The sequence below is a fragment of the Trichormus sp. NMC-1 genome, from assembly GCF_001858025.1.
Classification (GTDB): domain Bacteria; phylum Cyanobacteriota; class Cyanobacteriia; order Cyanobacteriales; family Nostocaceae; genus Anabaena.
This window is the reverse complement of the sequence record NZ_LZQD01000002.1, coordinates 173,434-215,260: the sequence shown is the minus strand read 5'-3', so window position 1 is coordinate 215,260 and position 41,827 is coordinate 173,434. Positions and strand designations below refer to the sequence as shown.

The 41,827-nt window shown below is 39.0% G+C and carries 43 protein-coding genes and 1 pseudogene (1 of these 44 cut by a window edge); 21 read left to right on the top strand and 23 right to left on the bottom strand.

Features of this window, described 5'->3' with window-relative positions; translation table 11 throughout:
• Positions 1-402 precede the first annotated feature (402 nt).
• Positions 403-2,238: a signal peptide peptidase SppA gene (gene sppA / locus A9Y75_RS07885; protein WP_071189024.1), complete on the top strand. Its 1,836-nt coding sequence runs from the start codon at positions 403-405 to the stop codon at positions 2,236-2,238.
• A gap of 106 nt (positions 2,239-2,344) precedes the next feature.
• Here the strand turns inward: sppA and A9Y75_RS07880 are convergent, their stop codons facing one another.
• Positions 2,345-3,025: a Uma2 family endonuclease gene (locus tag A9Y75_RS07880; protein ID WP_071189023.1), complete on the bottom strand. Its 681-nt coding sequence runs from the start codon at positions 3,023-3,025 to the stop codon at positions 2,345-2,347.
• A gap of 154 nt (positions 3,026-3,179) precedes the next feature.
• Here A9Y75_RS07880 and A9Y75_RS07875 point away from each other — a divergent pair, with 154 nt between their 5' ends.
• Positions 3,180-3,419 (top strand): hypothetical protein, encoded by a 240-nt coding sequence (locus A9Y75_RS07875; protein WP_071189022.1) that lies wholly within the window; start codon positions 3,180-3,182, stop codon positions 3,417-3,419.
• A gap of 60 nt (positions 3,420-3,479) precedes the next feature.
• Here A9Y75_RS07875 and A9Y75_RS07870 read toward each other — a convergent pair whose 3' ends face one another.
• Both A9Y75_RS07870 and A9Y75_RS07865 read right to left on the bottom strand, forming a co-directional pair.
• A complete protein-coding gene (locus tag A9Y75_RS07870; RefSeq protein ID WP_071189021.1) occupies positions 3,480-4,211 on the bottom strand; it encodes a GDYXXLXY domain-containing protein in 732 nt (243 codons plus the stop codon).
• A 214-nt stretch (positions 4,212-4,425) separates the two neighbouring features.
• A complete protein-coding gene (locus A9Y75_RS07865) occupies positions 4,426-5,853 on the bottom strand; it encodes a DUF2157 domain-containing protein (protein ID WP_071189020.1) in 1,428 nt (475 codons plus the stop codon).
• 212 nt (positions 5,854-6,065) lie between these two features.
• Here A9Y75_RS07865 and A9Y75_RS07855 point away from each other — a divergent pair, with 212 nt between their 5' ends.
• The gene (locus A9Y75_RS07855) at positions 6,066-7,019 is read left to right on the top strand and encodes an RsmB/NOP family class I SAM-dependent RNA methyltransferase (protein ID WP_071189018.1); all 954 of its coding nucleotides are present in this window, start codon (positions 6,066-6,068) and stop codon (positions 7,017-7,019) included.
• Between the two features lie 199 nt (positions 7,020-7,218).
• Here the strand turns inward: A9Y75_RS07855 and A9Y75_RS07850 are convergent, their stop codons facing one another.
• The 3 genes from A9Y75_RS07850 to A9Y75_RS07840 form a co-directional block, all read right to left on the bottom strand.
• Complete coding sequence (locus A9Y75_RS07850; protein WP_071189017.1) at positions 7,219-7,740, bottom strand: hypothetical protein; 522 nt, start codon at positions 7,738-7,740, stop codon at positions 7,219-7,221.
• Positions 7,741-7,763: 23 nt separating this feature from the next.
• Positions 7,764-8,201: a hypothetical protein gene (locus tag A9Y75_RS07845; protein WP_071189016.1), complete on the bottom strand. Its 438-nt coding sequence runs from the start codon at positions 8,199-8,201 to the stop codon at positions 7,764-7,766.
• Positions 8,202-8,339: 138 nt separating this feature from the next.
• Complete coding sequence (locus A9Y75_RS07840; RefSeq protein WP_071189015.1) at positions 8,340-8,522, bottom strand: CsbD family protein; 183 nt, start codon at positions 8,520-8,522, stop codon at positions 8,340-8,342.
• Between the two features lie 547 nt (positions 8,523-9,069).
• On the opposite strand from A9Y75_RS07840, the gene hemJ reads away from it, so the two are divergent.
• From hemJ to A9Y75_RS29460, 3 genes are all read left to right on the top strand, one after another.
• Complete coding sequence (gene hemJ, locus A9Y75_RS07835; protein WP_071189014.1) at positions 9,070-9,663, top strand: protoporphyrinogen oxidase HemJ; 594 nt, start codon at positions 9,070-9,072, stop codon at positions 9,661-9,663.
• A gap of 57 nt (positions 9,664-9,720) precedes the next feature.
• On the top strand, positions 9,721-10,581 hold the full coding sequence (locus tag A9Y75_RS07830; RefSeq protein ID WP_071189013.1) for a DUF6671 family protein: 861 nt from the start codon (positions 9,721-9,723) through the stop codon (positions 10,579-10,581).
• Positions 10,582-11,510: 929 nt separating this feature from the next.
• Positions 11,511-12,308: a calcium-binding protein gene (locus tag A9Y75_RS29460; protein WP_071189012.1), complete on the top strand. Its 798-nt coding sequence runs from the start codon at positions 11,511-11,513 to the stop codon at positions 12,306-12,308.
• Positions 12,309-12,440: 132 nt separating this feature from the next.
• On the opposite strand, the gene A9Y75_RS07820 is transcribed toward A9Y75_RS29460, so the two are convergent.
• The 3 genes from A9Y75_RS07820 to A9Y75_RS07810 all read right to left on the bottom strand — a co-directional run bounded on the left by A9Y75_RS07820 (position 12,441) and on the right by A9Y75_RS07810 (position 14,510).
• Positions 12,441-13,292, bottom strand: a complete 852-nt coding sequence (locus tag A9Y75_RS07820) for a cytochrome c biogenesis CcdA family protein (RefSeq protein ID WP_071189011.1) — start codon at positions 13,290-13,292, stop codon at positions 12,441-12,443.
• A 167-nt stretch (positions 13,293-13,459) separates the two neighbouring features.
• Positions 13,460-13,972 carry a thioredoxin domain-containing protein gene (locus A9Y75_RS07815; protein WP_071189010.1) on the bottom strand — a complete coding sequence of 171 codons (513 nt, stop codon included), beginning with the start codon at positions 13,970-13,972 and terminating at the stop codon, positions 13,460-13,462.
• A gap of 28 nt (positions 13,973-14,000) precedes the next feature.
• Positions 14,001-14,510 (bottom strand): thioredoxin family protein, encoded by a 510-nt coding sequence (locus A9Y75_RS07810; protein ID WP_071189009.1) that lies wholly within the window; start codon positions 14,508-14,510, stop codon positions 14,001-14,003.
• Positions 14,511-14,850: 340 nt separating this feature from the next.
• Here A9Y75_RS07810 and A9Y75_RS07805 point away from each other — a divergent pair, with 340 nt between their 5' ends.
• Complete coding sequence (locus tag A9Y75_RS07805) at positions 14,851-15,456, top strand: sigma-70 family RNA polymerase sigma factor (protein WP_071189008.1); 606 nt, start codon at positions 14,851-14,853, stop codon at positions 15,454-15,456.
• A complete protein-coding gene (locus A9Y75_RS07800) occupies positions 15,449-16,267 on the top strand; it encodes an anti-sigma factor (RefSeq protein WP_071189007.1) in 819 nt (272 codons plus the stop codon). Before A9Y75_RS07805 ends, A9Y75_RS07800 begins: the two co-directional genes overlap by 8 nt.
• Positions 16,268-16,354: 87 nt before the next feature.
• Here the strand turns inward: A9Y75_RS07800 and arsS are convergent, their stop codons facing one another.
• From arsS to arsM, 4 genes and pseudogenes are all read right to left on the bottom strand, one after another.
• Positions 16,355-17,368: an arsenosugar biosynthesis radical SAM (seleno)protein ArsS gene (gene arsS, locus A9Y75_RS07795; protein WP_071189006.1), complete on the bottom strand. Its 1,014-nt coding sequence runs from the start codon at positions 17,366-17,368 to the stop codon at positions 16,355-16,357.
• 390 nt (positions 17,369-17,758) lie between these two features.
• Positions 17,759-18,064 (bottom strand): annotated as a pseudogene (locus A9Y75_RS07790) (Uma2 family endonuclease); the annotation flags it as partial.
• 81 nt (positions 18,065-18,145) lie between these two features.
• Positions 18,146-18,307, bottom strand: a complete 162-nt coding sequence (locus A9Y75_RS28340) for a hypothetical protein (protein WP_177176133.1) — start codon at positions 18,305-18,307, stop codon at positions 18,146-18,148.
• Positions 18,308-18,431: 124 nt separating this feature from the next.
• The gene (gene arsM, locus A9Y75_RS07785; RefSeq protein WP_071189005.1) at positions 18,432-19,400 is read right to left on the bottom strand and encodes an arsenosugar biosynthesis arsenite methyltransferase ArsM; all 969 of its coding nucleotides are present in this window, start codon (positions 19,398-19,400) and stop codon (positions 18,432-18,434) included.
• Positions 19,401-19,662: 262 nt separating this feature from the next.
• Here arsM and pgeF point away from each other — a divergent pair, with 262 nt between their 5' ends.
• Positions 19,663-20,442, top strand: a complete 780-nt coding sequence (gene pgeF / locus A9Y75_RS07780; RefSeq protein ID WP_071189004.1) for a peptidoglycan editing factor PgeF — start codon at positions 19,663-19,665, stop codon at positions 20,440-20,442.
• A gap of 55 nt (positions 20,443-20,497) precedes the next feature.
• Here the strand turns inward: pgeF and A9Y75_RS07775 are convergent, their stop codons facing one another.
• The 4 genes from A9Y75_RS07775 to csaB form a co-directional block, all read right to left on the bottom strand.
• Positions 20,498-21,076 (bottom strand): Uma2 family endonuclease, encoded by a 579-nt coding sequence (locus tag A9Y75_RS07775; protein ID WP_071189003.1) that lies wholly within the window; start codon positions 21,074-21,076, stop codon positions 20,498-20,500.
• Positions 21,077-21,157: 81 nt separating this feature from the next.
• On the bottom strand, positions 21,158-21,769 hold the full coding sequence (locus A9Y75_RS07770) for a PIN domain-containing protein (RefSeq protein WP_071189002.1): 612 nt from the start codon (positions 21,767-21,769) through the stop codon (positions 21,158-21,160).
• Between the two features lie 5 nt (positions 21,770-21,774).
• Positions 21,775-22,227, bottom strand: coding sequence for a hypothetical protein (locus A9Y75_RS07765; RefSeq protein ID WP_071189001.1), 453 nt, complete (start codon positions 22,225-22,227; stop codon positions 21,775-21,777).
• Between the two features lie 45 nt (positions 22,228-22,272).
• Positions 22,273-23,319 carry a polysaccharide pyruvyl transferase CsaB gene (gene csaB / locus A9Y75_RS07760; protein WP_071189000.1) on the bottom strand — a complete coding sequence of 349 codons (1,047 nt, stop codon included), beginning with the start codon at positions 23,317-23,319 and terminating at the stop codon, positions 22,273-22,275.
• A gap of 61 nt (positions 23,320-23,380) precedes the next feature.
• On the opposite strand from csaB, the gene A9Y75_RS07755 reads away from it, so the two are divergent.
• The 3 genes from A9Y75_RS07755 to hisA all read left to right on the top strand — a co-directional run bounded on the left by A9Y75_RS07755 (position 23,381) and on the right by hisA (position 24,891).
• Positions 23,381-23,716, top strand: coding sequence for a DUF2499 domain-containing protein (locus tag A9Y75_RS07755; protein ID WP_071188999.1), 336 nt, complete (start codon positions 23,381-23,383; stop codon positions 23,714-23,716).
• Complete coding sequence (locus A9Y75_RS07750) at positions 23,713-24,027, top strand: DUF3593 domain-containing protein (RefSeq protein ID WP_071188998.1); 315 nt, start codon at positions 23,713-23,715, stop codon at positions 24,025-24,027. Before A9Y75_RS07755 ends, A9Y75_RS07750 begins: the two co-directional genes overlap by 4 nt.
• A gap of 90 nt (positions 24,028-24,117) precedes the next feature.
• Complete coding sequence (gene hisA / locus A9Y75_RS07745; protein ID WP_071188997.1) at positions 24,118-24,891, top strand: 1-(5-phosphoribosyl)-5-[(5-phosphoribosylamino)methylideneamino]imidazole-4-carboxamide isomerase; 774 nt, start codon at positions 24,118-24,120, stop codon at positions 24,889-24,891.
• A 266-nt stretch (positions 24,892-25,157) separates the two neighbouring features.
• On the opposite strand, the gene A9Y75_RS07740 is transcribed toward hisA, so the two are convergent.
• Together A9Y75_RS07740 and A9Y75_RS07735 are read right to left on the bottom strand one after the other, a co-directional pair.
• Positions 25,158-26,237, bottom strand: a complete 1,080-nt coding sequence (locus A9Y75_RS07740; RefSeq protein WP_071188996.1) for a hypothetical protein — start codon at positions 26,235-26,237, stop codon at positions 25,158-25,160.
• Between the two features lie 175 nt (positions 26,238-26,412).
• On the bottom strand, positions 26,413-27,396 hold the full coding sequence (locus A9Y75_RS07735; RefSeq protein WP_071188995.1) for a hypothetical protein: 984 nt from the start codon (positions 27,394-27,396) through the stop codon (positions 26,413-26,415).
• A 603-nt stretch (positions 27,397-27,999) separates the two neighbouring features.
• Here A9Y75_RS07735 and A9Y75_RS07730 point away from each other — a divergent pair.
• Genes A9Y75_RS07730 through phoU form a run of 3 tightly spaced genes read left to right on the top strand, consistent with a single transcriptional unit; the run spans position 28,000 to position 30,836 of the window.
• Positions 28,000-28,752 (top strand): response regulator transcription factor, encoded by a 753-nt coding sequence (locus A9Y75_RS07730; protein ID WP_071188994.1) that lies wholly within the window; start codon positions 28,000-28,002, stop codon positions 28,750-28,752.
• Positions 28,753-28,805: 53 nt separating this feature from the next.
• A complete protein-coding gene (locus A9Y75_RS07725; RefSeq protein ID WP_071188993.1) occupies positions 28,806-30,137 on the top strand; it encodes a PAS domain-containing sensor histidine kinase in 1,332 nt (443 codons plus the stop codon).
• Between the two features lie 30 nt (positions 30,138-30,167).
• Entirely contained in the window at positions 30,168-30,836 is a 669-nt protein-coding gene (gene phoU, locus A9Y75_RS07720; RefSeq protein ID WP_071188992.1) for a phosphate signaling complex protein PhoU, read from the top strand.
• Between the two features lie 250 nt (positions 30,837-31,086).
• Here the strand turns inward: phoU and A9Y75_RS29455 are convergent, their stop codons facing one another.
• A complete protein-coding gene (locus tag A9Y75_RS29455) occupies positions 31,087-31,236 on the bottom strand; it encodes a hypothetical protein (protein ID WP_177176132.1) in 150 nt (49 codons plus the stop codon).
• An 81-nt stretch (positions 31,237-31,317) separates the two neighbouring features.
• Between A9Y75_RS29455 and A9Y75_RS07715 the strand changes: the two genes are divergently transcribed.
• Positions 31,318-31,908, top strand: a complete 591-nt coding sequence (locus tag A9Y75_RS07715; RefSeq protein WP_071188991.1) for a Crp/Fnr family transcriptional regulator — start codon at positions 31,318-31,320, stop codon at positions 31,906-31,908.
• Between the two features lie 154 nt (positions 31,909-32,062).
• Entirely contained in the window at positions 32,063-33,718 is a 1,656-nt protein-coding gene (locus A9Y75_RS07710; protein ID WP_071188990.1) for an iron uptake porin, read from the top strand.
• A 145-nt stretch (positions 33,719-33,863) separates the two neighbouring features.
• Here A9Y75_RS07710 and A9Y75_RS07705 read toward each other — a convergent pair whose 3' ends face one another.
• Complete coding sequence (locus tag A9Y75_RS07705; RefSeq protein WP_071188989.1) at positions 33,864-34,109, bottom strand: hypothetical protein; 246 nt, start codon at positions 34,107-34,109, stop codon at positions 33,864-33,866.
• An 81-nt stretch (positions 34,110-34,190) separates the two neighbouring features.
• Here A9Y75_RS07705 and A9Y75_RS07700 point away from each other — a divergent pair, with 81 nt between their 5' ends.
• The 3 genes from A9Y75_RS07700 (at position 34,191) to A9Y75_RS07690 (ending at position 36,702) form a co-directional block, all read left to right on the top strand.
• Complete coding sequence (locus A9Y75_RS07700; RefSeq protein ID WP_071188988.1) at positions 34,191-34,799, top strand: DUF3318 domain-containing protein; 609 nt, start codon at positions 34,191-34,193, stop codon at positions 34,797-34,799.
• Positions 34,800-35,011: 212 nt separating this feature from the next.
• Positions 35,012-35,329 (top strand): carbon dioxide-concentrating mechanism protein CcmK, encoded by a 318-nt coding sequence (locus tag A9Y75_RS07695; RefSeq protein WP_071189644.1) that lies wholly within the window; start codon positions 35,012-35,014, stop codon positions 35,327-35,329.
• 191 nt (positions 35,330-35,520) lie between these two features.
• Positions 35,521-36,702, top strand: coding sequence for a pyridoxal phosphate-dependent aminotransferase (locus tag A9Y75_RS07690; RefSeq protein WP_071188987.1), 1,182 nt, complete (start codon positions 35,521-35,523; stop codon positions 36,700-36,702).
• Between the two features lie 278 nt (positions 36,703-36,980).
• On the opposite strand, the gene gyrB is transcribed toward A9Y75_RS07690, so the two are convergent.
• Positions 36,981-40,223 (bottom strand): DNA topoisomerase (ATP-hydrolyzing) subunit B, encoded by a 3,243-nt coding sequence (gene gyrB, locus A9Y75_RS07685; RefSeq protein WP_071188986.1) that lies wholly within the window; start codon positions 40,221-40,223, stop codon positions 36,981-36,983.
• A 217-nt stretch (positions 40,224-40,440) separates the two neighbouring features.
• Between gyrB and miaA the strand changes: the two genes are divergently transcribed.
• Positions 40,441-41,331, top strand: a complete 891-nt coding sequence (gene miaA / locus A9Y75_RS07680; RefSeq protein WP_071188985.1) for a tRNA (adenosine(37)-N6)-dimethylallyltransferase MiaA — start codon at positions 40,441-40,443, stop codon at positions 41,329-41,331.
• A gap of 385 nt (positions 41,332-41,716) precedes the next feature.
• Here miaA and A9Y75_RS07675 read toward each other — a convergent pair whose 3' ends face one another.
• Positions 41,717-41,827: the end of a helix-turn-helix domain-containing protein gene (locus tag A9Y75_RS07675; RefSeq protein ID WP_071188984.1), read on the bottom strand. The gene runs 291 nt beyond the window's last position; only the last 111 of its 402 coding nucleotides appear in the window; its start codon lies off the right edge, out of view; the stop codon is at positions 41,717-41,719.

Sequence of the window (41,827 nt, the reverse complement as noted above, 5' to 3'; positions counted from 1 at the left end):
AGTCAAAGCCTCTCCCCTTGTAGACATAACCGTTGCTAAGTAGCCATCATGAACTGCGTACACCAGAACACATGAAAAACTTCTTATTCCCCTCATCGCTTGCGGGGAGGGGTTAGGGGTGGGGTCTTATTTTCAAGTCAGGTGGGCGTTAAAAAATATAATATAGACCTAACCCCCCAGCCCCCTTCCCTACCAGGGAAGTGGGAGTCAAAGCCTCTCCCCTTGTAGGGGAGAGGAATGGAAGCGAGGTTTTATATTTAATTGCGCCCAGCTACTTAGGTAAGTTAGGACATACAGTGATAATAAAACTCAGACACAGAAAAACTTTTAACCCTGTTAAGAGTTCCCTATTCCCTGTTCCCTGCTATGACCAATAACTAATGACTAATAACTAATAACTAAATGAATAATTTCCTCAAACAAACTTTTGCTAGTTTAATTGGTAGCTTACTGGGACTGACTCTTTTCTCTGGTATCGGTACTTTAGGCTTATTGTTCCTGATTATCGTGGCTACTACTTCCAAAGATGCGGGGCCACAAGTCAAAGATAAGTCCGTGCTGGTTTTTGACTTATCCATGAAAATCACAGATAGCGAACCGAGTTCCAGTAAATTTCTACAAAGAACCCTAACAGGTACAAATGAAGATAGCATTACACTCCGCAAAGTTATAGAAACCCTAGAAAAAGCACAGCGTGATCCACGGATTGTCGGTATTTATATAGATGCTACCAAGTCACCCGCAGCCAGTGGACTCGGCTATGCTTCCCTCAAAGAAATCCGTCAAGCACTAGATAAGTTTCGTGGTTCTGGTAAAAAAATTGTTGCATACGGCTCAGACTGGAGTGAACGGGAATATTATCTCAGTTCAGTAGCTAATAATATCGTCCTCAATCCCGTAGGACTAATGGAAATCAACGGTTTGAGTTCACAACCGATGTTTTTGACGGGAGCATTGCAGAAATATGGTGTTGGTGTTCAAGTCGTGCGAGTAGGGAAATTTAAAGGAGCAGTAGAACCGTTTTTACTAGATAAACTGAGTCCAGAAAATCGCCAACAAACCCAGAAATTATTAGATGACTTGTGGGGAGAATGGCGGACATCTGTCGGGACAAGCCGGAAAATTAAACCAGAGAAGTTGCAAGCGATCGCAGATAATCAAGCTATCCTAGAAGCCTCATCCGCTAAAGCCAGTGGTTTGGTAGATCAGGTGGCTTACATAGATGAAGTAGTAACTGACTTGAAAAAGTTAACTACCAGCGATAAAAATGATAAAAGCTTCCGGCAAATCGACATTAGTGATTACGCCGAAGTTAGGGATAAATCAATCGGTGCAGAACGCACATCAGACAACAAAATTGCCATTGTCTATGCTGAAGGCGAAATTGTCGATGGTAAAGGAGAAGATGGAGAAGTAGGAGGCGATCGCTTTGCCAAAATCTTCAACAAAATTCGCCAAGATCAAGATGTGAAATCTGTTGTTTTAAGAATTAACAGCCCTGGTGGTAGCGCCTCCGCATCTGAAGTCATCCAACGAGAAATAAAATTAACTCGACAAGTCAAACCAGTTGTCGTCTCAATGGGCGATGTCGCCGCCTCTGGTGGTTATTGGATTGCCAGCGATTCAAACCGCATTTTTGCAGAACCGAACACCATCACAGGCTCTATAGGCGTGTTTGGCGTGCTGTTCAATGGTCAAAAGTTAGGAAATAACAACGGTATTACTTGGGATACAGTAAAAACAGCCCAATATGCCGATAACCAAACTGTTTCTCGTCCCAAATCCCCCCAAGAATTGGCGCTTTACCAACGCAGCGTTAACCGTATTTACAATATGTTTTTAAGTAAAGTTGCTCAAGGTCGAAAACTACCCCAACAAAAGGTAGCAGAAATTGCCCAAGGGCGAGTTTGGTCAGGTGCAGCAGCCAAGCAAATTGGTTTAGTCGATGAAATTGGCGGACTAAATGTAGCAATTGCATATGCTGCCAAAGCAGCCAAATTAGGTAATAATTGGGAATTGCAAGAGTATCCACAAGTTACTAGTTTTGAAGAACGTTTCTTTGGGCGAAAACTGCAAGAAGCACAAGCAGAATTAGGGATTGACAAAACTCAAATCAAACCTGTTAATCCCCTCCTTGCCGAATTTGAGAAATTGCAACAAGAAATTTCAATTTTAAACAAAATGAACGACCCCCAAGGAATTTATGCTCGCTTACCTTTTAATTTGAAGATTGACTAATCTGATTGGGATATCAAGTAGTCAGAATCAGGATGTACAGGATTTGAAGATTAGCAGGATTAAATAAGCAATTATATATTTTGTATTTCTTCATCCTGTACATCCTTTAATCCTGGATATCCTGATTCTGACATTGAACTTGCTGTTGCACCCAAGCACGGAAAGATTTCTCAGCTTTCACTTCATCTATTTGGCAATCTTTTAGAAATTGATAAAGACGTTCTTTGAGATTCCAAACAAATGTCGGACTATTTTCTACTTCAATATATTGATGATTCTGAAGTTGATAAATTTTCAGAATTTGACCGTTATAACGCCAAAATTCCGGTACACCCATGCTGGCATACAAATCAAGTTTATTGATGTCAGTATGGGTAATATCAACTTCTACAATTAAATCCGGTGGCGGATCTTCGTTTAAGTCAACCTTTCTTCCAGCGACTTTAGATTGATTTTGGATGTAATAACAGTTATCCGGTTCGGCGCTTCTTTCTAAATCAGAACGATTTAAAGTAGTTGAACCCATTGTTTTAATTTTCAAACCAATTTCCACTACCAAAATGCGGATTAATAGTTCTATCAATCTGGTAGCAACTTCATGTTCTTCTAAAGGCATCGTAATTTCTAAAGTACCTTGGTCATAAATCAGTCGAGATGAGCGACTTTCACCTAATGCTGCTAAAATCTGCTCGTAAGCTGACCAACTGATATTATGAAAAACTACTCGCTGTTCCGCTAGGGTAGTTTCTGGGGGAATATTGCTTGGTTTAGTGACTGTACTAACCATATATGCCTTCGAGTTTAGCTAATAAATTATACCAATTCAAAATTTGAAATTCAAAAACTTCTGCCTCCAATCCCTATTCTCTATTCATAAATTACTAAAAGAGTGTAAAGTAGTTGTGAACAGAACCTCATTGATGTATTTTACGCATCCATCTATGGATAGAAAAAGTAAGCGCCTGTTACTCCTTGTTGTTTCCTGTAGTATATCTGGTGTTATTTTAGGCGGAACCTCTGCGTGGGCAGAAAGCAAAATGTGTTGGCGTGCTGATACAGTAACCAGCGAATGTCTGACCCAAAACATAGTAGAAAAAACTATTCAAGGTATGAGTACAGGATTATTAGCTGGGGCTGGGGCTGCTTTTGGTGCAGCTTGGAATTTACATCACCAAGACTAATATTCAGATACCCGACTTCTCAAAGAAGTCGGGTATCTATTTCCTGATAACTGTTCACTGTTAAAAGCGATAATTGCGATAGCTGCCCTGATTTGAAGGATCACCAATCCACATACTCGTCGGGATAGCATTACCTTGAGGATCTACTTTCACTTGTACCGCTATTGCTGGTCTCTGTCCATCTGTGTTTTCCTGTGCTTGCAAGATATCATTGTTAATTTGCTGCCGTTGTTCATCTTGGATGTAATAGTTTTCCAAGCCGTAGTTAATCAACCCATCTTGATAATTTCCCTTTAAAGCTACCTGATTATTGGGGAGGTACATAGGTAGACTACTACTAACTCGCATTGGTCTCCAAGCCCTGGGAACACCACGTTCAGAAGATTGTTGTTCTTGCAAAATCAAGTATAAAGTACTTCCCTGAGCTATTTGTCTGTTTCTCACGGAATTTCTCCTAACCCAATCTCTCCAGCCCGGTAGTCTTCTCAGAGTTTCGCTCCGGGAAATATTATAATCAAGGGTCAAAGAAGATCCCTGTAGCACATTATTAGTATTAACAGGTACAGTTTGCAAAATTACTGACTTCCCAGTCATGTCTGTGTACATTGCTTGGGTGGGAACTGCCAAAATTAAGCCAAGTTGTACCATTAATGGGGCTACTAACCGCCAAATAGGTAGAGGTTTATTTGCTTTCTGTTCAGTAGCAATTAGATAATCCCGAAAAGTCAACTTTTCGGAAAATTCCATCTCTGGAGTTAAGGTTTTATTCGGTTCAGGTGAGTTACTTTTCATGAAAATTAATTGATAATTGTTTACTTGTCATTTGTCATTTATAGCCGTGGACAGGGTGGTTAGGAGATCAATTGATAATGAAACTCTCACTACAAGAGGGTTTTACTCCTGACTCCTGACTCCTGCTATATTCAGTTGTTAATAACCAATGACTCATGACTAATAGGAATTTAAACGCAGAGATTTAGTAATAAATATTGTGTTCTGTCAATCGCTATTGCTTCTTATTACCAGAATTAAATGCAGGAGATAAGCGACGTTCAAACCACTGGCCAGCAGCTATGAGAGAATAGCCACAGGAGATAAAGACAAGTGACCTGAAAAGTACATCTGTATCGTACTCCAACACCCGGCTGATAATTTGCAAGATAAACAGTAACATCCCACACCAAAAAGAGCGTCTTTTACTTAACTTCAATCCTTCTTGAATTAACCCCCAAGCTAAAGTTGCTAAAAGGACATTGAAGATAAAAATACCCAGTTCAGTAATCCGGCCAATCGCTTGATGCCAAAAAGGGACGATGACAATGAAACCCAGAAAGGTACTAATGACAATGAACGTAAAAAATACTTCCCTTCGAGGTGGGCTGTTTCGATGACGCAACAGAAACAACCATTGCAATACAGCCAAACCGCTGAGAATCCCCAAATCAATTATGGGCAAAGATTGAAATCCATTCAAGAAAGAATTACCATCAATTGGTGTTTGCCACTGCCAACGGAAAGACAACAGATAAAAGACTACCCCAAAACATATCAACCCTAAATTACGGGCTAGAGGTTGAAACAATCTGTAATTGATGATTGGGAATAGCAAATCATCATAACTCCAAAGTAATGCAGGTGGGAGTGCTAAAGCAAAAGATGCTACCCAAGGAACTACATCAGAAAAAGTTAACAGAGGTAATGGGTTGAGGTTATATTGCAAGGAAAAAGTAAAGGCTACTACTCCTAGTCCAAAAATCCACCGCGAACGGCAAACATAAGCTAAAGGCACAAACAGCAGCCATGATAACAAAGGCATATGCCGCACTGCTAACCGCGCCCAAGTTAACTCATTTGGAGAAGATAAAAACTCTCCCAATCCTATCCAATAGCCGATTTGCACCAAGATAATCGACAAAATCCCCAAGGAATTTAGGGATAGACTATAAGCCATGACTAAAACACCAAATCCCCAAGCCAAAAACAACTCAGAAGCTGAACCGCTAATATTGAATATTTGCGCCATCAGCATTAAAGTTGCCCCTAAAATCAGGCTGCTGAGAATTAGTAAAGCTTCTCCTAGTAAGCGTTTGCTGCGTTGTGGCTTTTTACCTTCAGCTAAAGCAAGTGCAGGTTGTCTCCAGGTGAAAAAACCGGTGATAGCAGTAGACAAAAACAAACTCATTAACAAGATAAATTTGACTTCTCTTGACCATGTTTGCCAATTTGTTGCTACAAAGATAATTACACCTAAGGCTAAAAGTAAGCCACCGACAGCAATGGCTACTAACCCAGAACTTTCGCGTGCCTCCGCTTCTATCTTGTTAAATTGATAGCGGTCTGCTAATTGCTGGTGTTGGGAAGAACTAATAAGTCCTTCATCTCGCCAAAGTTGTGCTTCTTGGCGTAGTTTTCGCTGAAAATTATCTAAGATCATGACCTCTCCGGTGCAATGGGTTAGTTTAGCAAGTGTCAAAACACAGTTAGCTTCTAGCCAAAGGCCAGAAGCCGCGCCGGACGCGCTTCGCAAACGCAATCTAAATGGTGGTCATTATATTTTCAGTATGCAGCCAAATACCTTGATTGCATTGTTCTGCTGTAACAGTTTCAATACTGTTCTAATTAGCTAAAATTACCCAAATTTTAAATATGGAAAAGCCTTCAAATTTATTACTTAAAGTCGCACGTCGTTTATTTAAAGATTCAGAAGAAGAAGCAAAGTTTATAGATGCTTTAGTTAATCCTCGACGTTTTTTACCTTGTATTCTTTGGTGTCAAGATCAGCCAGAAATCTCTCCTTTTTCGGTAGAAACACCTGTTGATTGGCAACCAAAATTTGTAGATCGTTTACATCTAGGAGAAAAGCCAGGTCAACATCCCTTACATCAACAAGGATATTTTTATTGTTTAGATTTTTCTTCTGTATTTTCTGCTTCTAGTTTGTTAACTATTAATCAATCAGTACCTTTAGTATTTGATATGTGTGCTGCACCTGGGGGTAAGAGTGTTTTTGCTTGGAAAGCATTAAAACCTGATTTGTTAATTAGTAATGAGGTGATTGGTAAGCGTTTAGGAATGCTAATTTCTAATTTGAAGCGCTGTCAGATTAAATCTAGTGGAGTAGTACACAGAGATTCTAGTATTTTTGCAGAGATGTGTCCAGAATCAAGTAATTTAGTCATAGTAGATGCTCCTTGTACAGGGCAATCTTTACTAGCTAAAGGTGAAAAAGCAGATGGATGTTTTCATCCTACTTCAATTAATAAAAGTGCAAATCGTCAAAAACGCATTATTGCTAATTCAGCACAAGTTGTAGCTCCCCAAGGTTATTTAGCTTATATGACTTGTACTTATTCACCAGAAGAAAACGAGCAAGTATGTGAATGGTTTTTAGAAAGATTTCCCCATTTTCAAGCTGTAAAAGTTAGTCATTTATCAGCTTATCAATCATATTTAACTGATATTTCTTGTTATCGAATGTTTCCTCAAGATGGTTTAGGGGCTGGTGCGTTTACAGTGCTGTTTAAAAATATGACTGAGGGTGAAGGAAAAAAGATTGATATAGAGACGATATCGCCAATGTGTAAATATTTAAGTATATAGGAATAATATTTGATTTTTGAAATAGCGAAAACTTCAATGAAAACTCTGCGTCACTTTGCGTTTACCTCAGCGAACCTCTGCGTTTAAAAGTAAAATTAAATGGTAAAATTAAATGCTAAAAATCATAATGGGAGATTATCCTAAATCCCCTTGAGAAAGGGGGGGCTTTTGAAGAATTTAGCCCACCCCACCTACATTCTTACTTCCGACTACCCAACCATTTAGCAGCTGCAATACCTATAATTCCGGCCACAACAGGATTACTGAAGAACTTGAGAATACCAGGTTGCTCCGCTAACACCTCACGGAAAATATCGGGGTGATTGTGATAAGCAAAGGATGCAAGTTTACTCACATCATCAGCAGTCATGCGGTTAGAGTTATGAGTAGAGAGAGCCAACTGTTGTTCTAAACGTTTTTCGTCGAACCCTCTGGTTTTTAATTGTTTGAAAAAGGCGCGTGCTACATCATCTCGTTCATTAGGTTTAATTTGAGAAATTGCCTTTTGTAATTCTGGCTCCATTTGGCTAGGAGGAATGCGTTCTGAATGTAAAGATTGATCAAATAACTGCCGACGTTGATCTGTTGTTGTCCGTTGAGCAAAATCATCAAAAGTTTGATATTCGTTTGCTGTATCGGCGGAAATATTATCTAAAGATTCGACATTTCCCTGAGCCAAATCTTTCATGATTTCGCGTTTATATTGTTCACTACTTGTCATTTTATTAATCTCCTGTATGAGAATTAACTGTATTTAACTTGATTAGTTTGAAGATCATAATCAGCAGTTAAAATCAGTTTTTTGTCAGCAGCATAAACTAAAACTTTTAAGTCTTGATTAGGGAAATTTTTCCGGAAACCCTGAACCAAAGATGTTGCTAATGGTTTGACATCACTAGGACGAACTTGAGGGGAAATCACAACACCTAACTTATTGTTGTCCCGAACATATGCATCCTGAACTAATCCTTGAGAAGTTTGGATAACCCAGTTACCAAAATTCTGTCCTCCTGGAGTATTACCACGCTGTAACTCAGCATAAGTAACATCTCTACCAATTGCTGTTGGGGCAGTTACGCGGTCAGCTGTCGTTGTGCCACCGCCGCAAGCAGTAGTTATAGTCAGCACTAAAATTAAGACGAAACCGATCAAGATTTGACGACTCTGCTGAAGCCGATTCATATTTTATCTCCTCATAATTCAAGCACATTTAACAGTTCCTAAATTAAGGAATTAGTGATTTAGCTAAATATCTGTTAACCGCAACGCTTTCTCGTTCGTAATTGCTGTGCAAATGCAACTACGAACTGGATTATTTATCTAATCAATGTTTTTCTTAACATTATCTTTCACATCTTCAACAGCGTGTTTTACTTCACTTTCTGCCTGTTTAGCTTGACCCTCTGCTTTATCTTTTGGATCGCCAGTGACATTTCCTACGGCTTCTTGGGCTTTCCCTTCAATATTTTTAGCTGTGGCTTTAGCTCGTTCTTCTAAACTCATTAGAATGTTCCTCTGTGACTTACTTGCCCTTATAATTTAGCTTAACTCTTGGCTTAATTCTTCCGTCATAAGGTACATAAAGTAGATTTAGTAGTTATGCAAAAAGATAGAGAATTCTATTTGCATGAAATACAAATATTTTTTTTCAATGGTTATTTTTTTTCAATGGTTGTCTGAGCCATAAAAAATATCATTACAATGCTACTGAGGGTGAAGTAAATGATTTAGGACTTACGCTAAAAACTCCTTAAACTCTTATTTCCCTGTGTCCTTTGGTGTTCTCTGTGGTTAGTTTTGACCTTACTTGTTTGTGAGAATATTAATTCACTCAATTAAAGCTACAAATGAATCGCCCCGTTTGTGCGTCTGTGCGTAAGAGTGTCTGTCCATTTGTATCAACCTTAAAGCTAAACGGTATAAGTCCTGTGATTTATAATCGCCCTAGTTATGCTGCAAAATGTAAATTAACCTATCTGTATCCTTGCCACAAAGTACCCTAACCTGATAATGAGAGTTAGGACAATTGCAGAAAGGTGGGTTACGATTCATGGCTTATTCATGGTTTAAAGCGTTTCACATTATTGGCTTTGTGGTTTGGTTTGCGGGGTTATTCTACCTAGTGAGGTTGTTTATCTACCACGTTGAAGCCAACCAGGAACCAGAACCAGCAAAAACGATACTGAAAAATCAGTATCAAATTATGGAAAAGCGTCTTTATGACATCATTACTACTCCAGGGATGTTTGTGACAATAGCAATGGCTATTGGTATTCTCTCTACTAACCCAGATTTGTTAAAAGAACCCTGGTTACATTTTAAATTAGGGTTTGTTGCGGTTTTAATAGGCTATCATCATTATTGCGGTAGGTTGATGAAGCAATTAGCAGCAGATGAATGTAAGTGGAGTGGTCAACATTTACGGGCTTTAAATGAAGCACCAACTCTTTTGTTAGTTGTGATTGTGATGTTGGCTATATTCAAGAATAATTTGCCTACAGATCTTACTGCTTGGTTAATTTTTGGTTTAGTGATTTTCATGGCTGCGAGTATTCAGATGTATGCCAAAATCCGCAGACGCAATAAGGAAAAGTTGATAGCTGAACTAAGTCAAGTCAATCAAGTTCCCCAAGGACAAAATTAAGATAAGTGGTGGGTAATTCCCACCCTACTTTTTAGGATAAAGGAGTTAAAAATAAAGATGACCAAGCAATTATTTAATAATCGTATGGCTGTCTTAGCAACAATGCACCATAAAGAAAAGGTAATTGCTCCTATTTTACAGCCAGCATTAGGAATTAAAGTTATTGTACCCGAAGATTTTAATACTGATGCGTTTGGTACTTTTACCAGAGATATAGAACGCCCAGGAACGCAAATTGCAGCGGCTAAATTAAAAGCTGAGAAAGCCATTGAAATTACAGGAAAAACTTTGGCGATAGCTAGTGAAGGTAGTTTTGCACCTCATCCGAGTTTTCCTTATATTTATGCTAACAGAGAAATTATTGTTTTTTTAGATAAAGAGAATGATTTGGAAATTATTGGGGAGGTATTTTCAACAGACACTAATTTTAATCATCAGGTTGTCAACAATCTACAAGAAGCAGAAGAATTTGCGCTCAAGGTTGGTTTCCCTGAACATGGATTAGTAATTAGGTTTGAAAAAAACGATCAGATAAATTCGGACATTATTAAAGGGATTACTACTGGAGAAAAATTGAGAGAGTCTGTCAATTTGGCTTTGAGTAATTCAGCTAATGGCAAGTTGCATATAGAAACAGATATGAGAGCGCTTTATAATCCTCAACGGATGAAAAATATAGAAAAAGCTACTCAAGATTTACTAAATAAAATTAATAGCTGCTGCCCAAAATGTTCTACACCTGGATTTACTATAACTGAAACTATCAAAGGATTGCCTTGTGCAAGTTGTCATCAACCTACTACGTTGATTAGTGCGGTAGTTTATCAATGTAAAAAATGTAATTTCATGGAACAAAAGTTATTTCCTGATGGGATAAGTTTTGCTGATCCTGGTTTATGTAATTATTGCAATCCTTAGATAGATACGTTCATTAAAATCTAGCATCATGATCAAAAATAGGGAACTATAATAAATAAATCTGAACGCGGATTTAATAAAGCCTCCTCCTGAACGGTTAATAACAAGAGGAGGTTTGAAGCTAAAGTCCGGTAGGGTAATCGGGCTACTTAATATTAAATATTTAATCTCTCCATATCCAGTCTTCCTTAAGACAGATAAATGTATGATTAATATTGCTATTTAGTATAATTTGTCTGATTTGGATGATTTATATAAGTTTGAATAAATCCCCCGTTGTCAGATATCAACAGGGGAAATGTATTAAAGTTCGTCAGGTGATCGGAATAGTTAATTATTTAGTATTTATGCTCTGTATCCTGATTCCTCCATTAGATAGATAAATATGGCGATATCTGTTTAAATTCGTATATTAAAACACTAGGCTTTAATTTTGCAGAAAATCAATATTGTATATAGCAGAATACAAGAGTTAGTCAGTAGGGGTTTCCCACAGCCATTCTACCTCACTCCTTAGTCCCCTCCTCTCTTGAGGGGAGGAGAAGTTTTACGTTAGTAAAACGGGGGTGGGGTTCTTCTCGATTGATTGGTCATTGAGTAAGTTGGATATAAAGTCAATGATTTAGATCCTCCAATTCTATAAGAAGTTGGTGATCTACAGTGGTTTCCGCTCTTATAAGGTACATCATAGCCCCCTCATCGCTTGCTCTTAGGGGGTTGGGGGTGGGGTTCTTGTACCTCATGACACTGGGAAGTGCTGTATTGCTTATGCTAGTAGTACGAATACAATTTATCTATCAGATAGCTTTGTTAACACTTCCACAACAGAAGCTATTAGTGCGGTTCTTTTAGAGGAAATTGGGCATTTTGTTGATGCTCAAATCAACCTGACGGATAGCGCTGGAGATGAAGGGGCGATTTTTGCTGAGTTGGTACAGGGTAATAGTCTGGATACTGAGACTTTACAGGCTTTGAAAGCTGAAGATGATCACGGGACGATTGCGGTAAATGGGCAAGTTATTCAGGTAGAACAGCAGAATTTTACGGGAACTAACGGGAATGATACGATTACAGGAACTTCTGGTAACGACACGATAAACACTGGATTAGGGATTGACAATGCCAATGGAGCAGCAGGAGATGATTTACTAATAATTGATTACTCCATAGGTGATACTGGACGTGGGATGACCTTATCTACCTACGCAGGTACAGAAGGATTTTATGGTTCAGCTTATCGACTCAACTCCGCTGGTAACGGCTACCCAGACAGAGTTGATTTCTCTGGGATTAATCGGTTTCAGATTACTGGTACAGGTGCTAATGACACTATCACTACTGGCAGTGGCAATGACATTATCAATGGTGGTGAAGGTGAGGACACCGTTAATGCTGGGGGTGGTAATGACACTATTGATGGTGTTAATGGAGCAAGTCTTACTCCCGGATTAGGAGAAGTAGATGTTCACACGGGTGGTACTGGGAGCGATCGCTTTATCTTAGGAAATGCTACCAAGGTTTATTATGATGATGGCAATACTCTAACTAATGGTAGTAGCGACTATGGCGACATTACTGACTTCAACACCGGAGATATTATTCAACTGCAAGGAACAAGCAGTAATTACCTTCTAACTGTTGTCGGTGCATCAGCAGTATTTGAATTTGCTTATTTAGGTAATTCTGATATCACCCTCAGTAGTAGTAATTTCAGTTTGGTTGCCTAGTGTCATAGGGGTAAAGCAAAAGCGCTTTACCCTTACCCTGCTATACAAGTACCCAAGCAAAATTAATTGTACATATTGATTGAAAACAAGAATGTCTGTATTCCTTACCTGTTACCTCTCCTAACTATTATCCTAACTTCCAACAAACCATTGAGTCCCCGTAAATAGGTAATATGCCCCAGTCAAAATCAGCGCCATACTACCAAAGCGGATAATTCCCTCAGAATGTTGTAACAACTGCTTACTTTGTTTAGCCAGTCCTGTAAATAAACTAGCTAGGAAAATCAACAGGGTGTAGCCCAAAGCATAACTTACCATCGTCAGCGTCCCCAATATCTGCGAACCTGTTGCCGCTGCTGCTGCCAACACTGCAAACAACACCGGACTAGCACAGGGGGAACTCACCAACGCAAAGGTCAAACCCACTCCATAAGGACCAGCTTGGGGCAAATTCACATTCATCTGTGGTAGGGGAATATTTACCACTCCCATCAACCACAAACCCATTACACCCATAATCAATCCCACAATAATATTGATATAGCCTCGGTACTCTACCATTACAGTCCCGGCAAAAGATGAAACCAAGCCAAACAGACTTAAAATTGTGACTGCTCCCAGAACAAACAAGCCAGCTTTAATAAAAGCATCCCCACGAGATTTAATATTTAATGTGCCGATGTAGCTGAGGTTGACCGGCAAAAGTGCCAAGATACAGGGGGAAACACTAGCAAGTAACCCACCAATAAACGCCAAAGGTATCAACACCAAAGGATTTCCTGTGTCCTGTTGATCAAACCACTGCTGATAATGGTTTTCGACAATGGAAATGACTCGTACAATCGGGTGACTAATCACTGGTCCAAATGTGATCACCAAAACTAGGGTAAGTAATCCTAATCCAGCGTAAATTAGCCATTTTTTTGAGATTTTAGAACGCTGGAAAGAGGTTTGTTCTATTGACGATTGAGGTATTTGTTTCATGGATTTCTTCTGAAGTCAATTCATCTAAGCAAAGCAAGGCGCAATTTATTTTTGGGGTTGGATAATGGCAGGATTAATTATGTTTCGCGCAATCTCCGTCAGGAGATCCCGCAGGGTAGACGCAAAGGAGCTAAGTTTGAGATTGGGAATTTTCTAATTTCATGGGTTTATTTAGCTAAAGCGACATCAAGAACTGTTTTGTAATCTTCTAAATTAGGATTATTGCGGTGTTGTGCTAATACTTTTCCTGTTACAGGATCGATGATTGTGAGCATTCCTGTTTGAGATTTGTTTGCAGCTAAAAATTCACTAAGTCCTAGTTCTTTTGCTTTAGCTTCTGCTTGGGCTGTGGTGGATTTATCGCTAACATCCAGAACTACAAAATGAACTTTTCCGTTATAGTCTTTTTCTAATTGTGATAATGTTGGAGCAATATTTTTACAAGCGGAACACCAACTAGCAAATACATCTACTAATACTGGTTTATCTTGAAGTTGTTTAGCTAAAGGAGTTCCTAGAGATTTGGCTTTACCTACACTGGGATATTTTTGAGCAACATCTGTAGTTGATGGAGCTTGATTTTGAGAAATATTATCTGATGTTTTTGGGCTGCATGATACTGTCAAAATCAATCCGCCTAAACACAGTAAATTTAGTAAAATTTTGGTATGTTTGTACATTAGTTTTTCTCCTCAAGTTTGATTTCAATTACTTTTTAGATAAGGCTGTTTCGAGTATTTTGGTGTAGTCTGCTTTATTAGCATTATTTTGGTATATGGCTAAAATGTTGCCAGTGGCCGGATCAATAATAGCTACCGTGCTGGTTTTACTCTTATTAGCTTTTAGGAATTTACCCAAACCTAATTTTTGTGCCATTGCTTCCGTCTGTTTTAGTTTGGCTTTATCTGTTACATCTAAAACCACAAAGTTAACTTTGCCGGAATATTTTTGTTTCAATTGCGATAGAGTGGGGGCAATATTTTTGCAGCCACCACACCAGGTAGCAAATACATCCACTATGACTGGTTTTCCCTGAAGTTCTTTAGCTAGAGGTCCGCCTACAGAGTTGGTGGTAGCAGTAGATGGTTTTACCTGAGCAATTTTTGTGATTGATGTTTCAGTTGCAGAAATAGTAGCTGAGGTTGTAGCTAACATTGATGCAGTAAAAACTAGGCTACTCAAAGAAATTTTCAGCAAGGAATCTATATATTTAGACATCAAATTTTTCCTGTTCTCAATATTGAATTGCAAGACGCTACCACAATGCGCCTGGGAGTGCATTTTGTGCTTGTTCTCCTCAAAATCGCAATTGCAATGGTGAATTGTGGGGCATCTATCTATAAGACGAGTGATTATCAAAACTGGATTTAATTAAATCCCATTTATTGATAAATTATTTTTCGAGACTATCCAATCCGATCTCCTGATGTCATTCGTCATCAGAATAGATGGTATTTTTTAGAAGAAAGAGTTGCTTGTTTGAGTTTTGGAGAGGTAATGAAACAAAGCTTATCCCCGACTTGCTCCGGCATATATTTATACCTGTTTTTGCAACAGCATGGAGCATAAACTTCCCCAGTCAAATTCGAGAGAGGTTTCATCTATTAATGATGAAGCTTTGTTTATGGCGCTCAAAAATGGCGATTCTTCGGCATTAAGCGTTTTGTTCAATCGTCATGGTCGCTTAGTTTATGGATTAGCGCTGAAAATTTTGGCTGATTCCCAAGAAGCTGAAGACTTGACTCAAGAAATTTTTTTGACACTGTGGCGAAAAGCATCTAGTAATCCAGATTGTCGCTTTTTTGTGCGCTATTTGGTAACGGTCACGCGATCGCGGGCAATAGATAAGCTACGCGCTCGAACTAGACAACTCAAACTTGTGGAACGCTGGGGACAAACAATGACAAATGAAGCCATACCAGAGTCTACACCCGTTGAACAAGCGAGTTTTGCAGAGCGAGCGGAGCGAATTTACAATGCTCTTTTAGAACTCCCAGAAAAACAACGTCAGGTCATCGAACTAGCTTATAACCAAGGATTAAGTCAGTCGGAAATTGCTAAACAAATTGATATTCCTCTGGGTACAGTTAAAACCTGCACTCGTCAAGGATTACTAAAACTCAAGCGCATTTTACTAGATTCTGATTTATCAATATATGAATAAATCTTTTGATTCCGAATATATAAATAACTTAGCTGCGGGGTTTGTCGTTGATGATCTCACCCCTGAAGAAGCTGAAGAGTTTCGGCTACTAATTGATGAACACCCAGAACTGATTACTGAAGTTGATGATTTGCAGGAAGTTCTGCAACAAGTATTAGATGGCTTTACTCAAGTAGAAGCACCAGCCCATCTGCTACCCAAAATTCTAGAACAAGCTCAAAACTCTGCTCATCAAGCTACTGTACAAGAGATTAAAGTTCAGGAAATTAACAAGTTAACGCCAACACAAAAACCACTTACATGGAGAATAATTTTTGGTAGCATTGCTGTACTATGTGCAGTAGTTCTAGGGGTTGATAACTATCGGCTACGACAAAATCTGGGGATAATCACAGCAGAAAACCAGCGTTTAGTCCAGGATTTTGCTCAAGCTCAAGTAGTGAAATCCATGCTCCAAAATAATGAAACGCGACTGTTTACTTTTAAAGGAGTCAACTCTACAGAGGTGGCTTCAGGGAGTATAGTTATCAATTCTGAACAACAAAAAGCGGTAATGCTTTTTCAAAATCTTCCCGCCCCACCTCCTGGTTATGTCTACTTATTATGGACAGTTGTTGCTAGTGAGAAGTTACCCTGTGGTGAAGTCAAGCCATATCTTTGGGGAAATGCTGCCTATGAGTTACCATTTACAAATCAAATGTACAAAGAATTTTCTCACCCAGAATTTTCTGGGATAATTGTCACCTTAGAAAAAGATCCAAATGTCTCTCGTCCCACCGGTACTGTCATCATGAAAAGTTCACAAATTTGACATCCAATACTTTTTGGTTAAAAGTTTTTGTAGGTTGGGTTAAGCGACAGCAAAACCCAACAAATGCTGATAAATTTTGAGTTTAGATCAAATTAAAGTACCACCACAACTAGAACCAGAACCAGCAGTACAACCATAACAGTAATTTGCAGTTCTGATATTTTCGATTAAATCTAATGTGCCAGCAGTCAATAATTTATTAACAGTTAGCATTTCACCATCATGAGTTTTTGATGGTAGATTTTCCATCTGATTAAAATCGCAATCATAGACATTACCCAGATAGTCAATAGAGATTTCATCTCTACACATTAAATGCTCAACAGTAGTAGAGTTAAAATTAGATTCCAGAAATTGGAGATAAGGTCTGTGTAGTTCTTTGCGTTCTAAATATAACTTAGTTCGTCCAATTGGTAGATTTGTAATTGCGAATAAGTTGTTAAACCAAATTCCAAAATTTTCTTGTAAGAACACCTTGTAATCTTGTTCCAGACTAACTTGATTAGGCGTGAGAGAAAAGTTTGCTGTAGCTGGAAGTTGAGGATTATAAACTAAGTCAAGGATTAAATTGGGGTCTTGACCATAACCAAGACGATTCAGCCATTGCAGAGCGCGAATTGAGGCATCATACACACCATTTCCCCGCATTTTATCAACGTTGTCAGAGAGATAGCAAGGTAAAGAAGCCACAATTCTGACTTGATGTTGAGCGCAATAATCAGGAATATCACTAAACCCTGATTCAAAATAAATAGTCAAATTAGAACGCACAATTACCTGTTTACCATTAGCTCGTGCGGCCTCTACAATTGGTTTAAAACCATAGAGCATTTCCGGAGCGCCACCTGTCAAGTCTACAAATTTAATTTGGGGGAATTTCTCAATTAATGTAATTAATTGCTGACAAACTTCTGGAGAAAGTTCTTCAGTGCGTTTGGGACTAGCTTCGACATGACAATGACTACAAGCTAAATTACAACGTTTCCCCAAATTGATTTGTAAAACAGTAATTTGCTTTTTTGTTAAAGGTAAATCCAGCTTTTTTCTAAAAGGTGTGATGACTGAATCTAAAGCTAAAGGAATTACTTTTTGCTGAACCATTTTTGATCTTAATTCTAAGCTAAAAAAACTAATTAAGGAAGTTGCTAGTTAGAGGGTGTTTGAAAAGTCTAAATTCATACTCTCTGGGCGATTATAAAGATGCTTCCAGCACGCTACGCGAACGCGGCTACACAGACAAAACCCACCTTCGTGGGTTCAGAAGCCTTGATTTTTCATTAGTCCACGTATCCCTTACGGGACCGTAGGAATAGGTGGACTTCGCTTGTGTAGTAGCGAATTATATTCGCCGAAAACTTTTCAAACATCCTCTTAGAAAAATTGTCAGAATCCTGATTTACAAGATTTAAAGATGAACAGGATTAAGACTGCGATTTTATCACCCATTACCCATTACCAGCCTTAACGAGATGACTAGCAACTTGGGTTAATTAAGGAAGAATAACTCTCTTTTTTGATCCAAGCAACATCAGGAGAACGATTTGCACCATTGGGAAGTTTAAAACAAGTGGAAGAATCGAAACAAACTCCTAATTTAGTTTGACGATTCCAAATCCCAAAATCAATACCAATTTCAAAATTACGTTTTCCTGTTTCTCCTCCTGTTGGTGATATTATCAATGATTTTCCATCTGCATTGCGTTCAAATTTGACTTCAGGATTTTCTCGGCAGAGTTGATAAAATTGGTTGTCGGTAAGTTGGATAATAGGGTTTAAGTTGATGGTGATAGCTGTCATGATGAGTCTCCTTGGGGATGATATCAACTTTATCTAAATTATAAAGTAAGTTGCAGGTTTTGTAATCACAACTTAAGTTAGTTAGATAATTTGAATTTGATTTTTAATATAGCCAAATCCAGCATCAAAATTAAATAATATTCGACAATTATATCTATCTAAAGCTTCTTGAATATCTGGATTATCGAAATCTTTAGAGTTTCTATTAATAAAGCAACGTCGTCGTTCAGTTGACTTATTCAAATAATCAATAACCGAAGCGTAAACAATGAGGCTTTGATTCTTACTCCCCTTCCCTGGTAGGGAAGGGGTTGGGGGTTAGGTTCTGAGACTTTTGATGTTACCAAAAATACTTTTAAAACATCCTCTAACAACAACCGCCACCATTGTAATGCCAAGTTGAATCTGTAATCAGTATTTCTTCTGTGTGTAATGCAGCTAATTTTGCAGCAGTTTTATCACATACAGCCGCAGGGACTCCTTCTTGGAGAATGTGTCCAGCTTTGTCATCAAAAAAGGGTTCTACTCCAGTGTAAATAGCTGTTTTACCTGTAAAAATGCAAGCACCATCTTCAGGAATTGGCACATTAAAAGCTACACAATCGAGACTTTCTAATAGTAAATGTGCTTCTAAACCATAATTTTGGCGATTGAGGATACGGTAAGGACGACGCGCCCGAATTTCTACCTGACCAAAGCCAGCATTAATAAGATGTTCGATATACTGCTCATAAGTCATTGCTCCCGATAGGCACATAGCCCGCATTCGTTCATCATTTTGCAGATGTTCGGGAATGGGACGAGTAGCAATAGGATCGCTCATCAGTAAGCGTCCATTGGGCTTTAAAACCCGAAAAGCTTCTTTTAAAGCTAAGTGTAAATCGGCTGGTTTAAAAATATTAAATAGACAATTTTGCGCTACTACATCTACAGAAGCATCAGGAACAGGTAAAGCAAAAGCATCTCCTTCTCGAATTTCCACAAAATTCGGCTCAAACCAAGGATTTTCTTGAGCAGCAATTTCTAAATTACGAATTGCTGCTAACCGCATAGCCGCTACAGGCTCAATTGCAATCACTGAACCTGGACGGCGAGAAAAGTAAGCAAATTGCAGTGCTTCCAAACCACCACCAACACCTACATACAGTACGGTTGGGTCGTTAGCTAGTTCTGTGGGATGAACAGTTGTACCGCAACCATAATTCATTTCCTGCATCTGGATGGGAATTTTGAGTCCAGGTAGCTGTAGAGGACTGCTTTGGACACAACATAATCCAATTTGTGGTGTTTCGGCGACTTCACTATAAAAGTTAGCGGTTGTTTCAAGATAGGTCATGAGAATTATTTTCTGGTGATATTACTAGAAAAGTGTGCTGTTTGGTAATTTCAAGAAGCTTTATATAATACTAAGACGAAGCTGAAGCTAAAATGGATGTGAAGATTACCCGCGAATCAATGCTAACGTCAACCCACCGGACAAAATCGAAAAGCCTAATCCCAACTTAATCGAGAAAAAGGCGTTGCCAAATAACTTTTTCTGGGGATTCACGTTAGCATTGATTGGCGGTTTTAAATTTTTTGTTTAGGTTTGGTTAAAGATGCACACTTGGCACTGGCACAATTGGGAAGGTCTACCTTACCTGACTTGTAATCTATTAGAATCTTGGCCTCATGGTTTCTTTACGCAGCAGTTTTGGCCTCGTCCGCCACATGAGTTAACAAAAGTGCTGCAACCAGACGCTTTAGTTTATCGTTTACAACAAGTACATGGCAATACTGTCCTGACTCCCCAAGAGGTTGATATCCAGTTAAGTACAGGTGAAAATAACTTAGCTTTGGCAGATGGTTTAATTAGTGAGCAACCTTTACAAGCTGTTTGGGTGGCTTCTGCCGATTGTACACCCGTGCTGATTGGGGATGTGAAAATCGGACAGGTTGCAGCTTTACACGCTGGTTGGCGGGGTACGGCAGCGAAAATTGTTCCCCAAGCCATTCAGAGAATGCAATCCCAAGGTAGCAAATTAGAAGATTTGCGAATTGCGATGGGGCCTGCTATCGCTGGCGAAGTTTACCAAGTTGCAGTGGAAGTTGCTGCTGAAATTGGAAACACGATTATACCACACAATGATCCACAAAAGATTATTAATGATTTACACAATTTACCTGATTCGCCTTTATTTCCAGATACAGAACCAGGAAAGGTGCGTTTAGATGTGCGTCGGGTGAATGCTTTGCAGTTGGAGCAGTTAGGAATTAGTGTAGAACAAATTGCGATCGCACCTTATTGTACATACCAAACTCCAGAACATTTCTTTTCATATCGTCGAGAAAAAGAGAAAAAGGTGCAATGGTCAGGAATTGTGAGTGCAGGTAAATAATAACAGCACATTTTTAGGTTTGATTAAAATAATTTGGTTGTTGAATTTCAGCAACCTATCCCCAAACAATTTCCATATTTAAAATAAACCCCGGTAAAACATCTTCTCCTGATAATTCTTGGGGAAAGTCTAATATTTCCACTGGTTTACCAAGACGATAAATTTCAACTTGACGCATTTTCCGATTAATTAACCAACCTAATTTAACTCCGTTATTTATATATTCTTGCATTTTGGTTTGCATTTCCTGCAAACTATCACTGGGTGACATTAATTCTAAAACAAAATCTGGGGCAATGGGTGAAAACTTTTCTTGTTCTTCTGGTGTAAGTTTATCCCATCTCTCTTTTTTGATCCAAGCAACATCAGGAGAACGATTTGCACCATTGGGAAGTTTAAAACAAGTGGAAGAATCGAAACAAACTCCTAATTTAGTTTGACGATTCCAAATCCCAAAATCAATACCAATTTCAAAATTACGTTTTCCTGTTTCTCCTCCTGTTGGTGATATTATCAATGATTTTCCATCTGCATTGCGTTCAAATTTGACTTCAGGATTTTCTCGGCAGAGTTGATAAAATTGGTTGTCGGTAAGTTGGATAATAGGGTTTAAGTTGATGGTGATAGCTGTCATGATGAGTCTCCTTGGGGATGATATCAACTTTATCTAAATTATAAAGTAAGTTGCAGGTTTTGTAATCACAACTTAAGTTAGTTAGATAATTTGAATTTGATTTTTAATATAGCCAAATCCAGCATCAAAATTAAATAATATTCGACAATTATATCTATCTAAAGCTTCTTGAATATCTGGATTATCGAAATCTTTAGAGTTTCTATTAATAAAGCAACGTCGTCGTTCAGTTGACTTATTCAAATAATCAATAACCGAAGCGTAAACAATAGCATCTTGGGGTGTAAAGTCAAGCTCAGACTGATATCCCATAGCTGCGGTTAGTATCTCCACTGTTAAAGGGATAACTTTGCTAACCACTAATAACTTCTCTACAACTATTTGGAATCTTTGCTTTTCTTCTTTCCCGCTATTTACTAAAAACTCAGTAATCTCTTGATAAGTATCCACCTGCTGTTGGTAAGGTAGAGAACGTCCAAGCTGAGAAAGCTCTCTATGCAAATCTTGTGATAAATTTCGGCGGTTTTTTTCCCTGCGAATCAGCGTTTCATAAGGTTCTGTAAGGCTGAATGCGGGTAAAATCAAATTTATTTGCCCTGTTTCTGCCAAGTCTAGCAGTTTTTGACAACTATCCTGCTGTTCCTGAAGCAGTGCCAGTTCTAAAACAAAATTCGTTTCTACATAAACATCCATTACAATTAAACCAGTTCCTCCAATTTTATGTGGCCGTGGTGAATAGCATCAAATACACCTGAACTCACTAACCAATCCATATTTGGAGGGAGTAAATCAACAGATGGTACTGTTAATATTTGATGAAGCCAAGCAGAAACTATTAGCTCAAAACCTTCACTACTAATGTCATAGTTGGGAGTATATGCTTTAGGGTAATAAGGCTTAAGAAAAGGTTCAGGATTAATTTCATAATTTGGTTCTATCAAATCCGTAGATAAGCCTATATCTTTCCACAAATAAAATTTATCTGGAAGTGCTAATAGAAAAAAAGGTGCTTCTGGAAGTAAACCATGAGCATACATATTGCGTCGCATTTTAGCAGCCCAAATTTTAGATGCATCACGTTTACTTTTAACTTCCACTAAAAGCTGTAAATGTCTATCTTTTCCGTGTACTGCCATATCAGCATAATACATCTATATCACCTCATAACTAGGAAATTACTAACCTATTCTGAAATTTTATTTTAACGCTTCCTTTAACAAATCTCGATGCAAAAAAGCTCCATCTATCAAAGATTGAATTTTCTCAGATGACAAAGATTCACTCTTATTATAATAATCAATCCAAGTTTTACTAATTAAATCTATATCAGTTGGTAAATCCTTTAAATCCCAGCCAGGTATTTCTAAATCTTCCATTAAGCGATTTACTTTTGGGTCATAACTCAATGCAAAACAACGAGAACCTTCACTCGCTGCCATAATTAAACTATGTAGACGCATTCCTATAGACATTTTTACACCACGAAACACGCCTTTTAAAAGTTGCGGTTCTTCCAAACAGATAATTTTACTAACGTCTTGTAATTGAGTTTGAATTTTTTCAGCAATTCCTAAATCTTCGCTTTTTTGAAATGGCAATAATAAAATAAAAGCTTGAGTTTCTATTTGCAAATTAACTAAAGCTTGAGTTAAATTTACTAAACGAGTTTCTGTCAGTTGGGGATGATTTCTTAAAGTAACTGCAATTCTGGGTTTTGGTAAATCTGCTAATTCCGGTACTGGCTTCGACTCTAACGCCCAAACCGGGTCAGGTGCAAGGATATGGGGTATACTCCAATCTGATAATAAACGAGAACTAGAGCGATCGCGCACACTCACTTTCATACAACCTGAAAAATTCCTCTTCGCTAAAAACCGAGTTTGGGGACGCAACAGAGGACCTATACCCTGTCCCCAAGCCACAGTTTTCAAATTCATAACTTGAGCTAAAGCCATCAATCCGCCATAATAAAAAGGGCTAATCACGCTAGTCACATCTTGAATTAAACTCCCACCACCCCAAATAAAAGCATCACAAGAACGCAAAGCCTTGATTACCTGTAAAAACGCCATACGGTTGTAACATTCCACACCATAACGCTGATGAGTTTCTTCAGGATTTCCAGAAAGCACCACAGGAGTGACATCAGATGGTAGCATTTGCAGAAGTGTAGCTAACAAAGCTTCATCACCACCATTACCCTTACCGTAATACCCAGACAATAAAACTCGCATTTTCCCCATTTTAGATTTTAGATTTTGGATTTTAGATTTTGAATTTTGAATTTTGTATTTTGAATTAATTATGCACGCACTTTCGATTCCTACCTGGATAATTCATATTTCTAGCGTCATTGAGTGGATAGCCGCAATTTGGCTAATTTGGATATATGGTGAACTGACAAAAAATCGTAGTTGGTGGGGATTATCTTTTGCCATGTTACCTGCTTTAATTAGTGCGATGTGTGCTTGCACTTGGCATTATTTCGACAATTCCGAATCACTAGAATGGTTAGTCACTTTGCAAGCTACCATGACATTAGTTGGTAATTTTACCTTGTGGGCAGCAGCTTATCTAATTTGGCGTTCCACCAAGTCTGCAAACACAATTGAAGCACAATCTATCAAATCAGAACAATGATATCAAAAGAAACCCTATTTGCTCTTTCTCTGTTTCCCTATTTGGGTTTCTTGTGGTTTATCAGCCGCAGTCCACAAATGCCACGTTTAGCCCTATATGGATTTTACGGTACATTGGTATTTGTCGCTGTCACCATTCCCGCAGGCATTTATGCCAAAGTCCATTATGGAGAACAATTAGCCAATATAGACTGGTTACATGGTAGCGCAGAAATCTTTTTAACCCTTGCTAACATCTTACTAGTCTTAGGTTTTCGCCAAGCAGTACAGGAATTAGGGAACAGGGAACAGGGAATAGGGAACAGGGAATAGGGAATAATTATTCAATCACCAATTACGTTGGCGGTAGCCTGCCGTAGGCACTATTACAAGTTACGAATTACAAATTACGAATTACGAATTATGGAAGTCATACCCGCAATTGATTTACTAGAAGGCCGCTGTGTGCGACTATATAAAGGAGACTACGAGCGATCGCAAGTATTCAGCGAAAATCCGGTTGAAGTTGCGAAAATGTGGGCAGACCAAGGCGCAACCAGATTACATTTAGTTGATTTAGACGGCGCGAAAGCTGGTAAAATCGTCAACTTAGCCGCAATTGAAGCCATTAGAAATAATCTTTCTATTCCCATTGAAGTTGGTGGAGGATTGCGCGATCGCTCAAGTGTGCAACAATTATTTAATCTGGGTGTAAATTGGGCAATTCTCGGAACTGTCGCAGTTGAACAACCGCAGCTAGTCCAAGAACTTTGTCAAGAATTTCCCGAAAAGATTATCATTGGTATAGATGCCCGTAACGGCTTAGTTGCCACTCGCGGTTGGTTAGAAACCTCAGCAGTATTAGCCACCCAACTAGCCACACAAATGCAAGAATTAGGTGCAGCAGCCATAATTTACACCGATATCAACCGTGACGGTACATTAGAAGGCCCCAATTTAGACGCATTACGAGAACTCGCAGCGGCAATTTCCATACCCGTAATTGCTTCTGGTGGTGTAAGTTCTGTCACCGATTTGTTAAGTTTATTAGCTTTAGAACCCCAAGGTGTAACAGGTGTGATAGTAGGGAAAGCCTTGTATACTGGCGATATTATTCTCACAGAAGGATTAAAAGCTATTGGACCAGGAAGACTTCAAGATATTCCCCCCAATTTCGACTTTTCTAACTTCGCTTAATAAGTCTCTCCGTAAAGCTGCACCAATTTCTGGAATGATTAAAATTCCTGGTGTAGCTAAAATCATCACTGATTATACAGTTAACTTTTATGTCTGACCAAAACAGCAACTCTAACCAAAATTCCAACCAAAACCAGACAAACAAAAACACGAAAACAAAAAGAAAACAACCACCTCCAGGATTAGGAAAACCAAAAACAGAATAATTGCAGAATTCAGAAGTAGGGGTAAAGCGCAGTGCTAAACCCCTTTTTTAATTAATTAAGTTATTTATTTTTAACTTGACTTTTTGCTTGTTCTAAAGCTATTTCTTTAATAGCCTGATAGGAATTTACATTTGCAGTTCCTTCAATTGCTTTAACTGCTAAATCCTGAACTTGTTTGAGTGCAGATTCCAGTTGTCTAGAAAGGTTCTCCAGTCGCGTTTGCTGATTAGTAATTGTCAGTTCTAAAGATTGCAATCTTTGTTCATAAAAACGCTTTTGTCCTTCCACTTCTTTCCCATACAAATCTGCTTTTACTTTAGCCTGATAACTAGCAATACCTTTCCCTTCTTCCGTAGCTTTTTTAATCGCAGCTTCTTTTTCTTTCGGAAATATCTCTACCTTAGTTTTTAATTCCTCAAATTGTTTTTCTCGTTCAGCAATTGCTTTTTCCCGTTCAGCCCACTGTTTATCTGTTTCTTGTTGCAGTTCTTCTAATTGTTGAGATAAAATTTTCTGTTGTTGTTCATATTCATCATTCCAAAGTTTACGCTGGAGTTCTAAATTATATTTATACTCGGCTGCGTCCCTTTGTCTAGTTCTGTTAAGATTTTCATTGCGTTCTTTAATTGTTCGTTGATGTTCTTCCTGTTCTTTTGTCCAAGTATTTTTAAGTTCTAATATTTCTTGAGATAAGATTTCATAGCGTTGGCTATACTCTTCATGATAAGCCTTTTCATTATCATCATAAGACGCAATTAGAGTATCTAAAATATTTTCAGATACCTCTAAGTTATGCAGTTGGGCTAATTGTTGAATTTCATTTTCCACAGATTCCCCAATTTCTGCCAACTTGGAAGCTTTTGTACTTAGCTGTTCTGACAATTCATTAGCAGCACTACCAAAACCTAGCTGAATTTTGGACAAGCTTTCAATAGTATTATTCATCTTTTGTTGAATGCTAGTAGTTTGAGTCATAGCTATTTTAGGTTCGGTTTTAGGTTTTTCTTGAGGAACAGATTGAGTTACTTTTGGAGATTGTTCCAGTTGTGATTTCAGCGCTGCTTGTTCTTTCGCTAATTCTTCATAAGCTTGAAGAATTTCGGCTTTAGTATTTTTATCGTTCGGTTTTTTAGCTACCATTAGAAACTTCCTCAAAATTCAAAATTCACTAGATCAAAAAGAATTAAATCTCTTTCATAGACTTAATCTCATGTTCGCTTAATTACTTATTAAGAAAACTCACCGCGTCAGCCCTATCTATAAGTCTTTAACAAAACACAATATAATTTGTGTTTCTGCCACTTTTAGTCACTCTTTATTTACCATTAGAAGTATCAAAAGCCCTCATTGCCAAATCCTGAGCTTGTTTTAGTGCAGTTTGTAATTGAGCAGCAATACCTTCAATTTGCTCAGTTTGTTTAGTAATTGTTTCTTCCAGAGATTGAATTTTAAATTCATAACTCTGTTTAGTTGATTCCCATTCTTTTTCAAATAAATCAGCTTCAACTTTTGCTTTTTGGCTGGTGTCTTTAATAGCCTCTTCCCTAGCTTTCTTAATTGCTTCTTCCAGTTCAGTCGGAAATGTAGCTACTTTTTGTTGATATTCAGTCAATAGAGGTTGACGTTCGGTAAGAATTTTTTCTCGTTCCGACCAGTCTTTGTCTTTCTGTTGTGTACTTTCTTGGATTTGCAATTCTAATTTGCGTTTTCTCGCTTCATATGCATCTGTGTTGAGTTTGCGAGTTGTTTCTAATTTATATTGAAATTCCTCTTCTTCCTGCTGGCGTTCTTTCTCTAATAATTCATTGTAAGTTTGTAGATTTTCTGCAAATTCTGCTTGCTCTTTTTGCCATTCTTTCCGCCTCAAAGCAACTTCTTTTTCTAATGCTTCTCGTTTATTCGCCGTATCTTGTTCTAAAACTTTTAATTTTTCTTGATGTTCTTGTGTGAAAATATCTAGAGTATCGGCTACAATTCTAATTTGCTGTAACTCTTGTAGGCGTTGCGTTTCAATTTCTATCGCCTGATTTAGTTCATCTAATTTAGCATTTTCTTGAGCTAATTTTTCAGCCAGTGCATTGACTATGCTGCCAAACTCTAACTGTAAATCTGCTAAACCTTTAACAATACTATCAACTGTGTAAGTAGAAGCTGCTGTCAGAATTTCTTGGTTTTTTACCTTTTCTGCTTCTTCTTGTTTGGTGGCTATTTTAGATTCTAATTTTTTTCTTTCAACACGAATCTGTTGAAATGCTTGTACAAGTTGTTGTTTACCGTCTTTAATTGCACCTGTGGTCATATTTCAACTCCCTGGAATAGGTAATGATAATGATTAACTGAGTAGTAATATCATGTTCGGTAATTGCTTATCAAAAAAACTCTCCGCGCGGTTCCCTAATAGACATCTCCAGAAATGAAATATGCATACCCTAGAACCCTTGTAGAGACGTTCCATGGAACGTCTCTACATTCTTTTTCACCAGATGTCTAATGATAAGTACTCAACCGGACACGATATCAGACATACCTTATGCAGACATAAGGTTAGCTTTTAAATGATCGCTTGTATTACAGTATAAATACTGAAGCGAGCAAATATATACACACCTTGCAGTCAAGATTTGTTTAGTTCAAGTTTGTTTTGTAGAGTTGCTATAGTATTTTTGTACTAAACAATTGTACTTAAGCAATTTGCTCTTGTCAAGAAGTAATCCCAACCATCTAAAATAATATACAACGTCGCCAAAAATACTTGGAGGCAGCTAGTCAATGTGATTTATAATATAATCGGTTTGTTATATACAATACAATTTACCAAAATACATCCACTAAAAATAGGCGTGGATAATCAGCAGTCAAAGAATTATCGATACAAGCATAATCTCAACATATTGTGTTATCAATGTATACCAGCGAATTAACTAAGTATTCTGCTAAAGCGGATATCGGACAAACAAGCCGCATTCTAGTAGTAGAAGATGAAGAACTTATCCGGGAAATGCTCGTTGTGGCCTTGGAAGAAGAAGGTTATGGGGTCATCGCTGCTGCTGATGGACGAGCAGCTATAGAATACCTCAAAAGCTGCGAATCTAATTCTGGAGAATTGCCTTTTGATTTGGTACTTTTAGATTTAATGCTGCCGCAAATTAATGGGCTGGATATCTGCCGCTTGTTACGTCATCAAGGTAACTCAGTACCGATTTTGATGCTCAGTGCTAAAGGTAGCGAAACTGACCGTGTACTGGGTTTAGAAGTAGGAGCAGATGACTATCTGACTAAACCATTTAGTATGCGGGAATTAGTAGCTCGGTGTCGCGCCCTTATCCGTCGCCAGCGTTTAAGTATTCTGCCGCAAGTCCCAATCCTAAAGCATAAAGATGTTAGTCTCAATCCTCAAGAGTGCCGTGTAGTGGTGCGCGGAAAAGAGGTGAATCTGTCACCTAAAGAATTCCGCTTACTGGAATTGTTTATGAGTTATACCCGAAGGGTATGGTCACGAGAGCAATTGCTAGATCAGGTTTGGGGTCCTGATTTTGTTGGGGATAGCAAAACTGTAGATGTTCATATCCGGTGGTTACGAGAAAAGTTGGAGCAAGACCCCAGCCATCCAGAATATATTGTGACTGTGAGAGGTTTTGGCTATAGATTTGGCTAATTGCTGGCGATAGTTGTTAGTTTTGAATAATTACACTGCAACTAACAACTCAAATGCTCTTATTGGGATTTTTTCTGGGTTTAGCGGTCGGGCTTGGGTTTTGGCTTTGGCAACAAGTTCAACTAAACGGCTATTTGGAGCGAGTACTCCAACCGTTAACCGCCCATTCTCATAAAATAGACTTGCCATTGCTTGGTCGCTTAAGACAAGAAATGTCAACGGTGAAACGACAGCAGCAGGATTTGCAACTGTCTTTGCAAACCTACAAGGAATTGCTAGATTTTGCACCTTTGGGATATTTGCAAGTAGATGAGGAAAATCAGCTGCTGTGGTGCAATCAGCAAGCGCGAGAAATGTTGCATCTGCAAAGGTGGCAAGCAGGACAGGTACGCTTGTTGCTAGAGTTGGTGAGGTCTTATGAACTTGATCAGTTAATTGAGCAAACTCGTGATTGGCAAAAACCCCAAGTGCGAGAGTGGGTTTTTCATCCTTCTCGTGAAAATGCCACAGCCATGTCCGAGTTAAAATCTTTAGCTTTACAAGCATCCAGCTTGCCTTTACCCAAAGGACAAGTGGGAGTATTCTTAGAAAATCACCAACCTTTGCTAGATATAAATCAGCAGCGCGATCGCTCTTTTTCAGATTTAGCTCATGAACTCAGAACTCCTCTCACTTCCATTCGTCTGGTGGCAGAAACCCTTCAATCTCGCTTAGAGCCGCCCTTAGACCGTTGGGTTAACCGCTTGATGCAGGAAGTTGACCGGCTGATTAATCTGGTGCAGAACTGGCTGGAACTGACGCAAATGGAAAACACTTCAACCATGCAATTGCATCTAGAAACAGTGGAAGTGCGATCGCTCATTGCATCAGTATGGGAAACCCTCGAACCACTTGCAAACCTTAACTCTCTGAGCATGACTTATTCTGATTCCGAAAGCATCTGCATTAAGGTAGATAAATCGCGGATGTACCAGGTATTTATCAATCTATTGGATAACAGCATCAAATACAGCCCCCCTTCCACTACTATTCATATTGAAGCTAAATTTATAACAACAAAAGAAATTTTTCCAGGCGATCGCAATTCTCCAGTCTTGGAAATTAATATCATTGACTCTGGTGTTGGTTTTTCCCCTGAAGATTTACACCACGTCTTTGAGCGCTTTTACCGGGGGGACAAAGCTAGATATCGCTCCCCAGTGTCGGAAAGTAGTTCAACAACCGCTATTACTGGTAGTGGTTTAGGTTTAGCGATTGTCCGGCAAATCATCCTAGCTCATGGCGGTGACATTAAGGCGATGAATCATCCAGAAACAGGTGGAGCCTGGATGCAAATCCAACTCCCTCATGTCATGGCAAACTCATCCAAGCAAGACTATAGTTAAAAAAATATCTTCTATTTTGAGATTACAAGTGTGAAAGCTGTTGTTAATAATCCCAATCCTGAAAAAGCACAGCCAGATCGCGCCATCAGGCGATTAGAGCGTGATGTGTTGCGTATGGGAGCTTTGGTGGAACAATCATTCCGTCTCAGTCACCAAGCATTATTTGCCCGCGACTTAACAGCGGCCGAGGAACTGCCCCGATTAGATAAAAAAATTGATCGCTTTTATAGACAAATAGAATCTGACTGTACATCGATTATGATATCGCAAGCACCGACGGCGCAAGAGTTGCGTTGTTTAAGTGCTTTCATGCAGTTAGTGCGAGACTTAGAACGCATCGGGGATTACGCCAAGGATTTAGCCAAAATAGCCATCAAAAATTTCCCTTATCCGCCTCATGCTTCTTTACCAGAGATTGCCCTCATGTCTTATCATGCCCAGGCAATGTTAGCAACTAGCTTAGTAGCTTTGGCGGATTTAGATGAAGTTAGTGGGCTACGGATTAAGTACTTAGATGATACGGTAGATAATGCTTACGACCAACTGTATCAAATTTTAGCATACCAGCGAGATGTCCCAGGAGTGATTGAGCCAATTCTACTCTTAACATTAGCAATTCGTTGTCTAGAACGTATGGCGGATCACGCTACTAATATTGGTCAAAGAGTAGCCTATATCGTCACCGGTCAACGCCATTAAAGGTTATCAGTGAACAGTTATTCGGTGATCAATTATCAGTCTGTTCACTGTATTTAATTTTTTACTGCTGCTTACTTTTTACAATTTATAACGTATTAATAAAAACATATAATCCAAACTAATAAGTTAACTAACATACATTTCACTAAAAGCTTACCTATTCTTAAACTTTGACGATTAAAGTATCGAAAGATAGCTTAAATCAGTTGACGATGTTGCCTAATAATTGATTATTAGGATACGTAAGTATTCAGGATAAAGAATACTCTAAGTCAGGACAATAAAGGCTTTTCGAGTCAAATTTAATGATTTTGATAAAATCTTGCTTTTCTCTATTCTTCATTTCATAAGCATTCTGACTCCTGAACGGCAGTTGCTTTATGCCGGGGAACCCGTCCACCGCACTGCCTCCTCCTGACTCCTGACTCCTGAATTCTTACTAGGATACTTCATTTCAATTTCCTATTCATCTCACATTAAAATGACGTATTCTACAAATCACACCCTAAAATCCAGTACAAACAAGCAATTAGCCCAACATTTATTCACTCGTCGAACAGTGATTCCATTCCGAAAGGATGTACTGTGGCGTATTGAGCGAGGAATAGTTCGTACCTTAACCTGGAGTGAAGATGGAACATCCATCACATTGGGATATTGGGGTTTAGGTGATATTGTTGGCTATCCTTTATCCACAGTTAATCCCTATCAAATAGAATGCTTGACGAGTGTGGAAGCAAGCATTCTTCCTCCTCATCTTTGGCATGAAGATATCAATGCTTTGTTATGTCACATCCAACAGGCTGAAGAGCTTTTAACCATATTGCATCGGAAGCCTACTTCGATAAAATTATGGCAATTTTTGGTGTGGTTAAGTGAAAAATTTGGTCGGGATTTAGAACAGGGTAAATTAATTGATTTGAATGTTACTCATCAGGATATATCAGAAGTTCTCAATACAACGCGAGTCACAATAACACGCTTATTGCAGAAATTTGAAGAAGAAGGAAAGATATTACGTCATAAACGTAGTATTGTGCTGAATTTACCTACCAAATTAACCAAGCCTTGAGTATCATTGAGTATTAAAGGTTGGTAGAGGGGGTTGTGCTAACCGTGAAAGATATTGTATAGTAATTACAGAAAACTTATGTGTAAATTCTCTGAATTAAAAAGGGATTTTATCATAACTTGGAGTTTGTTTAGGTGTGAGAGAGATTAAAAACATGACAAAACTATTTTGGAATGTTCTGAAGGTTAGTCCAGTTATTGCAGCCACTTTCCTGTCTGCTAACAGCGCTTTGGCTGCTGAAGTTAACGAACAAGCAACAAGCGTTGCTCAGTTATCCAAAGAAGCTAACAACATCGGTCAGGTAACATCTGTTTCGCAATTTTCCGACGTGCAACCCACAGACTGGGCGTTTCAAGCTTTACAGTCTTTAGTTGAACGCTACGGTTGTATTGCAGGTTATCCAAACGGTACATACCGTGGTAATCGTGCTTTGACTCGGTATGAATTTGCAGCTGGTTTGAATGCCTGCTTAGACCGAGTTAATGAACTGATTGCTACAGCTACCGCTGACATGGTAAACAAGGAAGACTTGGCTACCTTACAGCGTTTGCAAGAAGAATTTTCTGCTGAATTAGCAACTCTGCGTGGTCGTGTAGACGCATTAGAAGCTCGTACCAGTGAGTTGGAAGCTAATCAATTCTCCACCACCACCAAGTTGTCTGGGGAAGCAATTTTCAGCGTGTCCCAAGCCTTTGGTGATCAGGTAGCTGATACCGACGAGGACCCCAACAATAACCCTGATTTAAACAGCAACACGACTTTCTCAAACCGTGTGCGCTTGACGTTGAACAGCAGCTTCACGGGAACAGACCAATTGCAAACCCGGTTGAATGCGGGTAATATCGTCAGCAATAGTGGTTCTGCTGCTGCTGGTGGTACAGGAACTAACATGACTCGTTTGGGTTATGACGGCGGTAGTGATAACAGTGTTAGTATTGACAAACTCAACTACGCTTTCAACTTCGGTAAAAGAATCCGCGTCAAGATTGACGCTGTTGGTGGTGAGTTGAATGAGAACGTCAACGTCTTCAACCCTGACTTTAGAAGCAGTGGTTCAGGCGCACTCTCTCGCTACGGACGATTCAGCCCCATCTATCGCCAAGCTAGAGATGGTGCTGGTATCACGGTCAACATCAATCCTAGCGATAAATTTACCTTGAGTGCCGCTTATTTTGCCTCAGGCAGAACTAGTGGTGGTGTTACTAATGCTTCTAACCCCTCAGATGGTAGTGGATTGTTTGATGGTGATAACACTATTTTCGCGCAGTTAGCATTCAAACCCAGTAAAGCCTTAAACGTTGGTTTAGCCTATGCTCGCACTTATCAAAATACCGCTAATGCTGATGGTATAAACTTATTTGGCAGCACTGGAAGCAGCTTTGCTAATAATCCTTTTAGTGGTTCTAAAACTGAAGCTGACAACTACGGTTTACAACTTAGCTTCAATCCCAGTGCTAAGATCACATTCGGTGGTTGGGCAGGTTATACCACAGCTAATGCTCTCACTGGTACTGACAGAGATGCAGATATATTTTACTGGGGTACTACCCTTGGTATAAAAGACTTTGGTAGAGAAGGTAACACTTTGGGTTTGATCTTCGGTCAACCACCTAAAGTTACTGGCACGACCAATATTGCTTCTAATCCAGACGGCAACGGTACTTCTTATCATATAGAAGGTCTGTACAAGATGAAGTTTTCTGACAACATTCTTGTTACACCTGGTGTGTTGGTGATCTTGAATCCCAATCACAACGATAATAACGAACCAATTTACGTTGGTACTCTGCGTACAACCTTCAGTTTCTAAGACTGGCTGAGTGTTGGCGAATAGAATTCGCATCTACACAAACTAAGATCAAGTTAGGTTTTTTGTGTAGATGCAATTTTACTTTACCCTTACAGACAGATGTAGAGATGTTGAATAAAACGTCTCTACATTGTTGTTTTTAACCTCATTTTTGTTCAGATAAATTGGTTGAAGGGCGATCGCTACTCCAAGCCCACCAAGCACAACCACAATGACAATGGTAGAATTCTTGCCACTTGCGACGATGATCTGCTGTTGTTACAGGCGATCGCCTATTTAGCCAAACTTCTACAGCTTCTCGACTACTTGAGTGACATTTGGGACAGCAAAACTCATAGGCGTGAAATGCCTGATTTGTCCATTCTGGCGGAGTGGGAGCAAAAGCATCCATGTTAATTATATGTAAATAATAAAAGTCTAATCTTAGTAGTAATTTAATATACATATATTATTATGCCTAATAATTAACATCATGGAGCCAAATATTGAAATTCGCCGTTTGTTAGATGTAATGCCTGCTTCTGGGCGGATGATGACGAAAATAGTCAATAAACCAGAGCAAAAAAAGGTCATAAATGCTGATTTTCCCTTACCCTGGAATCAGGAAAGACCGATATATATTAATTTTGATTTGTGGAGACGCTTGACGAAACCGCAACGAGATTTACTGCTGTTGCATCAGGTTAGTTGGTTAACAGGAGTAAAGTGGCTGCAACCAGATATTTATCAAGGTGTGGTGTTAGCGGGGTTGTTAGGTGGAATAGTGGAAGCCACCCAATCTGATTTAGTGGGTGTGGTGATAGCTGGAGGATTAAGTACTTTAGCTGCTGTTCGCATTTGGCGCAGTAACCAATCACAAGAGTCACAGTTAAACGCTGATGTAGCAGCCATTCGTGTCGCCCAACGCCGGGGTTACTCAGAAACGGAAGCAGCACAGCATTTGTTAACAGCCATTGAGACAGTAGCCAAAATTGAAGGACGTACTGGGTTAGATTTTAGCGAATTAATTCGTTGTCAAAACTTGAGAGCGATCGCACTTTTGTCTCCAGTCACATATCTTGCACCAAGCCCTAACGAATAGAATTCGTGGCTACACAAACTAAGTCCGCCTGCGCGGACTCACGGAAAATCAGTGGTTTCAAACCCGCGTAGGCGGGTTTTGTCTGTCTAGCCGCGACTTCCAGTCGCCAGGTGCAAGATGTGAGCAGTGGTTATATCTGAAAGGGAGATAGGTAATTGGTGATTAGTAGAAATTTTTGAGAATGCTGAATTTTGAATTGGAGCGAAACAACATTGACATTAGCACTGGGCATGATAGAAGTATACGGCGTTCCCGCAGCAGTGGAAGCAGCTGATGCAATGTGTAAAGCAGCCCGTATCACTTTTGTTGGTTATGAAAACACTGATTTAGGAAGAATTACAATATTAATTCGTGGTGATGTGGGTGAAGTGAATATGGCAGTAAATCAGGGACTAGAATCAGTTTTAAAAGTTAATGGTGGGGAGATACTTTCCCATCATATTATTCCTCGTCCCCATGAAAATTTAGAATCTGTTTTACCAATTCATCAAAGTGCTGATATTCGTTTTCCTCCACCATTGAGTAATTAAAGCTTTTAAACTTTTAAATTAGTTAAGTAGAGCAAAGTAAATAATTAAAAGTTTGTAGTTAGGGCTACCCTGCGGGAACGCTTCGCCAACAGCCCTAATTTGAGGTCTAAAGACCTCACTACCAACGGAAATATTTATTACCTTACTTCACATGGTTTGATTTCTTTTCGCTTACTTACCTAGCCCATTTTATGAATTACGAATTATCTCGAATGAATGCGGTACAATCGCCGATTATTCCCGTTGTTGGCGAATTAATTAAAAACTCTCCTGGTACAATTTCTCTCGGACAAGGTGTAGTTCACTATAGCCCTCCACCAGAAGCAATGGAAATTTTACCAAAATTTCTGGCTGAAGCCAATAATCATGTTTATCAAGCAGTTGTAGGAATTCCCCAATTATTAAGTGCATTAACTACAAAATTATCCACATTTAACGGCATTGATATTAACAACGAAAGTTGTATTGTTGTCACAGCCGGCAGCAATATGGGATTTATGAATGCTATTTTAGCAATTACTTGCCCTGGTGACGAAATTATATTAAATATCCCCTACTATTTTAATCATGAAATGGCGATTAGAATGGCAGGTTGTTGTCCTATATTAGTGGGAACAGATGAAAATTATCAATTACGTCCTGAAGCTATAGCCCAAGCAATTACAACCAAAACCCGCGCTATAGTGACTATTTCTCCTAATAATCCTACAGGTGTAGTTTATTCAGAAACAGCATTACATCAAGTTAATGAAATTTGTAGGAAAAAGGGTATTTACCATATTAGTGATGAGGCTTATGAATATTTCACTTATGATGGAGTGAAGCACATTTCTCCTGGTGCATTTTCGGGAAGTAGTGAATATACAATTTCCCTTTATAGCCTTTCTAAAGCTTATGGTTTTGCAAGTTGGCGTATTGGCTATATGGTGATTCCCCAACACCTGCTAAATGCTGTCAAAAAAGTGCAAGATACGATTTTGATTTGTCCTCCTGTGGTTTCCCAATATGCTGCGGTAGGGGCGTTACAGGCAAAAGACGACTACTTAAGAGATAATATTAGAGCGATCGCACAAGTTCGGCAAGTAGTTGTGAATGAACTCAAGCAACTGCAAGGATTTTGCACTATTACACCAGCAAATGGCGCATTCTATTTTTTCTTAAAAGTGCATACCCAAATCGATGCTTTTGAATTAGTGAAGCAACTGATTCAAGAACATCAAGTAGCCGTTATTCCTGGGACAACATTTGGGATGGAAGATGGTTGTTATTTACGAGTTGCTTATGGTGCATTGCAACAAGACACCGCAAAATCAGGGATAGAAAGATTAGTCAAGGGTTTAAAACAAATCTTATCATCATCCTTTTCAAGGTGATTTGAAAAATCCTTTTTTTTACTCTGTGCCTTTGTGGTTGAGAGGTAATTTATCGAACCGCAGAGGCGCAGAGAACGCAGAGGAAAGAGGATAACCCCTTACCTATGGCTAATTTTTAAGATACAGCAGATTGCAGATCAATGAGGTACAGAATCAAAATTGAAACCTAGACACATTCGCCAGTTTTACTCCTGATTCCTGTACGGGCGTATTGCAATACGCCCCTACTGACAATACGCCCCTACTGACTCCTGAATTCTGCTGTAAGGAAGTGGATGTTAGATATCTAAATCCATCATATTCAACTTAGAACCATAAGTTTCAATGAATTCTCGTCGGGGTGCGACGCGATCGCCCATTAAGATGGTAAAGATACGATCAGCTTCGGCTGCATCTTCAATTTCTACTCGTTTGAGGGTACGGGTTTCTGGGTTCATTGTAGTTGTCCAGAGTTGTTCTGGCATCATTTCCCCCAACCCTTTAAAACGCTGAATGGTATAGTTAGCATTGCTGGGAAGAGTAGCGAGGTGCTGTTGTAATTCCCGTTCGCTATAACAATACTGGTAATTTTTGCCCCGTTCTACTTTATACAGTGGAGGACAAGCAATATAGATGAAACCTTGTTCAATCAGCGCCCGTTGATATCGATAGAAGAAAGTTAACAACAGTGTGCGGATGTGCGCCCCATCTACGTCAGCATCAGTCATTAATACTATATGATGATATCGTAATTGGGCGGGGTTGAATTCTTCACCTTTTACACCTAAACCGAGTGCTGTAATTAACGCTTGAATTTCGTTATTTTTATAGATTTTTGCATCGTCGGTTTTTTCGATATTAAGGATTTTACCACGCAGAGGGAGAATTGCTTGAGTTCTGCGATCGCGTCCTTGTTTAGCACTATTGTGGACGAATACGCCACAGGCTAAAGCGAAGTTATGAGTATTGGGAACTTCGATATCGTAAACGTCTACCTGTTCTGCTAAACGTTCAATACTAACAATGCGGTGGTTGTAATTAGCAACAGCTTCATAAGCTAAAGTTTGATTACCATCAAAGTAGCGTTGACAGAAATTATCAAACCGTAATAAAGACTTGTCTTTTGTCTGCTGACGGTAGGCGTTATAAGCCTCTAAATCAAACTTCCCTTGCTCAATTTCAATTTGCTTGAGGACAGCAATAGTTTTGCGATAGTAGGTTTGCTGCAAAGCGGCATGACGTTGGGCGCGAAATTCAGGTGTCCATTGTTGTTGTGTTTTTTCTCGTCGCCATGCTAACAAAGCTTCATCTTGCCATTGTTCCTTAGCCAAAAGTGATTGAGTTTCACGGGCTTCGGAATTATTCGCAAAATAGGTGCTGACTCTTTGGGATTGGGCTAATCGGTTGGCTTCATCCTGCCAATAGTCTTGCTGTGCTTGATTGAGGCGTTCATGGTTTTGCTGACGATAAGTTTCGTTATTTTCATAAAACTCTTGCCACTTACTAAGCATATAGCTTTTATAAGTTTCCGAAGCCCATTGTTCCTTAGCTTGTTGTGACAAAATCTGCCGCGTTTCTGGCTGCTGCATTCTTTGGCTCATCTTGTCCCGAAATTCGTGACTTTGACGAGTTTTGCGGCTCTTTTCAATTACATCTTGACGATGTAATGTTTTTTCAACATGAGCGCGATGTAAAGCTAAGTGTTCTTGAGCCGATAAACGCTGTAAGTTCGTTGGATTGTTATTACGCTTATTGAAGTCAAGATGATGACAATGTTCTCCGTCTGCTAGTTTGTAAACACCTAAATAACGGTTATACCAATCCGCTAACATATGGGTGAATAACCAAGAATCAGAACGTGGATTCCAAACCATCTCATAACCATCAATGGTAATCCCTGGGCTGCTCATATCGGATATTTGGCGATATAGAGGCATGAGGGAATCATTAGGGGTTAAAAATGCAGCTTGCTTGTAGCTACCATCGCGTAACATGAAACGATGATCAGGTGTGCAAATAATGGTTTCCCCGTTATCTAATGTCACCTTGATGACTTGTGCATTGGCTTTAGTCATGCGGGGGTTAATAATCCGTTCTACCCCAATAGTGCCATCATTACGAATGGTGTAGCAAAAATGCTCTTTTCCTATTGCTTGTTCGGCGACAATTTCTTTGAAACTGAGCGATCGCCCATCAGCTAATGCTATGAGTGTATCACCGTGAAAACAGCCGCCCGCTGAATCGCCTTCAACTATGTATATTTCCGATTCAGCAGGATCACGGGAACTGCAATCTGCTAATTTACCAGGTAAAGGCGAAGATTCTAAAACTGATTTCCGTCGTACTAATTCCCGCGCATGACGGGCAGCTTCAGCAGCTTTAAACGCTTGAATAGCTTTATCTAAAATCGAATCAGCTATAGCTGGGTGAAATTCTAGATATTCAGTCAGGACTTCTCCCACAAAAGAATCGACGATACCGCGAACTTCTGTATTACCAAGTTTAGTTTTGGTTTGTCCTTCAAATTCAGGATCTGGGACTTTCACAGAAATGACTGCGGTTAAACCCTCGCGGACGTGTTCACCGCTGAGGTTAGTTTCACCTTCTTTAATTTTATTCCGTTTGCGAGCGATCGCATTCAATGTCCGAGTGAGAACTGCTTTTAAACCTTCTAAGTGCGTACCACCATCAATGGTGCGAATATTATTAGCAAAACCGAGAACATTATCGGTATAAGCATCAGTACACCACTGTAACGAAACTTCTACCTGAACATTATTACGTTCCCCTTGGACATAGATAATTTCTTCATGTAGGGGCTGCTTATCCCGGTTCATGTAAGCGATATACTCTTTGATACCGCCTTTATATTCGTAAGTTTCTATCCTCGGTGTTTCACTTTTGAGGAGTTCAAGACGATGATCAGTGAAAATAATTCTGACACCTGCATTCAGATACGCCAATTCTCGCAAGCGACCTGATAAAGTGATGTAATCGAATTCAATGCTGGTGGTAAAAATTTCCGTATCTGGCTTAAAAGTGATAGAAGTTCCAGTTCTAGCTTCTTTATAAGGCTTTGCTACCAATTCAGTGACAGGGAAACTGCGTTCATATCGCTGAGTATGTACCTTTTTGTCTCGCCAAACTGTAACTTCCACAAACTCAGACAGGGCATTAACTACCGAAATCCCGACACCGTGTAAACCCCCAGAGACTTTGTAGCCACCACCGCCAAACTTACCCCCGGCGTGAAGTACGGTTAACACTGTTTCTAAAGCCGATTTCCCCGTTTTTGGGTGAAGATCGACAGGGATACCCCGACCATCATCTGTTACGGTTACGGAACCATCAGCATTGATATCCACCTCAACATGGGTGCAATGACCTGCTAAAGCTTCATCAACAGAGTTGTCCACCACCTCGTAAACTAAATGATGGAGTCCTCGCGGACCTGTAGTACCGATGTACATCCCTGGTCGTTTGCGGACGGCTTCCAGACCTTCCAGAACTTGAATCTGATCGGCACTGTAACTGCTCGTCATGAAAATTCTCCTGATGCTTGGGGTTGAACTTGCCAAAAGGCTGAAAAAGTCAAATCACCCCAAAATTATAACACAAAAGCCTTGCTGCCGTCTGTAGGGCAATTTAATGAGAAGTTTATATAAGGATAGCAACCCTTTATCAATTAAAAATTAAAAAATCTTTATTCCCTATTCCCTATTCCCTATTCCCTATTCCCTATTCCCTATTATTTGACTTATGACTAAATTAATTGTGATTTGTGGAGCGACAGCAACGGGGAAGTCTGGTTTAGCGTTAAGTTTAGCTAGGCGGTTGGATTCTGTAATTTTGAGTGCTGACTCTCGTCAAGTATACCGTGAGTTTGACATTGGCACAGCTAAACCAACGGTAGAAGAACAGAAATTAGTGCCACATTATCTAATAGATATCTGTGAGCCAACCCAAACAATGACAGTAGCAGATTACCAGGAACAAGCACAAGCTGTAATTGCTAATCTTGGTGTTTCTCCAGTTTTGTTGGTTGGTGGAACTGGTTTATATATACGTTCTATTGTACAGGGGATGAAGATTCCCAGAGTTGCACCACAACCAGAATTGCGATCGCAATTAGAATCTCTTGGTCAACATCAACTTTACCCGATGTTGCAACAAGTTGATGCGATCGCAGCCCAAAAAATTCACGCTAACGACTTGGTGCGGACTTTAAGAGCATTAGAAGTATATTATGTTACTGGAATTCCTATTTCTGCACAACAAGGAGAAAATCCACCCAAATATCCGATTTTGCAAATTTGTTTAGATTGTGATGCAGAAAAATTAGATTTAAGAATTCGTAGACGCACTGAACAAATGTTCGCAGATGGTTTAGTAGCTGAAGTAGAATATTTATCTCAAAAATATGGTGCTGATTTATCTTTATTGAATACTTTAGGATATCAAGAAATCAAGCAATATTTAGCTGGTGAAATTTCCTTAGATGAAGCTAAAGAATTAATTGTTTTACATACAAGACAATTCGCAAAACGACAACGCACTTGGTTTAGACAAGCTGCTAATATTGAATATATGGATATGGATAATCCTGATTTGTTAGAGAGTGTTTGGGAAAGAATAAATGAGTTTGTCTGAATCAGGATTTACAGAATATTCTTTCTGTCTGAATCAGGATATCCAGGATTAAAGGATTTACAGGATGTTATTATTCGTAATATTCAGGATTTATAAAATTCAATAATTTTCGGAATTTCATTATTCTAAATATTATATTTTGTAAATCTTTATATTTTTGAACATTCATCAATCACAATCCAGAAAAAATCAAAATCTTTAATATTTTCAAACCCTGAAAAAATCACTCAAGAAAAATCCTGACAATCCTTCAATCCTGGATATCCTGATTCAGACAAATAATACCTTGATATTCTCGAATAATCCATCAATAAAAATGCTGAAAATCCTAAAATCCTGATTCAGACAAAAAAATCCATCAATAAAAATCCTAAAAAACCGAAGTTCAAATAAACAAACTAGGAGAAACTTTAAAATATTCTCCCAAAGCTTTAGCTTGAGCTTTACTAATGGAACGTTTACCATTGACAACTTCAGAAACCACACCGCTGCTAGA

Coding starts and splice junctions, on each gene's coding strand:
- sppA (WP_071189024.1), top strand. CDS start 403: ATGAATAATTTCCTCAAACAAACTTTTGCTAGTTTAATTGGTAGCTTA.
- A9Y75_RS07880 (WP_071189023.1), bottom strand. CDS start 3,025: ATGGTTAGTACAGTCACTAAACCAAGCAATATTCCCCCAGAAACTACC.
- A9Y75_RS07875 (WP_071189022.1), top strand. CDS start 3,180: ATGGATAGAAAAAGTAAGCGCCTGTTACTCCTTGTTGTTTCCTGTAGT.
- A9Y75_RS07870 (WP_071189021.1), bottom strand. CDS start 4,211: ATGAAAAGTAACTCACCTGAACCGAATAAAACCTTAACTCCAGAGATG.
- A9Y75_RS07865 (WP_071189020.1), bottom strand. CDS start 5,853: ATGATCTTAGATAATTTTCAGCGAAAACTACGCCAAGAAGCACAACTT.
- A9Y75_RS07855 (WP_071189018.1), top strand. CDS start 6,066: ATGGAAAAGCCTTCAAATTTATTACTTAAAGTCGCACGTCGTTTATTT.
- A9Y75_RS07850 (WP_071189017.1), bottom strand. CDS start 7,740: ATGACAAGTAGTGAACAATATAAACGCGAAATCATGAAAGATTTGGCT.
- A9Y75_RS07845 (WP_071189016.1), bottom strand. CDS start 8,201: ATGAATCGGCTTCAGCAGAGTCGTCAAATCTTGATCGGTTTCGTCTTA.
- A9Y75_RS07840 (WP_071189015.1), bottom strand. CDS start 8,522: ATGAGTTTAGAAGAACGAGCTAAAGCCACAGCTAAAAATATTGAAGGG.
- hemJ (WP_071189014.1), top strand. CDS start 9,070: ATGGCTTATTCATGGTTTAAAGCGTTTCACATTATTGGCTTTGTGGTT.
- A9Y75_RS07830 (WP_071189013.1), top strand. CDS start 9,721: ATGACCAAGCAATTATTTAATAATCGTATGGCTGTCTTAGCAACAATG.
- A9Y75_RS07820 (WP_071189011.1), bottom strand. CDS start 13,292: ATGAAACAAATACCTCAATCGTCAATAGAACAAACCTCTTTCCAGCGT.
- A9Y75_RS07815 (WP_071189010.1), bottom strand. CDS start 13,972: ATGTACAAACATACCAAAATTTTACTAAATTTACTGTGTTTAGGCGGA.
- A9Y75_RS07810 (WP_071189009.1), bottom strand. CDS start 14,510: ATGTCTAAATATATAGATTCCTTGCTGAAAATTTCTTTGAGTAGCCTA.
- A9Y75_RS07805 (WP_071189008.1), top strand. CDS start 14,851: ATGGAGCATAAACTTCCCCAGTCAAATTCGAGAGAGGTTTCATCTATT.
- A9Y75_RS07800 (WP_071189007.1), top strand. CDS start 15,449: ATGAATAAATCTTTTGATTCCGAATATATAAATAACTTAGCTGCGGGG.
- arsS (WP_071189006.1), bottom strand. CDS start 17,368: ATGGTTCAGCAAAAAGTAATTCCTTTAGCTTTAGATTCAGTCATCACA.
- arsM (WP_071189005.1), bottom strand. CDS start 19,400: ATGACCTATCTTGAAACAACCGCTAACTTTTATAGTGAAGTCGCCGAA.
- pgeF (WP_071189004.1), top strand. CDS start 19,663: ATGCACACTTGGCACTGGCACAATTGGGAAGGTCTACCTTACCTGACT.
- A9Y75_RS07775 (WP_071189003.1), bottom strand. CDS start 21,076: ATGACAGCTATCACCATCAACTTAAACCCTATTATCCAACTTACCGAC.
- A9Y75_RS07770 (WP_071189002.1), bottom strand. CDS start 21,769: ATGGATGTTTATGTAGAAACGAATTTTGTTTTAGAACTGGCACTGCTT.
- A9Y75_RS07765 (WP_071189001.1), bottom strand. CDS start 22,227: ATGTATTATGCTGATATGGCAGTACACGGAAAAGATAGACATTTACAG.
- csaB (WP_071189000.1), bottom strand. CDS start 23,319: ATGGGGAAAATGCGAGTTTTATTGTCTGGGTATTACGGTAAGGGTAAT.
- A9Y75_RS07755 (WP_071188999.1), top strand. CDS start 23,381: ATGCACGCACTTTCGATTCCTACCTGGATAATTCATATTTCTAGCGTC.
- A9Y75_RS07750 (WP_071188998.1), top strand. CDS start 23,713: ATGATATCAAAAGAAACCCTATTTGCTCTTTCTCTGTTTCCCTATTTG.
- hisA (WP_071188997.1), top strand. CDS start 24,118: ATGGAAGTCATACCCGCAATTGATTTACTAGAAGGCCGCTGTGTGCGA.
- A9Y75_RS07740 (WP_071188996.1), bottom strand. CDS start 26,237: ATGGTAGCTAAAAAACCGAACGATAAAAATACTAAAGCCGAAATTCTT.
- A9Y75_RS07735 (WP_071188995.1), bottom strand. CDS start 27,396: ATGACCACAGGTGCAATTAAAGACGGTAAACAACAACTTGTACAAGCA.
- A9Y75_RS07730 (WP_071188994.1), top strand. CDS start 28,000: ATGTATACCAGCGAATTAACTAAGTATTCTGCTAAAGCGGATATCGGA.
- A9Y75_RS07725 (WP_071188993.1), top strand. CDS start 28,806: ATGCTCTTATTGGGATTTTTTCTGGGTTTAGCGGTCGGGCTTGGGTTT.
- A9Y75_RS07715 (WP_071188991.1), top strand. CDS start 31,318: ATGACGTATTCTACAAATCACACCCTAAAATCCAGTACAAACAAGCAA.
- A9Y75_RS07710 (WP_071188990.1), top strand. CDS start 32,063: ATGACAAAACTATTTTGGAATGTTCTGAAGGTTAGTCCAGTTATTGCA.
- A9Y75_RS07705 (WP_071188989.1), bottom strand. CDS start 34,109: ATGGATGCTTTTGCTCCCACTCCGCCAGAATGGACAAATCAGGCATTT.
- A9Y75_RS07700 (WP_071188988.1), top strand. CDS start 34,191: ATGGAGCCAAATATTGAAATTCGCCGTTTGTTAGATGTAATGCCTGCT.
- A9Y75_RS07690 (WP_071188987.1), top strand. CDS start 35,521: ATGAATTACGAATTATCTCGAATGAATGCGGTACAATCGCCGATTATT.
- gyrB (WP_071188986.1), bottom strand. CDS start 40,223: ATGACGAGCAGTTACAGTGCCGATCAGATTCAAGTTCTGGAAGGTCTG.
- miaA (WP_071188985.1), top strand. CDS start 40,441: ATGACTAAATTAATTGTGATTTGTGGAGCGACAGCAACGGGGAAGTCT.